At 66.1% G+C, this 47,500-nt stretch carries 42 protein-coding genes, 3 tRNA genes and 3 rRNA genes; 27 read left to right on the forward strand and 21 right to left on the reverse strand.

The annotated features are described in order from the left end of the window. Positions 1-70: 70 nt before the first annotated feature. From OCL97_RS07015 to OCL97_RS07035, 5 genes are all read right to left on the reverse strand, one after another. Positions 71-331, reverse strand: a complete 261-nt coding sequence (locus OCL97_RS07015; RefSeq protein WP_305337885.1) for a hypothetical protein — start codon at positions 329-331, stop codon at positions 71-73. A 116-nt stretch (positions 332-447) separates the two neighbouring features. Beyond that, positions 448-1,461 carry an NAD-dependent epimerase gene (locus tag OCL97_RS07020; RefSeq protein WP_377368842.1) on the reverse strand — a complete coding sequence of 338 codons (1,014 nt, stop codon included), beginning with the start codon at positions 1,459-1,461 and terminating at the stop codon, positions 448-450. Between the two features lie 58 nt (positions 1,462-1,519). Beyond that, positions 1,520-3,460, reverse strand: coding sequence for a UDP-N-acetylglucosamine 4,6-dehydratase family protein (locus tag OCL97_RS07025; RefSeq protein ID WP_377368844.1), 1,941 nt, complete (start codon positions 3,458-3,460; stop codon positions 1,520-1,522). Positions 3,461-3,767: 307 nt separating this feature from the next. After that, positions 3,768-4,460, reverse strand: a complete 693-nt coding sequence (locus tag OCL97_RS07030) for a TorF family putative porin (protein WP_377368846.1) — start codon at positions 4,458-4,460, stop codon at positions 3,768-3,770. 207 nt (positions 4,461-4,667) lie between these two features. Then, positions 4,668-5,471 carry an SDR family NAD(P)-dependent oxidoreductase gene (locus tag OCL97_RS07035; protein WP_377368848.1) on the reverse strand — a complete coding sequence of 268 codons (804 nt, stop codon included), beginning with the start codon at positions 5,469-5,471 and terminating at the stop codon, positions 4,668-4,670. 96 nt (positions 5,472-5,567) lie between these two features. On the opposite strand from OCL97_RS07035, the gene queF reads away from it, so the two are divergent. Beyond that, positions 5,568-6,023 (forward strand): preQ(1) synthase, encoded by a 456-nt coding sequence (queF, locus tag OCL97_RS07040; protein WP_304781645.1) that lies wholly within the window; start codon positions 5,568-5,570, stop codon positions 6,021-6,023. Between the two features lie 320 nt (positions 6,024-6,343). Here the strand turns inward: queF and OCL97_RS07045 are convergent, their stop codons facing one another. Both OCL97_RS07045 and OCL97_RS07050 read right to left on the reverse strand, forming a co-directional pair. Beyond that, complete coding sequence (locus tag OCL97_RS07045) at positions 6,344-7,843, reverse strand: CehA/McbA family metallohydrolase (RefSeq protein ID WP_377368850.1); 1,500 nt, start codon at positions 7,841-7,843, stop codon at positions 6,344-6,346. A gap of 106 nt (positions 7,844-7,949) precedes the next feature. After that, positions 7,950-8,561 (reverse strand): nitroreductase family protein, encoded by a 612-nt coding sequence (locus tag OCL97_RS07050; protein ID WP_377368852.1) that lies wholly within the window; start codon positions 8,559-8,561, stop codon positions 7,950-7,952. Between the two features lie 77 nt (positions 8,562-8,638). Between OCL97_RS07050 and OCL97_RS07055 the strand changes: the two genes are divergently transcribed. From OCL97_RS07055 to OCL97_RS07065, 3 genes are read left to right on the forward strand one after another with little or no spacing between them, the layout of a single operon-like run. Further along, the gene (locus tag OCL97_RS07055) at positions 8,639-9,253 is read left to right on the forward strand and encodes an NUDIX domain-containing protein (RefSeq protein ID WP_377368854.1); all 615 of its coding nucleotides are present in this window, start codon (positions 8,639-8,641) and stop codon (positions 9,251-9,253) included. 28 nt (positions 9,254-9,281) lie between these two features. Continuing rightward, the gene (gene cysE / locus OCL97_RS07060) at positions 9,282-10,112 is read left to right on the forward strand and encodes a serine O-acetyltransferase (RefSeq protein ID WP_304781639.1); all 831 of its coding nucleotides are present in this window, start codon (positions 9,282-9,284) and stop codon (positions 10,110-10,112) included. 58 nt (positions 10,113-10,170) lie between these two features. Beyond that, positions 10,171-10,383, forward strand: coding sequence for a DUF3126 family protein (locus OCL97_RS07065; RefSeq protein WP_371130928.1), 213 nt, complete (start codon positions 10,171-10,173; stop codon positions 10,381-10,383). A 176-nt stretch (positions 10,384-10,559) separates the two neighbouring features. Here OCL97_RS07065 and OCL97_RS07070 read toward each other — a convergent pair whose 3' ends face one another. Then, complete coding sequence (locus tag OCL97_RS07070) at positions 10,560-11,324, reverse strand: PhoH family protein (RefSeq protein WP_215339601.1); 765 nt, start codon at positions 11,322-11,324, stop codon at positions 10,560-10,562. 314 nt (positions 11,325-11,638) lie between these two features. Here OCL97_RS07070 and OCL97_RS07075 point away from each other — a divergent pair, with 314 nt between their 5' ends. Next, positions 11,639-12,169, forward strand: coding sequence for a gamma carbonic anhydrase family protein (locus OCL97_RS07075; protein WP_377368857.1), 531 nt, complete (start codon positions 11,639-11,641; stop codon positions 12,167-12,169). A gap of 15 nt (positions 12,170-12,184) precedes the next feature. On the opposite strand, the gene OCL97_RS07080 is transcribed toward OCL97_RS07075, so the two are convergent. Both OCL97_RS07080 and OCL97_RS07085 read right to left on the reverse strand, forming a co-directional pair. Further along, positions 12,185-12,859: an OmpA family protein gene (locus OCL97_RS07080; protein WP_377368859.1), complete on the reverse strand. Its 675-nt coding sequence runs from the start codon at positions 12,857-12,859 to the stop codon at positions 12,185-12,187. Between the two features lie 66 nt (positions 12,860-12,925). Continuing rightward, positions 12,926-14,104, reverse strand: coding sequence for an acyl-CoA dehydrogenase family protein (locus OCL97_RS07085; protein WP_377368861.1), 1,179 nt, complete (start codon positions 14,102-14,104; stop codon positions 12,926-12,928). 80 nt (positions 14,105-14,184) lie between these two features. On the opposite strand from OCL97_RS07085, the gene OCL97_RS07090 reads away from it, so the two are divergent. Together OCL97_RS07090 and OCL97_RS07095 are read left to right on the forward strand one after the other, a co-directional pair. After that, positions 14,185-15,066, forward strand: coding sequence for a hypothetical protein (locus OCL97_RS07090; protein WP_377368863.1), 882 nt, complete (start codon positions 14,185-14,187; stop codon positions 15,064-15,066). A gap of 26 nt (positions 15,067-15,092) precedes the next feature. Next, complete coding sequence (locus OCL97_RS07095) at positions 15,093-15,701, forward strand: TetR/AcrR family transcriptional regulator (RefSeq protein ID WP_377368865.1); 609 nt, start codon at positions 15,093-15,095, stop codon at positions 15,699-15,701. On the opposite strand, the gene OCL97_RS07100 is transcribed toward OCL97_RS07095, so the two are convergent. Both OCL97_RS07100 and OCL97_RS07105 read right to left on the reverse strand, forming a co-directional pair. Beyond that, complete coding sequence (locus OCL97_RS07100; protein WP_377368867.1) at positions 15,680-16,540, reverse strand: dienelactone hydrolase family protein; 861 nt, start codon at positions 16,538-16,540, stop codon at positions 15,680-15,682. The two genes, OCL97_RS07095 and OCL97_RS07100, sit on opposite strands and share 22 nt — an antisense overlap. Positions 16,541-16,620: 80 nt before the next feature. Then, the gene (locus OCL97_RS07105) at positions 16,621-17,277 is read right to left on the reverse strand and encodes an alpha/beta hydrolase (protein WP_377368869.1); all 657 of its coding nucleotides are present in this window, start codon (positions 17,275-17,277) and stop codon (positions 16,621-16,623) included. A 120-nt stretch (positions 17,278-17,397) separates the two neighbouring features. Here OCL97_RS07105 and OCL97_RS07110 point away from each other — a divergent pair, with 120 nt between their 5' ends. The 6 genes from OCL97_RS07110 to OCL97_RS07135 all read left to right on the forward strand — a co-directional run bounded on the left by OCL97_RS07110 (position 17,398) and on the right by OCL97_RS07135 (position 23,776). Next, positions 17,398-18,180, forward strand: a complete 783-nt coding sequence (locus OCL97_RS07110) for an enoyl-CoA hydratase-related protein (RefSeq protein WP_304827677.1) — start codon at positions 17,398-17,400, stop codon at positions 18,178-18,180. Positions 18,181-18,242: 62 nt separating this feature from the next. Further along, the gene (locus tag OCL97_RS07115; RefSeq protein ID WP_377368871.1) at positions 18,243-18,716 is read left to right on the forward strand and encodes a DUF1579 domain-containing protein; all 474 of its coding nucleotides are present in this window, start codon (positions 18,243-18,245) and stop codon (positions 18,714-18,716) included. Between the two features lie 100 nt (positions 18,717-18,816). Further along, a complete protein-coding gene (locus tag OCL97_RS07120; RefSeq protein WP_377368873.1) occupies positions 18,817-20,469 on the forward strand; it encodes a choline dehydrogenase in 1,653 nt (550 codons plus the stop codon). 130 nt (positions 20,470-20,599) lie between these two features. Continuing rightward, positions 20,600-21,988 (forward strand): pyridoxal-phosphate dependent enzyme, encoded by a 1,389-nt coding sequence (locus tag OCL97_RS07125; RefSeq protein ID WP_377368875.1) that lies wholly within the window; start codon positions 20,600-20,602, stop codon positions 21,986-21,988. Then, positions 21,985-23,151 carry a cystathionine gamma-synthase gene (locus OCL97_RS07130; protein WP_377368877.1) on the forward strand — a complete coding sequence of 389 codons (1,167 nt, stop codon included), beginning with the start codon at positions 21,985-21,987 and terminating at the stop codon, positions 23,149-23,151. The genes OCL97_RS07125 and OCL97_RS07130 overlap by 4 nt, the downstream gene beginning before the upstream one ends. A 31-nt stretch (positions 23,152-23,182) precedes the next feature. Further along, positions 23,183-23,776, forward strand: a complete 594-nt coding sequence (locus tag OCL97_RS07135) for a TetR/AcrR family transcriptional regulator (protein WP_377368879.1) — start codon at positions 23,183-23,185, stop codon at positions 23,774-23,776. Positions 23,777-23,907: 131 nt separating this feature from the next. Here the strand turns inward: OCL97_RS07135 and OCL97_RS07140 are convergent, their stop codons facing one another. Next, positions 23,908-25,971, reverse strand: coding sequence for a PAS domain-containing hybrid sensor histidine kinase/response regulator (locus OCL97_RS07140; RefSeq protein ID WP_377368881.1), 2,064 nt, complete (start codon positions 25,969-25,971; stop codon positions 23,908-23,910). Positions 25,972-26,211: 240 nt separating this feature from the next. Here OCL97_RS07140 and OCL97_RS07145 point away from each other — a divergent pair, with 240 nt between their 5' ends. Beyond that, entirely contained in the window at positions 26,212-26,808 is a 597-nt protein-coding gene (locus OCL97_RS07145; protein ID WP_377368883.1) for a helix-turn-helix transcriptional regulator, read from the forward strand. A gap of 3 nt (positions 26,809-26,811) precedes the next feature. Here OCL97_RS07145 and OCL97_RS07150 read toward each other — a convergent pair whose 3' ends face one another. Together OCL97_RS07150 and OCL97_RS07155 are read right to left on the reverse strand one after the other, a co-directional pair. Then, positions 26,812-27,627 (reverse strand): potassium channel family protein, encoded by an 816-nt coding sequence (locus OCL97_RS07150; RefSeq protein WP_377368885.1) that lies wholly within the window; start codon positions 27,625-27,627, stop codon positions 26,812-26,814. Positions 27,628-27,888: 261 nt separating this feature from the next. Beyond that, the gene (locus tag OCL97_RS07155; RefSeq protein WP_305337554.1) at positions 27,889-28,656 is read right to left on the reverse strand and encodes an SDR family NAD(P)-dependent oxidoreductase; all 768 of its coding nucleotides are present in this window, start codon (positions 28,654-28,656) and stop codon (positions 27,889-27,891) included. Positions 28,657-28,940: 284 nt separating this feature from the next. Between OCL97_RS07155 and OCL97_RS07160 the strand changes: the two genes are divergently transcribed. From OCL97_RS07160 to OCL97_RS07170, 3 genes are all read left to right on the forward strand, one after another. Continuing rightward, positions 28,941-29,954 (forward strand): helix-turn-helix transcriptional regulator, encoded by a 1,014-nt coding sequence (locus tag OCL97_RS07160; protein WP_377368887.1) that lies wholly within the window; start codon positions 28,941-28,943, stop codon positions 29,952-29,954. 261 nt (positions 29,955-30,215) lie between these two features. Next, the gene (locus OCL97_RS07165; RefSeq protein WP_377368889.1) at positions 30,216-30,986 is read left to right on the forward strand and encodes a CsgG/HfaB family protein; all 771 of its coding nucleotides are present in this window, start codon (positions 30,216-30,218) and stop codon (positions 30,984-30,986) included. Positions 30,987-31,034: 48 nt separating this feature from the next. After that, a complete protein-coding gene (locus tag OCL97_RS07170; RefSeq protein WP_377368891.1) occupies positions 31,035-31,460 on the forward strand; it encodes a hypothetical protein in 426 nt (141 codons plus the stop codon). A gap of 184 nt (positions 31,461-31,644) precedes the next feature. On the opposite strand, the gene OCL97_RS07175 is transcribed toward OCL97_RS07170, so the two are convergent. Further along, positions 31,645-32,196, reverse strand: coding sequence for a PAS domain-containing protein (locus tag OCL97_RS07175; protein ID WP_377368893.1), 552 nt, complete (start codon positions 32,194-32,196; stop codon positions 31,645-31,647). A gap of 263 nt (positions 32,197-32,459) precedes the next feature. Here OCL97_RS07175 and OCL97_RS07180 point away from each other — a divergent pair, with 263 nt between their 5' ends. Together OCL97_RS07180 and OCL97_RS07185 are read left to right on the forward strand one after the other, a co-directional pair. Then, positions 32,460-32,585: a hypothetical protein gene (locus tag OCL97_RS07180; RefSeq protein ID WP_304781378.1), complete on the forward strand. Its 126-nt coding sequence runs from the start codon at positions 32,460-32,462 to the stop codon at positions 32,583-32,585. 19 nt (positions 32,586-32,604) lie between these two features. Then, positions 32,605-33,285, forward strand: a complete 681-nt coding sequence (locus OCL97_RS07185; protein WP_377368895.1) for a hypothetical protein — start codon at positions 32,605-32,607, stop codon at positions 33,283-33,285. A 122-nt stretch (positions 33,286-33,407) separates the two neighbouring features. Here the strand turns inward: OCL97_RS07185 and OCL97_RS07190 are convergent, their stop codons facing one another. The 4 genes from OCL97_RS07190 to hfaA form a co-directional block, all read right to left on the reverse strand. Beyond that, complete coding sequence (locus tag OCL97_RS07190; protein ID WP_377368897.1) at positions 33,408-36,296, reverse strand: M16 family metallopeptidase; 2,889 nt, start codon at positions 36,294-36,296, stop codon at positions 33,408-33,410. 89 nt (positions 36,297-36,385) lie between these two features. After that, positions 36,386-37,579, reverse strand: coding sequence for a holdfast anchor protein HfaD (hfaD, locus tag OCL97_RS07195; protein WP_377368899.1), 1,194 nt, complete (start codon positions 37,577-37,579; stop codon positions 36,386-36,388). After that, on the reverse strand, positions 37,542-38,546 hold the full coding sequence (gene hfaB, locus OCL97_RS07200; protein WP_377368901.1) for a holdfast anchoring protein HfaB: 1,005 nt from the start codon (positions 38,544-38,546) through the stop codon (positions 37,542-37,544). Before hfaB ends, hfaD begins: the two co-directional genes overlap by 38 nt. Continuing rightward, entirely contained in the window at positions 38,536-38,967 is a 432-nt protein-coding gene (gene hfaA, locus OCL97_RS07205; RefSeq protein WP_377368903.1) for a holdfast anchoring protein HfaA, read from the reverse strand. The genes hfaB and hfaA overlap by 11 nt, the downstream gene beginning before the upstream one ends. A 165-nt stretch (positions 38,968-39,132) precedes the next feature. Between hfaA and OCL97_RS07210 the strand changes: the two genes are divergently transcribed. Both OCL97_RS07210 and OCL97_RS07215 read left to right on the forward strand, forming a co-directional pair. Continuing rightward, positions 39,133-39,771, forward strand: a complete 639-nt coding sequence (locus OCL97_RS07210) for a rhomboid family intramembrane serine protease (protein WP_377368905.1) — start codon at positions 39,133-39,135, stop codon at positions 39,769-39,771. Positions 39,772-39,827: 56 nt separating this feature from the next. Then, the gene (locus OCL97_RS07215) at positions 39,828-40,256 is read left to right on the forward strand and encodes a CBS domain-containing protein (RefSeq protein ID WP_377368907.1); all 429 of its coding nucleotides are present in this window, start codon (positions 39,828-39,830) and stop codon (positions 40,254-40,256) included. Positions 40,257-40,339: 83 nt separating this feature from the next. On the opposite strand, the gene OCL97_RS07220 is transcribed toward OCL97_RS07215, so the two are convergent. Then, a complete protein-coding gene (locus OCL97_RS07220; protein ID WP_304781353.1) occupies positions 40,340-40,777 on the reverse strand; it encodes an RrF2 family transcriptional regulator in 438 nt (145 codons plus the stop codon). 533 nt (positions 40,778-41,310) lie between these two features. On the opposite strand from OCL97_RS07220, the gene OCL97_RS07225 reads away from it, so the two are divergent. The 6 genes from OCL97_RS07225 (at position 41,311) to OCL97_RS07250 (ending at position 46,546) form a co-directional block, all read left to right on the forward strand. Continuing rightward, positions 41,311-42,794, forward strand: a 16S ribosomal RNA gene (locus tag OCL97_RS07225). 171 nt (positions 42,795-42,965) lie between these two features. Next, positions 42,966-43,042: transfer RNA gene (locus tag OCL97_RS07230), tRNA-Ile, on the forward strand. Between the two features lie 72 nt (positions 43,043-43,114). Then, positions 43,115-43,190, forward strand: a tRNA-Ala gene (locus OCL97_RS07235). A 244-nt stretch (positions 43,191-43,434) separates the two neighbouring features. Next, a 23S ribosomal RNA gene (locus OCL97_RS07240) occupies positions 43,435-46,227 on the forward strand. Positions 46,228-46,304: 77 nt separating this feature from the next. Continuing rightward, positions 46,305-46,419, forward strand: a 5S ribosomal RNA gene (gene rrf / locus OCL97_RS07245). Together the 16S, 23S and 5S rRNA genes with 3 tRNA genes alongside form the textbook arrangement of a ribosomal RNA operon. Before the next feature lie 50 nt (positions 46,420-46,469). Beyond that, a tRNA-Met gene (locus tag OCL97_RS07250) sits at positions 46,470-46,546 on the forward strand. The last annotated feature ends 954 nt before the right edge of the window (positions 46,547-47,500 follow it).

The following is a 47,500-nucleotide window of genomic DNA, read 5'->3' on the forward strand; positions in this document are numbered from 1 at the left end:
CTCCAGCAGAGAGGATGAATCAGATCAGCCCTGATTTGGGAATCCCGATTCCGTCAAAACGCGGCCCGCTCTAGCGGATCGTCGCGACCGCAGTGGTGGTCGGGGAATAGAGGCCAAGCAGGCCTTCGCGGTCGGCGACCGCACGGGCCGCGCGCGCGGCGTTCTGGCAGATGAGGCCCTTGACCTGGCCAGACAGGCACTGCTGCAGCGCAGCTTCACGCTCATAGGCGTTGTCGCGGAAATAGGTGAAGGAGCGGTCCACGGACCCCCAACCCACTGAGGCGGTGATGGCGGCCAGAGCCACGCCGCACCAGAAAACCGCACGTATCATTTTGAAGCACCCCCCAGCACCAGGGTGCAAGTCCTAGGCCCCATTCTGGGGGGGCTCAAGCGAGCGCGCGTGCGACGCGAAGATGCACGCTCCTGGAAGGTGAGGCGCCGGGTGATCTAGGTCCTGTAATAGTCGCGATACCAGTCCACGAACCGGCCGATCCCCGTCTCAATTGGGGTCTTGGGCGCGTAGTCCAGGGCGGCCTGGGTTTCGGTCGTATCGGCCTCGGTGCGGCTGACGTCGCCGGGTTGCATGGGCAGCAGGTTCAGCTTCGCCTTGGCGCCGAGCTTCTCCTCAAGCACCTCGATATATCGCATCAGCTCCACCCGCTGGCTGTTCCCAAGGTTCAGGATGCGCCAGGGCGCGACGCCGCTGGTGGCGGGATTGGGCGCAAGCGGGTCCCAGGCCGCATCGATGGCGGCGGGCCGATCCAGGGCTGCGACGACGCCCGAGACGATGTCGTCAACATAGGTGAAGTCCCGCTGCATCTTGCCCTCGCCATAGACGTCGATGGGTTCGCCCTTGAGGATCGCCTCGGTGAACTTGAACAGCGCCATGTCGGGGCGGCCCCAGGGCCCGTACACGGTGAAGAACCGGAAGCCTGTGGAGGGGATGCCGAACAGGTGCGCGTACGAGTGGGCCATGGACTCGTTGGCGAGCTTGGTGGCCGCATAGAGGGTGATCGGGTGATGCACCGCGTCCCGCACCGAGAAGGGCAGCTTGCCATTGGCGCCGTAGACCGAGCTGGTGGAGGCGAAGACCAGGTGCTTCGGCTGGACCGCCCGGCAGCCCTCCAGGATGTTCAAGAATCCGACGACATTGGCGTCCACATAGGCCTCGGGATTTTCCAGGCTGTAGCGGACGCCGGCCTGGGCGGCCAGGTTGATGACGCCGTCCGGCTTGGTGTCTGCAAATAGCCGCGCCACGGCCTCGCGATCGGCCAGGTCGATCTTGGCGTGGCGATAGCCCTTGCGGGCTTCCAGCCGGGCCAGGCGCGCCTGCTTGAGGGTCGGATCGTAATAGGCGTTCAGGTCATCCAGGCCCACGACCTCGTCGCCGCGGTCCAGCAGCCGGTGGGCGGTGTGCGAGCCGATGAAGCCTGCCGATCCGGTGACCAGGATAACCGCCATGAGTCTCTCTTACGCTGCGCGATGCGATGTCTGGAGCCGAGCGCCAGTGCCCCGGCGTCTAGCCGTTGGCGACGACCCGGAGGGCGGGCGCCGCGCCGGGCTTCTCGCCGCGGATCTGAGCGACCAGGTCGAAGAGCGCGCGGCGCACCTCATCGACGTCGCCCTTGTCGGCGAGGCCTTCGAGGTCAAGCAGATGGTTTGCATTGATGCGCAGGGCGGAGGAGGAAACCACCTCCATGACCTTGGGCGCGCAGGGCAGGGACCGTTCAGTTTCGTCCAGCAGGGCCTCGGTGAGCTTCTCGCCGGGACGCAGGCCGGTGATCTCGATCTCAATGTCCTTTCCGGGCGTGCGACCGGACAAGGCGATCATCTGCCGGGCGAGGTCCATGATCCGGACGGGCTCGCCCATTTCCAGGAGGAACAGCCGCGCATGGGCGGCGTCCGCGCCCTCGGCGCAGGTCGCCGTCGCGTGCAGGACAAGCTGGGCGGCCTCCGGAATGGTCATGAAGAAGCGGGCCATGTCCTCATGGGTCACCGTGACGGGGCCGCCTCGGTCGATCTGCGACTTGAAAATCGGCACCACAGAACCGGCCGACCCGAGAACATTTCCGAACCGGACCGCCGAGAAGCGCGTGCCCCGGCCATTCTGCTGAGCCTGGATAACCGCTTCGGCCAACCGCTTGGTGGCGCCCATGACGTTGGACGGATCCACCGCCTTGTCGGTCGAGATCAGGACCATCTGGGCCGCACCACAGGCGCGCGCGCCCTCAGCCACGTTCCAGGTGCCGACCACATTGGTCAGAACCCCCTCGCACGGATGCCGCTCGACCATGGAGACGTGTTTCAGGGCCGCGGCGTGGAAGACCAGGTCAGGTTTCTGGCGTTGGAAGCAATCGGCCACCCGGTTGGCGTTCCGCACGTCCACCAGGGCCGCGTGCCGCGACAGGGTCGGAAAGGTCTCGCCCAACTCGCGGTCGATCTCGAACAACGAGGTCTCGGAGAAGTCGAGCATGGTGATGTGGCCAGCCTGGAAGGCGGCGACCTGCCGCACCAGTTCAGCGCCGATGGAGCCGCCGGCCCCAGTGATCAGCACGCGGCGGCCACGGATCAGGGCCTTGACCGCCTCATGGTCAAGCTCGATCGGCTCACGGGCCAGCAGCTCCTCAACGCTGATCTCGCGCATGGGAAGCAGGGCCATGCCGTCATGCTGGGACAGCTCGACAATGGACGGCAGGCGCAGCAGCCGGATGCCGTCGTTCTTCAATTGGCCGAGCTGATCGGCCGTGAGGCCCTTCAGTCGACCCGGTTCATCCAGGAACAGGATGGCGCGCGGATAACGGTTCCAGCGCCTCAGGTCGGCCAGGGCCGCGCCCAGGTTGTCGATGCACTCGATGATGCAGACGCCGCGGACCTGCTGGCCCACGTCGCGGGCGTCGGGACCGACGATGCCGACCGCGGTCCAGGCGTGGTCATGACGCCGCGCGACGTCGCGCAGATAGGTGTCGGCCAGCGCCATGGGACCGATCAGCAGGAGGGACGGGGCCTGGGGCGCGCGATCGCGCACGGATTTCAGCGGCGCGAAGCTGTCGAGGGCGTGCTCGTGCAGAGCGCGGCGCATGATCCGAGCCCCCATGGAGCCCGCCATCTGGAAGATCGGGGCCATGGCGAGGACCGAGCGCGGCAGTCCGCTGGCTCGGTCAATAACAAACACCGCCAGCAGGAAGACCCCCGCAGTCAGGACAGCCGTCCTGGCGAGCACCAGGGCGTCGGGAATGGAGACGTAGCGCCACGGCGACAGCTCGCGTCGGAACATCGTGGAAAACACAGCAGCCAGGGCAGCGTACAGGCCGATGAGTTGAACGACATTCAGGGTGGAGAGGTCGCCATCGTCGAGCCCCACTGTGCGGCTCGCCGACAGGAGGAATGCGAGGAGGAAGGCCCCAGCCGCGATCAGCGTATCGACGACGATGGTCTGGGCTCGGTTGGCCATCTGCTCCATGAATCGCGCTCCGCTCTGGTCGTCCGACGAGCACCATAGAGGGGTGGGCGCGACCGTCCAATGAAACTCCCCTCGCGGGAGCTATCCGCCCTGAAACGAGCAACGTCGCAGCCCTTCACCAGCAGGACGTGTGATGCATCTTAGGGCTCGGCAAAGGCGAGTGAAAGGCCAGAGCCCATCCAGCCGTCCGCCTGCTGGGTCGGGCTCGTTCGGCAGGGATGAATCTCCGGGCCGATGTTCGCCGCCCGGAAAAAGAAAAGCCGCCCCTGCGAGGGGGCGGCTTCCCAGATCGTCGCGTGTGCGAAGCTTAGAAGCTGGCCTTCACGCCCAGAACGACCTTCGACTCATAGATGTCGCCGAAGCCGTGTTCGTCGGTGTCGTGGTAGCGCAGGTCGAAGCCCACGGTGTCGTTGAGGGCGTAGCCCACACCCAGGTTCCAGGTGTTGTAGTCAGCCGGGCCTTCGATTTCTTGGTGGCCGATGGCGCCGGAGACCGAAACCTTCTCGGCGACCGGGACGGCGCCGTTGACTTCATAGTAGGTGGCCTTGCCGGTCTTGCCGAAGAACTCGGGTGAATAGAAGACCAGGGCGCCAACGGTGGCCGGACCGACGGCGGTCGAGGCCGCAGCCTTGTACTCGACGTAGTCTTCGTGGCTGCCGGTCGGTTGATTGGTGTAGCCGTAGTAGTAGACCCCGAAGTCGAGGTTCACGACGCCGATGGTCGGCTTGATGCCGGCATAGATGTCGTATTCCAGGTCCGTTCCGTTGCCGAATTCGACATTGGACACCCAGACGCCGGCATAGCCGATGCCGTACAGGGTGGCGTCAGCGCCGCCGAAGATCTGGCCTTCGTTATTGGTCTGGCTGACACCGCGGAACACGTAGTCCGTCGTGGCGCCGAGGTTGAAGGACAGTGCGATGTCTTCATCGGCGGCGAGAGCGCTTCCACCCATGGCGGCGGTGGCCGCGGCGGCGAGAAGCATGGTCTTCAGAATGTTCATTTTCGTTATCCCCTTATATCCAGCCGAGCTTCGCCCAACCGTCGCCGGAGATCGCCAGTTGGAGACCTCCAGATCAACGCAGGGCGAAGCCACAGCGCGCCCTAGCTACTCGCTGCGCGAAATTTGTGCGTTAACAGAGGCGGGCGCCGTGCAATTAGGCGCCAAGCTGTGCCTTGGGCGCCACGGTCACGCTTTGCGGGTCAAGTCTCAACGCATCGCCAGCGGCGAATAGTTCAGGTGAGTCCCCGCATCCACCAGCAGGGTCTCGCCGGTGATGTGTTTCGATGCAGGGGCGGCGAGGAACACCGCGGCGCCGGCGACGTCCTCAGCCGTCGAGGCGGCCTTGAGGGGGGTGGAGGCGGCTGCGCCGTCGCGCATCTTCTGGGCGCGCTCTGCGCCGACGCCCTTGCCGAACCAGGGGGTGTCGATGAACCCGGGGCAGATGGCGTTGATCCGGATCTTGGGCGCCAGGGCCCGGGCGAGGGACAGGGTCATGGTGGTGAGCGCCCCCTTTGAGGCGGCGTAGGGCACCGACGAGCCGATCCCGGCGACGCCGGCGATCGACGAGGTGTTGACCACGGCGCCTGGTTGCGGCGCCGCCTCCAGCAGGGACCGCGCGGCGCGGACCATCTGGTAGGCGCCCACGACGTTCACACTATAGAGCCGCAGGAAGTCATCGGCGGTCACAGCGTCCAGATCGGCGTGGTTGGGCGCGAATTTCGTCACGCCGGCATTGTTGAACAGGGCGTCGATGCGGCCGAAGGGCTCGGCCGCCGCGGCGATTTTGCGGCAATCGTCGTCGGAGGCGACATCGCCCTGCACGACAACGGCTTTTGCGCCGTGCGCCTCGACCTGGCGGGCGGTCTCGGCGGCCTCATCGGCGCTGGACGCGTAGTTGATGATCACCGCCGCGGCGCCGCGGCTGGCGGTCTCCACGGCTATGGCGCGACCCAGGCCGGTGGAGGCGCCGGTCACCACGACCACGAAATCTTGGAAATCCTTGCCGCTCATCGCGCGTCCTCTCCCTGAAGCTTTGAGCTGTGATAGCCCCTCGCCGCGTTGGAGTCTCTGTTGCGGGGCCGGCTTGCGGGGCGTAAAGCGCCGGCCATGGACGAAACCCACCTGACCCAACTCGGCCGCGAAGTCCGCGGCTTCGACTCGCCGGAGGAGGCCGTTCTGGAGCGGGTCCCCAACCCGCAGGCCGACACGCTGTATCTGGCGCGCTTCACGGTTCCGGAGTTCACTTCGCTCTGCCCGGTGACCGGCCAGCCCGACTTCGCGCACCTGGTGATCGACTATGCGCCCGGACCCTGGCTGATCGAGTCGAAGTCTCTAAAGCTGTATCTCGGGTCTTTTCGCAACCATGGCGCCTTCCACGAGGACTGCACCGTCGCCATCGGCCGCAAGATCGTCGAGGTGGCCGAGCCCGTCTGGCTGCGGATCGGCGGCTACTGGTTCCCCCGTGGCGGCATCCCCATCGACGTTTTCTGGCAGAGCGGCCGGGCTCCGGCCGACCTCTGGCTGCCGGATCAAGGTGTTGCGACCTATCGCGGTCGCGGCTGACGAGTTTGAAGGCGGCGATAGTCGCTGCTGCTGATGTCTGACCGTGTAGTGGAAGATCAAACGCCAAGCGTCACAGTAGACAGAGGGCGATGTTCACCGCGAACGTTCGGTCTCCGGCGGCGGAGGGAGCCGCGAGCGGGCGCCTGTAGCGCGCGAATCAACCGTCGACTAGCCGACGCCGCGAAAATGGGATAAGTCTTAATCGCCCAACTCTCCTCGGGCGTGTCACACTTCAGGCCGGGCGGCGACCCTTCGCCGTCCGGCCGTCGTGTTTCAGGCGACCTGGCGGGCCGATCAGAGCTGCGGACCGGCCGCGGGCTTCACCGAGGCGGTGCCAGGTAGACGGGGTTGCCAAGCAACCGGAGGCGGCCATCGGCGCCTCGAACGTCCACCCGCAACCAGTGGGCGGCGCCGTCCGCCTTAATCTGGAAGGACAGTGTCTGGTCCTGGCTGGTGATGTCCAGCGCACGCACGGCTGCGAGACTTGCGCCATCGCCCCTCAATTCGACGACGCCGCCGGCGACCCCGCTCACGTGAACCTGCAACAGAACGGCGTCACCGGCCTGCGCGAGCAACTGGTCGCCCATCTGAGCGGTCTGATCGCCCAGGGTCGCGGTGACCTCCAGCAGGCGTTTGCCCTCGCCTTCGACGTCGATGAAGACATGGCCCCGGCGCAGGCCCTCAAGAATGGAGGTCTGGGACAGGTCCGCCGCATGGACCACTGTGGTCGGATAGCCGATGGCGCCCGGCTTGGTGGGACTCAGGCCGGCGTCGTGGTTGTCGGAGCCGCCGACGGCCGTAATCCGGTGACCGGCGTTTAGCCGCGCCTCCCAGAACGGAATGCCCGACACCGCGCTTTCGGCGCCGCCCGGGAAGGCGAGGGATCCGCCGTTCACCACCTCGATGGCCTGGATGCGGGCGAAGTCCGTGGGCTTGGCCACCCAGCCGCAGCCCATGCAGAGCTCGCCCGACGGAAGGCCGGGGTGATTGATGGATATGAGCCCCCCGGCCTTCTCCACCTGACCCTGTAGTGTGGCCAGGTCCTGCGCGCGGGGCGAACCGAGCTGGAAGTCGAGGAAGCCGGTCGGGCCAAACACGTTGGCGTGGCCCTGGAAGGTGGTGACCTCGCGTCCGGGGAGCAGCAGGAGGTCGTCGAAATAGGGCGCCAGTTCGCGCAACGCCTGATTCTGGGATGTCGCGTTGTGGTCGGTCACCGAAATGAAATCGAGGCCCCGGGCCGCGGCGGCTTCCAGCGTCCTGAACACCGGGCAGGGGACTCTGAGACCTTTGCGCGACGCGCAGGCGCCATCGGAATGGGCGGTATGGACGTGCAGGTCGCCGCGGAACCAGGCGGGACCGGGCTTCACCGCTGTCGACTGGAATCCGCCGAACGCCGCGCCCCGCTCGAAATAGACGCGCGCGGTGTATTCGGCCTGCGCGCCCTCACGCAGGTTGGGTACGCCCAGGACCAGCTTCCACTCTCCGGAGGGCAGCGGTCCGGGGAGATATGAGGCGGTCGCCTCGGCTTCCGAGACGGTGAAATGGGTCTTGTTCCCACCGCTCCAGCCGCGAAACCGCTGGGGATCACGCAGGCCCAGGTCGATGACCGACTTCTGATCCTTGCCGGTGTGCTCGAATTCCACGGTCAGCCGCGTCGTTCCGGCCGGGACGCGGAACGGTACCTCGCGGTAGGTCTGGTGATCGGCCGCCGTCATGACGCCGCGAAGCGTGGCGTCGGGAGCACGCGCGGCTGACGCCCCGCCGGCCACAAGCGCGACGTAGACCGCGACGATCGCCGCCAGGGATCGGAGAGGGGTCATGACAACCACCACTCTATAGCCACCCGCGAGGCTCGGCCAAGCTCCCGATCCCCGGCGGCGCAGCCCGGTCTCGCAGGATTGGAGCGGCCGGGATGCCGAAGACGTGTCAGGGCCGCCAAGCCGTTATCAAGGCGGCGACGTCAGGCCGCTCGCGTTCCTGCGGGGGCTCCTTGGGGGTGCCCAGGAATATGTAGCCCGCCACCTTTTCCGCAGGCTCCAGGCCCAGGATCGCCTTGGCCTCGTCATCATAGGCGTACCAGTCGGTGATCCAGTTGGCGCCGTAGCCAAGAGCCTGAGCGGCGTAGAGCATGGTCGTGCACACCGCGCCGGCCGAGAGCAGTTGCTCCCATTCGGGGATTTCACCCGCCCGGGGCCGCGAGACCACCGCCACGCAGAGGGGTGGGATTTTCAGCTTGCCGAGCTTGGCGGCGGCCCGGGCGTCGCCGCGGGAATTGGCCAAGGCCTCCAGGCGATCGGCGAAGACCGCCTTGGCGGCCGGCTCCAGGATGATGAAGCGCCAGGGCGCCAGTTTGCCGTGGTCGGGCACGCGCGCTGCGAGCTGCAGCAAGGCGTCCAGTTCGCTGGCCGTGGGAGCGGGCTCGGCCAGGGTCACCGCCGAGGCCGAGCGTCGGGTGGCCAGGAAGGCCAGCACTTCGGGCGCGGGGTGTTGCGGGACCGGCTGGCCGAAGAGCGGGGCGGCGGGAAGCGACAGGGTCATCTCAAAGCGCGCCTCATTAGGAAAGCCGATAGGGGAGTTCTCTTATATGGGGGTGGTTTCGCAAGCTAGTTGAGAACATGTCGCAAAAACCAGACTGGCTTGTCGCCCACGGGAAGCCCTGGCGCAGGGGACCGCCCCGCCCGATCTATGACAATCCCTGGATCAGCCTGACCGAGTACGACGCCGTCGCCCCGACCGGGGCGGACGCGCTGTATGGCGTGGTGGGCTTCAAGAATTTCGCCCTGGCCATCCTGCCGGTCCATGATGACGGCACGATCACCCTGGTGGGCCAGAACCGACTGCCCTGCGACGACTACAGCTGGGAGATTCCCGAGGGCGGCGGGCCGCTGGCCGACGATCCCCTGGAGAGCGCCAAGCGCGAACTGCTGGAAGAGACCGGTCTGGCCGCGGCCCGTTGGCGGGAGATCCTGCGGATGCAGCTCTCCAACTCGGTCACCGACGAACAGGCCTTCGGATACCTCGCGACGGGCCTGAGGCAGGTCCACGCCGAGCCGCAGGGTGACGGCACCGAAGATATCCTGAGGGCGCGCGTACCTTTTCGGGAAGCGCTGGACGCCGCGATCGGGGGTTATATGCGCGACGCCCTGACGGTTGCGATGCTGCTGCGGGGCTACCACATGGCCAGGGAGGGCGCATTGCCGCGCGAACTCTCGGCGGCCATGCTAGGATAAGGGGAACGTCATGGGACGGGAGGAACCGATGAGCCAGCGTCTGGAAGTCATCGACCCGGCATCACCGCCGCCGGTCTGGGCCGCACTGCGCAACGAAGCCGAGCGGGCCGCCCAGTCGGAACCCGCGCTGGCCTCGCTGCTGAACGCCGTGGTGCTGAGCCACCACGACCTGGGCGCCGCGTTGAGCTACCAGCTGGCTCGCAAGCTGGGCGACCAGGAACTGCGCGCCATGAGCCTGCGGGAACTGGCCGACGCCGCCTACAAGTCCGACCCCAAGCTCGTGGACATCGCCGAGGCCGACCTGAAGGCGGTGTTCGAGCGGGACCCCGCCTGCAAGGGCTATGTCCAGCCGTTCCTGTTCTTCAAAGGCTTCCAGGCCCTCCAGGCCCAGCGCGTGGCGCACTGGCTGTGGGGTCAGGGCCGCGAGACCATCGCGCTCTATCTGCAGAGCCGGATGAGCGAGATTTTCCAGGTGGATATCCACCCGGCGACCCAGATCGGCTCGGGCGTGTTCATCGACCACGGCACCGGCATCGTCATCGGCGAGACCGCGGTGATCGGCGACGACGTCTCCATGATGCAGGACGTAACCCTGGGCGGCACGGGCGCCGAGCGGGGTGATCGCCACCCGAAGATCGGCAAGGGCGTTCTGCTGAGCGCTGGGGCCAAGGTGCTCGGCAATATCCTCATCGGCGACTACGCCAAGATCGCCGCCGGTTCGGTGGTGCTGAAGCCGGTTCCGGCCCATTGCACGGCGGCCGGCGTGCCGGCTCGCCTGGTCAACTGCCCGACCTGCGAGGAGCCTGCCCGCAGCATGGACCACACCCTGGCCGACGCCGTGTACGACTACGTCATCTGACGGTTTTACGTGCAGGCCGCGACCAGCTAGGTTCCGCGGCTGTTGAATCGCCGAGGAGATGGCCGTGGACGAGAGAATGATGCGCAAGCTCGAGGGCCACATGCGGGGCACCTTCGCCAATGCGCGGATCAACCTGGTCCCGCGTCCGAAACAGAAGGACTCGGCTGAGGTCTATATCAACGACGAGTTCATCGGCGTGGTCTTCGAGGACGAAGACGGCGACGGCTCCTTCATGTTCGAGATGGCGATCCTCGCCGAAGACCTGCCCTAGCAGAATGTGGAATGGGCCGCCGGCCCTGCCGGCGGCGTAGTCCCGACGCCAAGACGACGGGCCGCCTCGTCTTTGGTCTCTCAATGCAACTGTATGCGCTGCTCGCGCACGTTGACGCCCAGGGACGACCGTTCCGTCGGCCGGCGCCGGAGGATCCGAAGCCGGCCTGGGGAGAATCAGAGGACGCCCAGCATCTCGGCGACCAGCGGGTGACGAACGATGTCGCGGTCCTTCAGGCGGACGACGGCGATGTTGGAGACGGCTTCCAGCTTGTCGGCGACCGGGCCCAGGCCCGAGAGTTCGGGCAGCAGGTCGGACTGGTTGGGGTCGCCGGTGACCACCATCGTGGAGTGCCAGCCCAGGCGGGTCAGCAGCATCTTCAGCTGGCCGTAGGTGCAGTTCTGGGCCTCGTCGATCACGACGAAGGCGTTGTTGAGGGTCCGACCGCGCATGAACCCGACCGGAGCGATCTCGATGGCGCCCTCGGTCATCAGGGCCCGAACCCGCTTCATGGAGAGCCGGTCGGACAGGGCGTCATAGAGGGGGCGCAGATAGGGGGCGAGCTTGTCCTCCATCTCGCCGGGCAGGAAGCCCAGGGACTCGCCGGCCTCGACGGCGGGGCGGGAGAGCACGATGCGGCCCACCTTGCCGGCCTCCAGGGCCTCCACGGCCTTGGCGATGGCGAGGTAGGTCTTGCCCGTGCCTGCCGGACCCAGCGCCATCACCAGGTTCTTGGCGTCGATGGCGGCGATCAGTTCGTCCTGGCCCGGCGACTTGGACTTGATGGTCTTCAGATACCCCTGCTCACGGTCATCATTGTGATGGGCCAAGGGCGACCAGGCCCGTTCTACGGGCAGGCGGCGAATCTTGCCGTCATCCTGGAATTGGCCGGCGTCGAAGGCGCCTTCGCGCACTTGTCGCTTCAGGGCTCGCTTGGTCATCAAAGCCTCCGTAAGAGCATGAAAAAAGGGCGTATCCGCAATGGATCGCCCTTCGAGGTCGACTGGTGATGTGAGACAGACCGGCGTCGTGCGCAGCCCGGTGGACCGCTTTCGCTTCGCAATGTTGGCGGATGAGCCCGCCGAAGCCACAAACGCGACACCTTCGTCTCCGTCATGCGGGACGCCAGAACCGAAAACCGGCCCTAGCCGGTTCGGGAAGGCTATCGCCCTCTCGAATCGCCCGACTAAGATGATCCTAACGGGGTTAATCGCGGATTAAGCAAAGGATCCGTGACAATAGTGAGGGTGCGACAATGAGTGTCTATAACTTGGGCGATGTGGCTCCGGAGCTTCCGGGTCCGGACGAATACTGGATAGCGCCGAACGCGGCGGTGATGGGAAACGTGATTCTCAAGAAAAACGCCTCGGTGTGGTTCGGTGCGACCATTCGGGGCGACAACGACCCGATCATCATCGGCGAGAACTCCAACGTTCAGGACGGTTCGGTCCTGCACACCGACTCAGGCTCTCCCTTGACCATTGGGGCCAATGTCACGGTGGGGCACATGGTGATGCTTCACGGCTGCTCGATCGGCGACAACTCCCTGGTGGGAATCGGCTCGATCATCCTCAACGGGGCGAAGATCGGGAAGAACTGCCTGATCGGCGCCAATGTGCTGATCACCGAGGGCAAGGAAATCCCCGACAATTCCCTGGTCATGGGCGCCCCGGGCAAGGTGGTCCGCGAGGTCTCCGAGGGCCAGGCGCGCATGCTGGCGGGCGGGGCGATGCACTACGTGGCCAACTGGCAGCGCTATAGGAGAGAATTGAGGGCGGCGGGTTAGGCCGCCCTCGCACCCCTAGCCCTGGATCGGGCGCAGGATGATCTCGACGCGACGGTTCTGGGCGCGGCCTTCGGGGGTGCCGTTGGTGGCCACCGGACGGCGCTCACCTTCGCCGGCCACAAAGATGCGGGCCGGCAGGACGCGGCCGGCGCCCACCAGATAGTTGGCCACCGAACTGGCGCGACGCTCCGACAGGGCCTGGTTGTGGTCATCGGCGCCGCTGGAATCGGCATGGCCCACGATGTCGATGGTCGTCTGGGGGTAGGCGTTCAGGGTGCGGGCGACGTCGCCCAGCACCGGCTCGAAGCGCGGCTGCACGTCGGACTGGTCGACGGCGAAGGTGACGTCGCTGGGCATGATCAGCACGATGTCGTCGCCCTGACGGCGGATCTGCACGCCTGAGCCCTCCAGCGAGCGGCGGAAGTCGGCTTGCTGGCGGTCCATGTAGTTGCCGACTGCGCCGCCGGCGAGCGCGCCGATCCCGGCGCCGATCAGGGCGTTCTTGCGGCCCTGCTCACCGCTGTTGGTGTTGGTCAGGTAGCCGAGCGCCGCGCCGCCCAGCGCGCCGGCCAGGGCGCCGGTCCCGGTGTTGTTGCGCACCGGCATGCCCGTATAGGGGTCGGTGGTGGTGCAGGCGGTGAGCGCGGCCGCGCCGGCGATCATGGCGAGGGTGGCGGTGAACTTGGACATGGCGGTCTCCGGGGACTTGGGGATATGACCCGGAAACGCGCCCTCACGGTCAAGGTTCCGGTGGGCTCAGATCTTCAGCACGTGCTTGGCCATGATGTTGCGTTGGACCTCGTCTGAGCCGCCCGCGATGCTGGCGGCGCGGCCTTCCAGATATCGTACCGTTTCGCGGCCCGCCCAGCTGGGCCCCAGCGGCTCGGCCGGCCCATCGGTCTCCGGAAACCAAGGCGCGGCATAGGGTCCGGCGCATTCCACATACAGCTCTGTGAGCCGCTGCACGATCTCCGTCCCCTTGAGTTTCAGCATGGAGGACTGCGCGCCTGGCGCTGAGCCCGCGGCGACTTCCCACAGGGTGCGCAACTCGGTCATCTCTAGCGCGCGCAGCTCGATCTCCACGGCGCTCAGCCGGCTCGCGAAGCCGGGGTCCTCGATCAACTGACCTCCCGCCGATCCGGCAAGTTCAGTTGACGCCGCCACGCGGATTCCGCGCAGCAGGTTGAGCGAGAGCGACACGAAGGCCTGGCCAGTGCGCTCGTGGGTGAGCAGGCCCTTGGCATAGGTCCAGCCCTGGCCCTCCAGGCCGATGCGATTCTCTACCGGGACCCGGACGCCGTCGAAGGTCACGCGGTTGAAGGCGTGTCGACCGTCGATGGAGATGATGGGCGTCACCTCCACCCCAGGGGTGCGCATGTCGATGAGCAGAAAGGTGATCCCCGCCTGGGGCTTGGTCTCGGTCGCTGTCCGGGTCAGGCAGAACATCCAGTCGGCGGTGTGAGCGCCGCTCGTCCACACCTTTTCGCCGTCCACCACATAGATCTCGCCCTCCCTTACCGCCCGCGTACGCAGGGCGGCCAGGTCCGATCCGGCGCCCGGTTCGGAGTAGCCCTGGCACCAGCGGACGCGGTCGGCGACGATATCGGGCAGGAAGCGCGCCTGCTGCTCCGGACTGCCGTAGGCGAACAGAACCGGCGCCAACATGCCCGGTCCCATGCCGCCGACCTGGCCCGGAAGCCCCGCGGCGGCGGTCTCCCGTTCCCAGATGAAGCTCATGGCCGGTGTCCACCCGGGCCCGCCAAAGGCGACGGGAAACCTGTTCACGGCCCAGCCCTTGGCGAGCAGGGCGGTGTGCCATCGCGCCTCGTCGGCGCGCGAGCCATCGAAGGCATGACCTTGCGGAAGCGCCTCGGCGATCAAGTCCCGCACCGCCTGTCGGAAGGCGAGCTCGTCTTCGGAGAAGTCGAGGTTCATGAGGTGTCCGACTTGTTATTATAAGGTTCGTGTAATAATAGTTGGGTTCACGAGACTTGGTCAACCGACAGAGAGGCCCGATGTCCGACGTCCCCTTCACGACGACCCGTCAGGCTGGCGTGACGGCCGGACCGGTGCGCCGCCCTGACAATTTCTCCAAGCATGCCAAGGGCTCGATCCACGACAACGCCACAGCGCAGGGGCTGGGGTTCAAGGGCGGTACGGTGGCGGGGAACATCCACTTCGAGCAGTTTCCGCCGCTGATGGCGGAGCTCTTCGGCCGGGCGTGGTTTCAGACCGGCAACCTCTCCCTCTATTTCCTGACCCCCACCACAGACGGTGAACCGGTCCAGGTCTTCGCGCGCGACCCGGTGGTCAGGCCCGAGGGCGGATTGCGGGCGGAGGTGTGGATGGAGGACAGCGAAGGCCGGCGGGTCTGCGAGGGCACCGCCGCGTCCGGGCCACCAGACCTGGACTCGGCCCTTCGCCGGCGGCTGAGGGACGTGCGCCCACCCGAAGACCTCCGTATCCTGCGGAAATCCAAGGTCGGTGACAGGTGTCTGGATGTCCCAGCCCGGCTTGAGCTTGCCCGCAACGACAACCGGTTGGAATTCATCACCGAGCCGCTGCCCGAATATCTGGACGCGTCAGTGTGGGGCGAGCGGGTGGCGCCGCCCGCCATCGCCATCGACGCCATGCGTGAGGTGGAGAAGCCGCTGTTCAGGCCAGAGGACGGCTTCGTTGGCCTGTTCGGTGCGATTGAAGTGCAGTGGCTCGACGGGCCGGTCTTCATGGAGCACGACTACCTGGCCGACGGAACCATCCTGGCGCTTTCCGAATCGCCAAAGACTGAAGTCGCCTGGTTTGAGAGCACCCTCAAGGACGCCGCCGACCTGCGCGAGGTGTCGCGGATGATCCTGATGACCCGCCTGCTCAAGGGCTCTTCGCCGCTCTGGACCTGATAGGCGCTGGCGGGCATGGGTCAGTGATGAGCTCGCGCACCCGCATCCGGCTGACGCCCGCGGCCCGCCGTGACCAGATTCTGGACGTGGCCGCGCGACTGATCGTGGAAGAAGGCCTGCAGGCCGCCACAATGGAACAGCTGGCCAGGTCGGCGGGGATCAGCAAGGCCTTGGTCTATAACTACTTCGCCACGCGTGACGTCCTGCTGGGCGCTCTGCTGCAGCGAGAGCAGGCTGAGCTTGGCGCGCGCGGCATGGGCGCGGCCTTGCAGGCCCAGTCCTTTCCCGAGCTGATCGCTCAGACGACACGCCTCTACCTCGAGCATGTCCGAGACCGAGGTCCCCTGATCGCCGCGCTGCTCGGCGACCCGGCGACCGCGGCCCTGATGGAGGCGGAGAGCCGGGTCAGTCGCGACCAGACGGTTCGCTATTTCGTACGGGCCACCCGGCGCGCCTATGGGCTGCCCTTGCCCCGGGCGATTGCGGCGGTGGACCTGTTGATGGCGGTCACTGACCGCGCCGGCCGGCTGGTCGCACAGGGGGACCTCGACCTCCCGACCGCGGTGGACATGTGCCTGAAGATCGCCCTGGGCGGGCTTGAGCAGCTTGCGCGTCAGCCGAGCGACTGCGCGTAGAGCGACAGCAGGGCGGCCCAGGCGCGCTCGGCCTCGGCAGGGTGGTAGACGGCGCCGTCCTTCACGCACCAGCCGTGCTGGGCGGGATAGACCTCGACGACGGCTTTGCTCCTGGCGGCCGCGAAAGCCGCCTTCAGCTTGTCCTTGGCCTCCGGTTGCTTGGCGTCGTCGTTCTCGGCGATGGCCACCAGGAAGCCGGCCTTCGCCTTGCCGACCTGCAGATGCACGCTGTCGGGCTTGTCGGTCACCAGACCGCCGCCGTGGAAGGAGCCTGCCGCCCCGACACGGTCCGGGTGGTTGATGGCGCCGAGGAAGGTGTAAAGGCCGCCCATGCAATAGCCCTGGGTTCCGATCTTCTTCCGGGTGTTCACCTGCGGCTGCTTGTCCAGCCAGCCGACGTAGGCGGCGGTGTCGCGGGCCTTGGCCTCGGGTGTCAGCGGTGCGGTCAGCTCACTCAGCTTGGCCCGGTCGGTGGGGTTTGAGAACTCGAAGGGCCCGGTGATCACCGGCGCCTTGCGGGTGCGGTAGAAGGGATTGGGCACGACCACGGCGTAGCCCTCGGCGGCCATTCGCTTGCCCATGTCGCGGAAGGCTGGCCGCAGGCCCAGGATGTCGGTGAAGATCACCACGCCGGGCCACTTGCCCTTGCCGGCCGGGTGGAAGAAGGCGGCGTCGCAGGTTCCGTCGGCGGTGGTGATGGTGACGTCGGTCTCGACGACCTCGGCGGCCAGCGCCTGTCCGGCGAGGGCCACGCCGGTGGCCATGGTGACGGTGGCGAAACCGCGGCGGGTCAGGCGCGAGTCGCGGTTGGCGCTGGCGGGATTGGTTTCGTCGTCCATGGGGAGCCTCACCTGATGCGGGCGCTCGCTAACGGCGCCTATGATCGCCAGGTTAGCTCAGACGCCAAGCCGCGCCTGTGTCAGGCGAGAAACTTGTGCAGGAAGTTTCCGCCCATCTGCAGGCCCTCCATGTCGATGCTGTGGCCGAGGCCTGGAGAGACGTGTCCGCCGACCTCAAAGCCGAGTTTCTGGAGGGTGGCGCCGGCGTGATGGAGGGCGGCCACCGGCACCATCGGATCGGCGTCGCCATGGATCAGCAGGATCGGAGGCTTGACCTTGGTGGAATCCAGGCCGGTCTCATCCACCAGCATGCCGGAATAACCGAGGATGCCCGCCACCTGTGGCGACCGTCGCAGACCGACCTGCAGGGCCATCATTGTCCCCTGGCTGAACCCCACCAGGGCCAGCCGGTCCTCGCCGAGCCTATACTTGGCCAGTTGCTGGTCGATAAAGGCGTTGAGCACTGGCGCAGCCTCCCGCGCGCCGTTGATACGAGCCTGCGCATCCATGTTGGTGATCGGCCACCACTGATAGGCGTCGAGCATGCCCGGCATGGGCTGGGGCGCGTTCGGGGAAATGAACAAAGTATCCGGGAAGGCGTGCTGCCAGTGCGGGACCAGACCGATCAGGTCGGCGCCGTTCGACCCGTAGCCGTGCAGCAGGATCACGAGACTTTTGGGCGCTCGGTTGTAGGCGGGCGCGACTGAGGGACCGGTCAGGGTGGGAAGCGTGGTCATGCCTTTTGGTGCGGGAGGTCGCCCGTCCGGTCAAGCGTGCCGACTCCGGCCAAGCCCGCTTGACGGACGCAGCGGCGCCCCGCCAGCCTTCCGGCCAACAAGACAATGGGAGGACACTCGATGGCCTATGAATTCATCTCCGTGGAGCGCGAGGGCCCGGTCACGGTCTTCACCCTCAACCGCCCTGAGGTCATGAACGCGGTGCATTCGCCGATGCACTTCGAGATGGACGAGGCCTTCAACGCCTTCAACGCCGATCCCGAACAGTGGGTCGGCATCATCACCGGGGCCGGCGAGCGCGCCTTCTCGGCCGGCAACGACCTCAAGAACCAGGCCACCGGCGGCTCCATGGCCATGCCGGCCAGCGGCTTCGCGGGCCTCGCCCAGCGTTTCGACCTCAATAAGCCGCTGATCGCGGCGGTCAACGGCGTGGCCATGGGCGGCGGGTTTGAGATCGCCCTGGCCTGCGACATCATCGTGGCGTCCGACAATGCGGTCTTCGCCCTGCCCGAGCCGCGTGTGGGCCTGGCCGCCCTGGCCGGGGGCCTGCACCGCCTGCCGCGCGCCATCGGGACCAAGCGGGCCATGGGCATGATCCTCACCGGCCGCCGGGTTTCCGCCGCCGAGGGCCACGAACTGGGTTTCGTCAACGAGGTCAGCACCCCCGCTGACCTGATGGCGACGGCGCGCCGCTGGGCTGGCCAGATCGCCGAGCTGTCGCCCATGTCCATCCGGGCCTCGAAGGAAGCGGTCTATCGCGGCCTGGACGAGCCGACCCTCGAAGGCGCCATCGCCGGCCAGAACCGCTACCCCGCCATCTCGGCCCTGTTCCGCTCGGAGGACTTCGTGGAGGGGCCGATGGCGTTCGCTCAGAAGCGTACGCCCAACTGGAAGGGGAAGTAGGTAGCTGACAGATCCTGTCAGCAGGGTGGCGGTAGGTCGAAGCTCCAGCTTGAGGAGCTATCATGCCTGCCGCCGCCCAGACCTCCCGCCACGCCTTCGATTTCAATCATGGGGACTGGATCGTCACCAATCGCCGCCTGAAGCGGCGGGGAGCCGGCTCCACCGACTGGGATGTGTTTACGGCGCACCAGCGCTCGGACCTGCGGCTCGGCGGCATGTGCAGCCTCGATGAGATCGACTTCGCCGCACAGGGCTTCAAGGGCATGACCTTCCGCCTCTACAGTCCAGAGCGCGACGAGTGGACCATCTGGTGGATCACTGACCGTGACGGGGTGATGCAGCCGCCGGTGATGGGCCGCTTCGAGGGGACGCGCGGGACCTTCCGCGGCGAGGACATGGACGGCGACCGCCCGGTCCAAGTGGTGTTCGACTGGCAGACCGCAGATCCCGATGCGCCACGCTGGAGCCAGGCCTTCTCCTATGACGGCGGGAAGAGCTGGGAAACCAATTGGATCATGGAGTTCCGCCGTCCGTGACGCCGGCGTCAACTTTATCCAGGGTGACGCGGCGTCCGGTCTTGTGTCGGGCGCCGAGGCCAGTAAGGGTGGCCCAAACACCTAGGGGAGGGCCGCTGTCATGGACCGCTACGACTACATCATCATCGGCGCCGGTTCGGCAGGGTGTGTGCTGGCCAACCGCCTGACCGAAGACCCCACGGTGAAGGTCCTGCTGCTGGAAGCCGGGACCAAGGACAATCACCTGATGGTGCGGATGCCGGCCGGGGTCGGCGGCTTGATCGGGAACAAGGGCACCTACAACTGGGGCTTCTGGACCGAGGAAGAACCGCACCTCAACAACCGCAAGCTCTGGTGGCCGCGGGGCAAGGGGTGGGGCGGGTCCAGCTCCATCAACGGCATGATCTATATCCGCGGCCATGCGCGCGACTACGACCAGTGGCGCCAGATGGGCCTGCAGGGCTGGTCCTACAAGGACGTGCTGCCCTACTTCAAGCGCTCGGAAAGCCTGGAGGGCGGCGGCGACCAGTGGCATGGCGGCGACGGTCCGCTGGCGGTCACCAAGGCCTCGGACCCCAACCCGATCTACAAGGCGACCATCGAGGCAGGTCGTCAGGCTGGCCATAAGGTCACTAGTGATTTCAACGGCTTCCAGCAGGAAGGTTGGGGCCCCTATCAACTGACGATCAAGGGCGGGGAGCGCTGGAGCGCGGCCAAGGGCTACCTGCATCCGGTCCTCACCCGCGCCAACCTCACCTGCCTCACCGGTGCGCGGACCACCCGGATCATCATCGAGAACGGCCGGGCCACCGGGGTGGAGTTCCTCGACGACAAGCAGGTCAAGCAGGTGGTCCACGCCGACCGCGAGGTGCTGCTCAGCGCCGGCGCGGTGCAGTCGCCTCACATCCTGCAACTGTCTGGGATCGGCGACCCTGAGGAATTGACCCGGCACGGCATCCCCGTCGTCCATGCACTGAAGGGCGTGGGCGCCAATCTGCAGGACCACCTGGACGTCACCCTGTCCTGGGAATGCCCGCTGCCCATCACCGTCTTCTCCGCGCGCAAGGGCATCAAGACCGCCCTGATCGGGCTGAACTACCTGCTGTTCAAGAAGGGCCTTGGCTCCAAGCAGATGCTGGAATCCGGCGCCTTCCTGAAGTCGCGCCCCGACCTCGACCGCCCCGACCTGCAGGTGCACTGCGTGCTGGCCGTCATGCAGAACCATGGCAAGCTGCAGGTGGCCAAGGACGGCTTCACCTTCCACGTCTGCCAGCTGAGGCCCGAGAGCCGGGGCCGGGTGGGGCTGAACTCCGCCAACCCGCTGGACGATCCGGCGATCTTCGCCAACTACCTGTCGACCGAGGAAGACCGCCGCGCGCTGCGCGAGGGTGTGAAGATGATGCGCGAAGTGGCGCGGCAGCCGGCGCTCGACAAGTACCGTTCCACCGAGCTCTTCCCCGGCGAACAGGTCCAGACCGACGCGCAGATCGACGCCTGGATCAAGCAGGTGGCCGAGACCATCTACCACCCGGTCGGCACCTGCCGCATGGGGGCGGCCGACGACGAGATGGCGGTGGTGGACGGCGAACTGAAGGTGCGAGGCGTCGCGGGCCTCCGGGTCATCGACGCCTCGGTCATGCCGACCCTGGTGGGGGGCAACACCAACGCGCCCACCATCATGATCGCCGAGAAGGCCGCCGACATGATCCGCGGCAAAGCCGCCCTCCCAGCCGACGAGGCCCCGGTCTACGAGGACGGTCAGCAGGCGGCCTGACCCTCGCAAGCTTCTTCCACGGTCCGGCGGTCCGTGGAGAAACTTCTGCTCACGATTGCGCGGACTCGGCTGTGGTGCGTTCCTATGGGCGCACCACACGCCTATCTCATGCCGTGAGTGAGGACGCCCCATGGACACCCCGCCGCCGCCGATGCCCGTGGGCTCGGCCCTGGACCTGATCGGCCGCACGCCGATGATCGAACTGGCCGGCTTCGACACTGGTCCCTGCCGCCTGTTCATCAAGCTGGAGAGCGCCAATCCGGGCGGCTCCATCAAGGACCGCATCGCCCGCTCGATGATCGAGGCCGCCGAGGCCGACGGGTCGCTGAAGCCAGGTGGGACCATCGTCGAGGCGACCGCGGGCAATACGGGCCTCGGGTTAGCCCAGGTCGGAATTCTGAAGGGTTACAAGCTGTTGCTGATCGTTCCGGACAAGATGTCCCGCGAGAAGATCCAGCACCTGCGGGCCATGGGCGTGGACGTCCGCATCACCCGCTCCGATGTCGGCAAGGGCCATCCGGAATACTATCAGGACATGGCGCAGCGGCTGGCGGCCGGCATCCCCGGCGCGGTGTTCATCAACCAGTTCGCCAACCCGGCCAATCCGCTGGCCCATGAGACCTCCACGGGCCCGGAGATCTTCGCGCAGATGGGCGGCGACCTGGACGCCGTGGTTGTGGGGGTCGGCTCCGGCGGCACCCTGACCGGCCTGGGTCGCTACTTCGCCAAGGTCTCGCCCAAGACGCAGATGGTGTTGGCCGACCCGGTGGGGTCGATCCTGGCGCCCCTGGTCAACACAGGCGAGACCATCGAGCCCGGCTCCTGGGTGGTGGAAGGGATCGGTGAGGATTTCGTCCCCGACAACTGCGACCTGACCCTGGTGTCCAAGGCCTATTCCATACCCGACAGCGAGAGCATCGGCGCGGCCCGCGCCCTGCTGTTGAAGGCCGGCGTGCTGGGGGGCTCGTCGTCCGGGACCCTGCTGGCCGGCGCGCTGCGCTATTGCCGCGAGCAGACGCAGGCCAAGCGGGTGGTGACCCTGGTCTGCGACACGGGCTCGAAGTACCTCTCCAAGGTCTACAACGACAGCTGGCTGGCCGAGCAGGGGCTGACCGCCCGGGAACTGCACGGTGACCTGCGCGATCTGATCGCCCGCGCGCCAGGGGAGGGCGGGGCCGTGACCGTGGGACCCGACGACACCCTGCTGACCGCCTACAACCGCATGCGGCAGGCCGATGTCTCGCAACTGCCGGTGCTGGATGATGGCCGGCTGATCGGGCTGATCGACGAGAGCGACCTGCTCGACGCGGTGGAGGAGCGGCGGCCCGACAAGCGCTTCGCCCAGCCGGTCAGTTCCGCCATGACGGCGCGGCTCAACACCGTCCAGGCCCACGAGCCGCTGGAGGCCTTGCTGCCGATCTTCGACAAGGATCAGGTGGTTCTGGTGCTGGACGGGCGCGAGTTCCTGGGGCTGATCACCCGCATCGATCTCATCAACTATCTGAGGCGCGCAGCGTGACCGACGGCAAGAACCGCTTGGATTTCAACACCCGCGCCATCCATGGCGGGCAGTATCCGGACCCCAGCACCGGGGCGGTGATCACCCCGATCTACGCCACCTCGACCTACGCCCAGTCGAGCCCCGGGGTGCACCAGGGGTTCGAGTACAGCCGCAGCCAGAACCCCACCCGCTTCGCCTTCGAGCGGGCGGTGGCGGACCTGGAGAGCGGGGTGAAGGGGTTCGCCTTCGCCTCGGGCCTGGCGGCCATCGCCACCCTGCTGGACGTCCTGGATGCGGGGGACCACGTCATCGCCTCCGACGACCTCTATGGCGGGTCGTTCCGGCTGTTCGACAAGGTCAGGAAGCGCTCGGCGGGGTTGGAGTTCAGCTTCGTGGACCTCAGCGACCTGGCCGCGGTGGAGGCGGCGATCCGGCCCAACACCCGGCTGCTGTGGGTGGAGACACCCACCAACCCGCTGCTGCGGCTGGCCGACCTGGAGGCCCTGGCGGCGCTGGCGAAGCGGCACGGGATCATCGCGGCGGCGGACAACACCTTCGCCAGCCCGGCGGTGCAGCGGCCGCTGGAGTTCGGGTTCGATGTGGTCATGCACTCCACCACCAAGTACCTCAGCGGGCACTCCGACATCGTCGGCGGCTGCCTGGTGGTGGGGGAAAACGCCGAGCTCTCAGAACAGGTTACCTTCCTGCAGAACGCGGTGGGGGCGGTGGCTTCACCCTTCGACAGCTTCCTGGCGCACCGGGGGGTGAAGACCCTGGGGCTGCGGATGGAGCGCCACTGCGCCAACGCCATGAAGATCGCGACCTGGCTGGAGGGCCGGAAGGGCGTCGAGCAGGTGATCTATCCGGGGCTGGCCAGCCACCCGCAGCATGAGCTGGCCGGGCGCCAGATGACCGGCGGGTTCGGCGGGATGATGTCGGTGGTCGTGGATGGAGGACTCGAGGCTTCCCGATCAGTGCTCGAAAAGACCCGGCTGTTCACCCTGGCCGAGAGCCTGGGCGGGGTTGAGAGCCTGATCGAGCACCCGGCGATCATGACGCACGCCTCCATACCGGCCGACACACGCCGACGTCTGGGCATCCATGACGGACTGATCCGGCTGTCGGTGGGGATCGAGGACGCCGACGATCTGATCGCCGACCTGGACGAAGCTCTCGGCTAGACAAAACGACCGGTCGTGCTAAAAATCGGGCATGGGAAAAGGCGCGACCACACGTGAGGCGATCGTCAGCCAGGCCCTGGACCGGGCGGTTCAGGTGGGCCTGTCGGGGCTTTCGCTCGGGCCGCTGGCCGAGGATCTGAACCTGTCGAAGAGCGGTCTGTTCGCGCACTTTAAATCCAAGGAAACCCTGCAGTTAGCCGTGCTGCAGGAGGCCATCGACCGCTTCACCGACCGGGTGGTCGAGCCGGGCTTGAAGACCCCGCGGGGGCGGGCGCGGATGGAGGTGCTGATGCACCGCTGGTTCGACTGGGTCGAGGGGGAGCCCGGCATGCGCGGCTGCCTGTTCGCGGTCGCCGCCCAGGAATATGACGACCGCCCCGGCGCCATCCGCGATCTGCTGGTGGGGTCCCAACTGCGGTGGCAGGAGACCCTTGCGCGGGTTGCAACCGACCTGCCGAGGGGCGGACCGATGCCGGCCGACATGTGCCAACAAGTGGCCTTCGAGGTGACGGGGAGTGTCCTGTCCTTCCAGCAGCAGACCAAGCTGTTCAAGGCGCCCAATGCGCGGGCCCGCGCCGAGGAGGCGGTGGCCCGCATCCTCGATGACGCGGAGACCGCGGTCTGAGCCGTCTTGCCGCTTGCAAGGCGGTGTCGCGGGCCTTCTTGAGGGCCTGGAGGAAACCCTCGGAAACCGAGACTTCCTGGTGGCGTCCTCTCCAACGCCGACATCGCCGACTTGAGCGGGGAGGCGCTCGCCTAGTCCGCCGGCGGCAGGTTTTCGGCGATGCGTTGAAGTAGAGCCGCGGCGCTGATGGGCTTGGAGACGAAGTCGTCCATGCCGGCCTCCCGGCACTCGCTGACTTCGTCGGGCGACGCCGCGGTGACGGCGATGATGGGGATGGCCGAGAGCGGGCCGGGGAGGGCGCGGATGGCGCGGGTCGCCTCAAGACCATCCATCCGGGGCATGTGCACGTCCATGAGAACCATATCGAAGCGGCCGGTTTTCACTGCGGCGACGGCGGCGACGCCGTCCTCGGCGAATTCGTAGCGCAGGCCCGCGCCCTCCAGGACGATGCCCGCCACGCGACGGTTCAGGGGGTGGTCCTCGGCGATCAGAATCAGCGGGTCGCCGGACGCTGGCGCCTCCCCGGGCTCGCGGAGAGCGACGGTCGGCGATGGCGGGGCGACCGAGTCGGTCACCTCGAAGGGGATCTCGCACACGATGAGGGCGCCGCCCTCAGGCGCGTTCTCCGCCCAGATGCGTCCGCCCATGAGGGTGACCAGCTCGCGGCAGATGGTCAGGCCAAGGCCCGTGCCCCCGTGCTTGCGCGTCGTGCCGGTGTCGGCCTGAGTGAAGGGGTCGAACAGTCGCTCGCGCTGATCCTCCTCGATGCCGGGGCCACTGTCGGTCACCTCGAAGCGCAGGTTCGAGCCGCGTCCGATGCGGCGGGCGGCGAGGGTGACCTGGCCGCGATCGGTGAACTTGATGGCGTTGTTGACCAGGTTCGAGAGCACCTGGCGGAGGCGTCCGGCGTCGCCCAGGAGGGTGGCGGGCAGACGGCTGAAGCTGACCTTCAGGACGATGCCCTTGGCTTCGGCGGCGAAACGCCAGACATCGCCCACGGCGGCGACCGCCTCGGCGGGTGAGAAGGGCCCCGGATCCAGCAGCAGGGCGCCGGCCTCCACCTTGGCCAGGTCCAGCACCTCGTTGAGAATCGACAGCAGACCCTGGCCGGAGGAGCGGATGATGGTGACCAGCTCCAGGTCATCGTCCGTGAGGTCCCGTCGTGACAGGGCCTCGGCCACGGCCAGGATGCCGTTGAGGGGGGTGCGCAGCTCGTGGCTCATGGTGGCGACGAATCGCGACTTGGCCTGGTTGGCGACCTCGGCGGTCCGGCGCGCGGCTTCGGTCTCCAGGGCGAGGGCCTCCAGGGCCGCTTTCTGGGTCGCGAGACCGGCGCTGAGGGTTTCCAGCTCGAAGACCGTGCCCCGCAACTCGGCGTTGGCGGCCCGCAGCGCCTCGTCCACCTGCAGGCGCTTGGTGATGTCGCGGCAGGCGCCGATGAACATGCGCTCGCCGCCGATCACGGCCTCGCCGATCGAGAGCTCGATGGGAACGGTGTGGCCCAGGCGATGGCGCAGGGGCAAGGCGCGGGGCGCGACATAGAGAATCCCGCTGACCCCGCTCTCCAGGTAGCGCTCGATCTGGCCCTGGTGGCTACTGTGATAGGGCTCGTCCATTAGGACTTGGATCGGCCGGCCGACCAGTTCGTCCTCGGTCCAGCCGGTCAGGCGGGCCGCGGCCTCGTTGGCCCCCTCGATCATGCCGTCGGTGCGGATCACGATCATGGCGTCGGCCGCGTGGGTGAGAATCGCCCTTAACCGATCTTCCAGGGCCCGCAGCTTGGCGATCCCCGCCTCCCGCGCGGTGACATCGTTGACGCTCAGAACCAGCCCACGCTGCTGGCCATCGACGCGGCGGGGCAGGAAGGAGATGCGCAGAACCCGGTCCGCGCCGGACGGGGCTGAAAGCTTTCGCATGCCCGCCTGACCCGCCAGGGCCGCCTCCACCAAAGGGGCGATCAATGCGGCGTCGGTGACGTTGAAGAGATCGATCAGCCGGGCGCCGGTCTTGCCGGGCCACCCCGCATCGGCCCCCTCGCGGGTGACGCCAGCGGCGGAGACCAGATGCAGGTGCTCGTCGAAGTCCAGGGCGAGCAGGGAAAAGGAATGCTGGAAGAAGGTTGTCGCAGGGGCGTGGGCGAGGGCGTCGCGAACCCGAGCCTGCGCACCCTCAGCCGCAGCTTTCTGATCTGGCATCAGGATCCTCGAATCACTCGGCAATCCCTCAGCTTCAGGCCAAGCTTAGGGCTCGGGTATCCTACCCATGGCCTGGCCAGGCGGGCGAAACGCCAAGCCGAATGTGCGCCAGATCAAGGCGGGGCGGGCCCGCGCGGCTCAGTGGCTAGCCGTTCGGCTAGGTGACGAAGCCGCGCTAGACCCCTACTGCCGAAGGGCCTGCGCGACCCCGCCGGGGATTCTTGGAGATATCGCCATCCGATGCGCGCCGTAATCGTCAGCAGCCAGCCGCTCTGCCGCGACGCCCTGGCCGCGGTCGCGCGCGACGATCTGGGCGCCGCCGAGGTGGTGGCCGTCATCGACCTGACGCAGGTCGGGCGCGAGCTGGAGCCGGACCTATTGGTGCTGGACCTTCCGGCGGAGGCCGATGCCGGGCGGTGGATCGCTCGCGGCGCGCAGATCCCGGCGGGGTGTCATGTGCTGGTGGTTCCGCATCGCGACCTGGCGCTCGCGCGCCTGGCCCACGCCCAGGGCTACAAGGGGCTGTTGCCGAAGAGTTCGGAACGGCCGCTGATGGCCGCGGCTCTACGGCTGGTCCTGGCCGGTGGCGAGTACTTCCCCTGCTTTGAGGAACTGGTGGCCGGGGCGACGCCGGACCTGGAGACGGGTTCCGCCCGACTGTCGAATCGTCAGCGGGAGGTGCTGGCTGTGATGGGGCAGGGGCTCACCAACAAGGAGATCGCCAAGCAGCTCGGCATCTCGATCGCCACGGTGAAGCTGCACGTGCAGGCGATCCTCGCTGCGACCGGCGCCCGCAACCGCACCGAGGCGGTGAGCCGGCTCAAGCAGGCGGATTAGGCCTCAGACCTCATCATTGGGGATGTTGAGCAGGACGCCGCAGGCCTTGCAGTGGACGGCGTCCAGGTCGTGGCGCATCAGGCCGCAGTCCTGACAGGTGAACCGCACCTTGTGTGGCCGCAGCAGGGCCTGGGCCAGGCGCACGAAGAGGGTGAAGCCCGACAGCATGATCAGGATGGAGAGCAGCCTGCCCGACGGACCGGGCAGGGTGATGTCGCCAAACCCGGTGGTGGTGACGGTGCTGACCGTGAAATAGAGGGCGTCCACATAGCCGTGAATGTTCGGGTGATTGCGCGCATAGAAGGCGTAGACAAAGCCGGTGACGATGAAGAGATAGGTCACCAGGGTGGCCAGCGCCTTGCTGGTCTCCTCCCAGCGCGTGTTGTCGTAGCGCCGGGCGACGGTCTCCCAGAAGAAGTCGCTGTGGAACAGGGTCCATAGGCGCAGCACCCGAAGGAAGGCGAAGTTGGCCAGCCAGAGCGGGAAGAGCAGGGTGATCAGCACCGCCAGGTCGATCCAGAAGGTCGGCCGCCGGAACCACTGGGACAGGTGGGGGGCGGCCAGGGTGCGGGCGGCGACATCAATGGCCACGATCACCGCGATCACATAGTCGAGGATCAGGAAGACCGGCCGATCGCGGACCATCGGCGTGATGATGAAGAAGCCGATCAGCACGAAGTCGAGGGCGATGACGCCGAGGCGGAAGCGGATCGCACCGGGGCTTTCCCCATAGAACAGGTGGCGCAGCCACACGCGGAGGCGCTGCAGCCGCGAATCGCGGTCGTGGGGGATCGCCGGGGCGGGATTCTTCGGAGCCATGCGCCATCAAACGCGCGAAACCGTCTGTGTCATGTGATTCTGTCGGGGAGTTTCCTCCCCTGTCGCGCAGAGAACGGGGGGAGCGTGACCGCGCGGTGCGCGTGGTGGAGGGGGCGAGCGGCAGATTCGGAGCCCGGTCGCGCGCCCTCCGCCGGCTACCCCGGTCCCCCTCTCCCCGTGAACGGGGGAGGAAAGTGGGTGGGCTAGGGGCTACGTCGCTGCGCCTTTTCCCCCCTTGTGCAGCGTTTCACGGCGCGGGCTTCACCGCGCCGTATAGCCGCCGTCGATGACCAGTTCCGACCCCGTGACGAACTTGGCCTCATCGGAGGCGAGGTAGACCGCGCCCCAGGCGATATCGTCAGCCTCCCCCAGGCGCCCCAGCGGATGCAGGGCCGCCGTCGCCTGGCGTCCAGCCTCCAGGTCTCCCTGGCCGCTGAGGTGCTTCTCCACCATCGGCGTCCAGATGAAGCCCGGATGGATGGAGTTCACGCGAATCCTGTCGGCCGCGTAGATCAGAGCGTCGGTCTTGGTCATCAGCCGCACCGCGCCCTTGGAGGCGTGATAGGGCGGCACGTCGGGCCCGCCCACGAGGCCATAGATGGACGACAGGTTGATGATGCTGCCGCCGCCGGCCTGCCGCAGGTGCGGTATGGCGTGCTTGGTGCAGAAGAACACGCCCTTGACGTTGATGGCCTGCACCCAGTCCCACTCGGCCTCGGTGATCTCGTGGGTCGGCTTGTTGACGCCGGCGACGCCGGCGTTGTTCACCAGAATATCGATGTGGCCATAGGCCGCCGCGACGTCGGCGATAACCTGCGCGACCTCGGATTCGCGGGAAACGTCGCAACGCCAGTAGCGCGCCGTCAGGCCGCGGCCGGAAATCGCCTCGGCCAGTTGCGCGCCCGCGTCGTCGAGTATGTCGAGAACGGCGACGGCGGCGCCTTCCTCGGCCATGCGCTGGCAGGTGGCGGCGCCAAGCCCCAGTGCGGCGCCCGTGACAACGGCCACCTTGCCCTTAAGTCGGTTCATCGTGGACGCCCTTTGATTGATCTGTCTGAACCAACCCTGCGGCTCCGGCGGGTCGACGCATTGCGCAGGGTCAATTTCCGGCGGAAATGGGAGATCTCGCAGGGGCGAGGTCGGTGATGTCCCCGGCCATTGAGGCCAGGCTCTTCCGAGGATTTAGACGCGCGAGGAAAGCGAGCCGACCGTCTGCCCCCTTCTCGCCAGCGGCTTTGAACCTCCATCGTCGCTGCAACGACCTCTCTCCAGTTCGCACAAATCCTTGGCGACCACTCTGGAGGTGTAGACCTATGAAGCGCACGATTTTCATGACCGCCTTGATCGGCTGCCTGCTGTCGGCCGGCATGGCCCTGGGCCAGGAGCCGGGCCGTCCCATGCTCTGCCCCAAGCCGTCCTATGAGACGATCGACATGACCACGCCGACGCCGGTCAACGCCGAGTTCCGGCCAGACATGCTGGCCATCGCCCGGGCCGGCGTCAACGACACCGCGCCCAACAAGTTCTTCCTGCATACCTTCCAGTGGAAGCCGCCCCAGTGCTGCCAGATCCTGAGCGCCACCATGACCATCACCCTGCGGGCCAACCAGCCCAGTGCGTCGGCCGCGGGTTCGGATTCCGGCAATGACTCCATGGGCGTGATGAGCAATCAGGTCGCCTTCCCGGGCCTGAACGGCCCGGTCTACACCACCTTCCCGGTGGCCATGAACCAGACCGCCACCCGCATCGCCCTGCTCAATGGCCTGGCGAGCAAGGCCGATGGCGTCATCCTGCTCAGCGCCAAGGGCGAGCCCACCTTCGTGAACGACGCCGCCACCGCCATCCTGAACAGCGGCGACGGGCTGAGCCTGTCGCAGGGCGCCTTCCTGACCCGCCGGCCACCCGAAACGCGGCGGCTCCAGCAGCTGGTGCAGGCCGCCCTTTCGGGGGTGAAGCAGCATGAGACGCCGCCCGGCGGACGAATGCTGGTGACCCGGCCCTCGGGGCGTCGGCCCTACGTCGTCTCGGTGCTCGCCTCCCCGCCGACCGAACGGTTCCTGGCCGGACGGCCCATGGGCTGCGTCATCCATCTGCAAGACCTGTCCACCGTCCGAACGCCTGCCCGGGACGCGTTGCAGGAGGTGTTCGGCCTCACCGAACGAGAAGCCGACTTCGCGATCGAACTGGTAGGCTGCGCCGACCTTCAGCGCGCCGCGGACCAGGCCCAGATGTCGGTCAACACCGCGCGCAACCATCTGCAGAGCATCTTCCGGAAGGCCGGGGTGAAGGGACAGACCGAACTGGTGCAGTTGCTGGGGCGGCTCTGAGCCCCGCGCTCGCGGTCAAGATTTTGAGGCCCGCCTTGAACCGAGCGGGCGCTCGCAACGACCCTTGGCTGGGACAGGTCGGCGCGGGGCCGGCTGACCAGGCCGTCGTTCCCGGACGGCGCGGAGGCGAATCTTGCCATGGGCCATCGAATGACGTCACGCCTCGCGCTCGCCCTTTGCCTCGGTTTGGCGAGCCTTACCGGACAGCCGGCTCAGGCTCAGCCCCCGCCGCCCCCCGCCTATGACGGGCTGAAGAAGACCGTGTCGGTCGATAAGGTCCTGGCGACCGAGGCGGTGGGCGGAACCGTGACCTCCGAGGGCATGACCGCCATGCTCACCGACGCCCTGGTCCGGGACGGACGCTTCGTGGTGGTGGAGCCTGCCGCCGTGCCAGGCGCCGAGGCCATCGGCGCGAGCGCCATCGTGCGCGCGGCGGTGACCAAGTACGAGGCCGCGGCCGGCGGCTCCAGCCTGGGGGTCGGGGGGCTGCCCATGGGATCGCTCTTCGCCGCCCGCGCCGGGGTCAAGAGCCAGAAGGCGGTCATGGAGATCTCGCTTCGGCTCGTCGATGCGGCCACCGGCCAGGTCATCTCGACCTCCAAGGCCCTGGGCTCGGCCTCATCGTCGGCGGTGGACGCGACCCTGTTGGACTCCCGGACCGGTGCGTCGGCCAACGCCGCCGCTTTCCGCAACTCGCCCATCGGCAAGGCCGGCGAGGACGCCATCGCCAAGGCTGTCCTGCAGATCGCCGCCAGCATGCGCAACGTGCCCTGGTCGGCCCTGGTGATCGATGCGACCGGCGGCAAGATTTATGTTAACGCTGGCGCGGATCGCAATGTCGCCCATGGCGCCACCCTGCACGCCTATCGCAAGGGCAGGGTGCTCACCGATCCGTCGACCGGGGTGGTGCTGGACGTGGAAATGGCGCCCGTCGGAGTGATCCAGATCGACAGCGTCCGGGACAGGCTTTCCACGGCGGTCCTGGTGAGCGGCGAAACCCCGCTGAGAGGCGACGTGCTAAAGCTGGACTGACCGCGACCCGTCGACCGCGCCATCCCGGCGAACACTTGGAGAGACCCCATGAAATCCATCACATTTTCGGCGGCGGTGGCCGCGGCCGGGCTCTGCTGGGGAGCCCCGGCCGCCGCCCAGGTGGTGATGTCGGCCACTAATATCTGCGAGATCGTCCCAGGCGGCGGCAGCATCAACACGGTGCGGCTCAACCTGTTCAGCCTCTCCGACGTCTCGCTGGAATACACCTTCCGCAAACAGCCGACGGGGCCGAGCTACCAGTTTCCAGGCGTCACCCCCACCAGCACCTCGACGATCCGCAAGTTCGCCGTGCCGGAGGGGACCTACAAGCTGAGCTACAAGTCGCCCAACAGTTCCGCCGTCGGCGTCTACGGCCAGAACGTGGTGGTGAAGCCCTTCCAGTTGCAGGGCCAGACCTGCGTCTTCGTCAATGTCCGCAACCGAGCCGCCATCGCCAGCTCGCCCCGCAATTGACGCTGGTCTGCACGGCCGTGGGTCTCCGCCAGGGCGGCAGGAATCTTCGCTAGAGCATGACCGCATGAGACGGAACCGCGCAGCGGTCCCGGCTCAAGCGTGAATCATGCTCTCGCTTATGTCTGGAGCCTGATTCACCGCATCGGCGGAATCGCGAAGCGATTCCACCTCAACGGATCAGGCTCTAGGCGATGCGCCGCCCGTCCAGGGTCGCGAGCCGCAGGCGGGGGGTTTCCTCGTTGGCCGGGCCCATGCCGCGGATGTCGCGGACGGCGAAGGGCTGGGCCGGGAGGCCGCGCAGGCGCGAGACCATGCCTAACGGCTGGTAGAGCCCCAGGAAGCGATCTGGCGTGCCGGTGGCGCCGGCCAGGGGGGCGAAGAGCACCTCCATGGCCAGGCTTGGCCCCTCGGTCAGCACCTCGACGGTGGCGACGATGGGCTCGGGGCGGCGCCAGGCGGTTTCGAGCGCGGTGTGCAGGTTGAAGCGGTCACGCTCGCGCACGAGGGAGAGGCTGTTCTGCTGGCGCAGGTCGCGCTGGTGCAGTTCGGCGACGAAGCCGCCGGCCAGGCGCACCGGATAGACGCCTGACCGCGTGCGGCCAAGGATGAAGACCTGGGCGATGATCTCGGAAAAATCAGCCGGGCTGACGGAGCTGCGCAGCGGCAAACGGCCGTCACCACCGCGCGTTCGCCAATAGTCTATCAACCGTTCTGTATTTGAATGGAACACCGACATCGAGATGCAGCCCTGTCCACGGCCGAATTCGACCGCATGGGGCTTGCAGAAAGATGCGGACCAGTCGCCGGGCGTCTCCAATCGGGACGTTTCGGCCGAGCCGGCAGGGCGCGTGGCGATGTGCGGCGCGGTTCTTGCATGCTTAACGGTGGCCTTGCGAGGAGGGGCCGTCCCATGACGATGCGTTCGACCCTGTTGGGCCTTGTGCTTGGATTTGGACTTCTTTTCCTGGGCAGCGCCGCCCCGGATGAGGCGCTGGCTCAGTGCTGCGCCCCGCCGCCGGTGTGCTGCACCCCGCCCCCTCCGCCGCCCTGCTGCATTCCGCCGCCCGCTCCCCCCTGCTGCACGCCGCCGCCGGCCCCGCCGCCGCCGACTCCGCCCTGTTGTGACAACGGCCCCCGCACCAGCGTGCACGTCAACGTCTCCAGCGTGAACGTGGCGATCGCCAACGCGGCCTCGAGCGCCGGCGCAAGTTCCGGCTCCGGAGCCGGCGCGGGGGCAGGCTCCGGTTCGGTGACCTATTACGGCGGTGGCGGCGGTGGCGGCGGTTATTCGCCGCCCATGTCCACTGGCATGATCCAGGGCCTCTATGTCGACGCCGGCAAGCGGTTCAAGAAGACCGCCTATGAGGCGACCCGCACCCGCATGCGCCGCGTGGTGATCCAGGCCTTCTGCATCGACGACCGTGAAGTTCCCCATCCCGCGTCCCAGGTGACCCCGGACCGCGACATCGACGACGCCTATGACGGCGAGCTCTATCGCTGCCTGGCCGGGACCTACCTGTCGGCCACCATCGCCGAATTCGACGGCAAGGTGGACTTCTCCGGCGGCAAGGCCCTGGTCTGCCGCAAGGGCGACGCCCTGGCGCACATGCCCGGCGGCAAGGTCGAGTGCCGCCCGCAGCGCCCCGGTCGCGACTGCAACGAGCGCTCGCTGCTGCGCCGCTTCGGCGCCGGCATCAAGGTGCTGACCATGGTGATGACCGAGACCTACACCGCCTATCGTGAGGAAGAGGAGCGCGTCAGCGGCTCCACCACCGTGACCACGGCCATGAGCCTGGACGGCGGCGTCGGCGGGATCGTGTACTAAGACCGATCGGACACGCTCAAGATCGCCAAGGGGCTCGCGGCGACGCGGGCCCCTTTCGCGTTTGGGAGCGCTTTCCTCCCCTGTGCAGCGGAGCGGAACGGGGGAGGAAAGGGAGCCCTCAGCTACTTCGCCGGCTTGATCTCCAGCATCCACATGCGGTCGTCCACCAGGACCTCCTGGGCGGCGCGGCGGACGTCGGCGATGGTCACGCGTTCGGTGCCGGGCAGGATGGCGCGGGTGGCCTCCAGGCGGCGCGGGTCGGCTTGCGCGCCCGACAGTTCGTTGAGCCAGTAGCCGTTGGTTTCGCGGGCCTTTTCGAACTGGTCGATGCGGGGTTTCTTGGCGCGGTCCAACTCGTCCTGGCTGATGTCCTTGGCGCGCAGGTCGGCGGCGATCTTGCGGACGTCGGCGAAGAAGGCCGGCAGTTTCTCGGGCGGGATCTCGACATTGGCCGAGACGTAGCCCCAGCTGGGCCAGACCATGGAGTGGTTGTAGCTGACCTGGGGCGAATAGGTGGCCCCTTGGCTCTCGCGCAGCTCCTCGATCAGCCGCAGTTCCAGCACCTCGCCCATGACCGCGGTGTCGCGGGCCTTCTGGGGATTGGCGAAGAAGCCGGTGGTGGGCCAGGCGAGATAGCCGATGGCCTGGTCGGCGCGGCCCTTGTGGGTGCGCTGGACGGGGGTGGGGACGCCGGCCGGGAAGGCGACCTGGCGCTTGGCGGGATCGGGGGCGGGGGCGGGGGCTCGCGGCGGCAGGGCCCCGAAGGTGGCCGCCACCAGCTCGGTCGCCTTCTCCACGGTGATGTCGCCGACGATGACCACCTCGATGGGGCCGCTGGCGATGGCCGGGGAGATCTGATCCTTGAGGTCGGTGAGCTTGGCGTCGGCCATTTCCGAGCGGCTGGGGAAGACCCAGCGTTCGTCGCCCGAGCGCAGGAGGCCGCCCAGATCGCGGCTGAGCACGCCGGAGTCGGTGGACTCATACTGGTCGTGGAAGGTCTTGCTGGCGCTCTTCAGGCGCGCGAAGGCCTCGGGCCGCCAGCCGGGTTCGGCCACATAGGCGGCCAGGACCTGCAGCTGGATGTCCAGGTCGGCCGAACGGGTGCCGCCGGTGAGAACGAAGGCGTCATCGCCGATGCTGAACTGCGCGCCATAGACCCGGCGGGCCAGGACGCGCTCCATGTCCTCGGCGCTGATCTTGGCCAGGCCGCCCTCGACATAGGTGCTGGCCGCCCAGGCGCCGCTCTGACGGTCGCGGGGCATGTCGACCCGGCCGCCGCCGACATTCACGCGCACAAGGACCTCGTCGTCCTTGAAGCGGGTCGGCTTGATGGTGAGGCGGACCCCGTTCTCGAAGGTGACGAAGGTGGTGTCGAGATCGGCGGCGTCCTTGGTGCTGGCGACCTTGCCGGGGGCGCCGAAGGTCTCATAGGGCCAGGCGACGGCGGTGGCGCCGGTGGGCGGGGTGACCTCCAGCTTGCGGGAGGCCTCGAGCGCCGCCAGCAGGGCCGGCTCGCCGCCCTGGATGGGTCTTGGCGAGGTCATGAAGATCAGCGGGCCGGCGCCCTCGAAGGCGGCCCTGAGCGCGGCGGAGACCTGCTCGGCCTTCAGGCCCTTCACGGCGGCCTCGAAGAGGGCCGCGTCCTGGCTGGGATTGGTGACCACCTCGTTGTCGGACAGGGAGCCTATGATCTCGTTGGCCAGCTGGCCCGGGGTGCGGGTGGCGGCGCCGGCGACGTCGGCCTTGACGTTGGCGCGCAGCTCCTCGATCTCGCGGTCCAGCTCGTCCTGGCGCACGCCATAGCGGATGGCGCGGCGCTGTTCCTGCTCGGCGGCGGTGAGCGCGTCCTTCCAGCGGCTGGCCTCGGCGTTCACCGTGACCATGGTCAGCTCGGCGGCGTCGTACTCGTCGCGCTTGAATGCGCCGGCCCCCAGGAAGGGCGGATCGGCGGCGCGGGCCAGGGTGGAGAAGCGGCGGTTCAGCACCTGGAAGCCCAGATACTCGATCAGGTCGCGGCGCCGCCTGGCCAGGCCGTCGGGGCTGTTGTCAGGCGCCTGGATCCAGGCGAGCTGCAGGGACAGCGGCGCGCCCGCCTCGATGACCAGCTTGGCCTCGGGGGTGCGGGGGGCGACAGGGCCAAGGATGGGGTCGGCGCCGGCCGGGCCGATGGCGGTCCAGTCACCGAAGCGGGCCTTGATCTTGGCCTCCATGGCGTCGAGGTCGAAATCCCCGGCCGCCAACAGGACCGCGCGCTCGGGGCGGTAGTAGCGCTGGTAATAGTCGACCATCAGGCCGGCCGGGGCGTTCTGCAGCACCTCGACCTTGCCGATGGGGTCGCGGCGGGGCGGCAGCTGGTCCTTCAGCAGGAAGGCCTGGCGGGCGCGGTAGACGCGGCTGGCGGGATTGTCCCGGGCGCGTTCCTCCGACAGCACCACGCCGCGCTCGCGGTCCACGGCGGCCTGGTCAATGGTGAGATTGCCGGCCGCCTCGCGCAGCAGCATCAGCGAGGTGTCCACCGTCTCGGCGTCGGTGCGGGGCAGGTCCAGCTTGTAGATGGTCTCGTCGAGGTCGGTGGAGGCGTTGGTGTCGGCTCCGAAGGCCAGGCCCAGGCGCTCGAGGATCTTGATCATGTCGCCTTCGGGCACGTTCTTGGACCCGTTGAAGGCCATGTGCTCGAGGAAGTGGGCCAGGCCGGCCTGGGCGTCGGTCTCCTGCAGTGAACCGGCGTCGAAGCGCAGGCGCAGGGCCGCCTGGCCGGCGGGGACCTGTTGCCGACGGAGCGCGTAGCGCATGCCGTTGGGCAGGGCGCCGAAGCGGATCTCCGGGTCGGCCGGCACGTCGGAGCGGGCCTGGGCCCACTGGCCGGGGGCGAGCTTCAGCGGCGTTGCGGGGGCCTTGTCCTGTCCGAAACCGAACCCCCCAAGCCTGGGCATCGACATGTTGGGGACGGCGCAGCCGCTGAGGGCGGTGGCCGCGAGAAGCGCGGCGGCGCCGCGCAGAGGACGGATCATCAAGGCTTTCCGGGTCGATAGCTCAAACGGTCGGGCACCATGCGCCGCGGGTCGTGGCGGGCGCAAGGCGGGACGAGGGCAGGGCGGCCTTACTCGCCGGGCCGGCTGACATAGTAGGTGGCGGTGTTGCCCACGGCGTTGGCCACGCCCGAGATGGAGCGGCCGGTGGTCAGGGTCCCGGTGGCGGTCGCCCCGACGTCGACGGTGTTGGTCTGGTCGTTGGCCACGGTGAGGCGCCCCGAGCAGTCGGAGCAGGAATAGCCGACCGCCGCGTTGCCGGTGGCGGTGGCCGAGGCCAGGCCGTCATAGCCCTCGCCGCCGGTGTAGGAGGCCAGGGCCTCGATGCCGCCGCCCTCGTTGAACTGGGTGTTGTCGACGATGACCTCGCCGCCAATGTCGCCCATGACGGCGTTGTTGCCGACCCCGTTGGCCACCGCCGCCCCCGCGCCGAAGTTGGCCGCGGAGCTGACGGCCTGGGCGCGGACATAGGCCTGGTTGGTCTGTCTTAGGGTGGCGTCCAGCAGGAAGCCTTCGTTGACCGCGTTCATGTTGTTGCCGGCCGCGATGGCGGTGGTCTTGCCGTCCTGCACCTGGCCGTAGGCGGTGAAATGGGCAGCCTGGGTGACGCCGGCGGTGTTCTGCTGGTCGACGATGATCCGCACGCCTGACCCGCCGTCGCCGGAGAGGGCGACATTGTTGCCCATGGAGCCGGCGGTCATCTCGGCCGCGCCGGTGACCAGGCCGTAGACTCCGCCGCCGTCCGAATAGGTGTCAGCCGCATTGGCCTGGTTCACCCGGACGCCGGCGGCGCCGACGCTGACGCCGAGGTTCTGGTTGTTGCCCACCGCCTGGGTGCTGGTGAACACCTCGCCGGTCTGGGCGTTGGGCGCCTCGATGTGGCTGTGGGCGGTGATCGTGGAGGCGGTGGTGGCCTGGTTAAACACCGCGCTCATCGTGCCGGCATGGACGTTGGCGTCGCCGAGGTTGCCGCTGGCGGTGGTGGCGAGGTTGGTCTGGGCGCCGGAGTTGGTGGCGACATTGACGTTGGTGTCGGCCAGGATATCGCCGCTGGAGGTCTGGTTGGAGCGGAGGTCCAGGTCGCCGCCGTCGGTGGAGGCCGAATAGACGTTGCCGGTCGCCGTGGTGTTGGCCGCGGTGTAGTCGCTGACGGTCTCGACGTTCAGGGTCTGCTGGCTGAAGACGTCGCCGAGCTGGATCTGATTGTTGAGGACCGTGTTGGACTGACTAGTAGCGACCCCGCACGGCAGAATCCCTGCGAGCATTCCAGCGAGAAGGATCGGACCGCGTTTCAGCATTGTTGGTGCCCAGGTTGTTGTAGGCCGGCACGTAGCCGCCGGTGATGCCCACCGTGCCGTCGCCCAGCGGGTCAGACGCCAGGCAGGCGCGCGGGCCAGGCATGCCGTAGAGGTTGGCGGTCATCTCGACGACCGCGCGCTCGACGAGGGCGCGGACGGCGAGCTGCATGGGTTCCAGGGCCCCGGCCCCGGCCGAGACGTCGAAGACGTTGCCGCCCAGGAAGTCGAACAGGCCGATGCCCACTTCGCGGCCGACCACCTGCTTCTGATAGGAAATCACGTCGACGACCTCGAGCGTGCGGGTGTTGATCAGCCGCATGTCGAGACCGATGTTCATGACGAACATGCGGGCCCGGAAGGAGCCCTTGAGCTCCTTGGCGTCCGGGCTGCCGCCGGTGAGGTCGGCGCCCGAGGAGCGGATATTGAAGTTCAGCTCGGTCAGGCCGCCGGCGACATAGAAGTCAGAGCCGGGAACCTGGCCCGCCAGGATGCGGCGGTACTCGGCCGCCTGGTCGGGCGCGGGGTTGGGGGCGTCGGAGATCAGCTTGTTGTTGGCGTACTTCAGTTCCAGTTCGGAGACCGAGGTGTCGAAGCGCTCCACCAGGGGCATGCCGGCCTTGGCGAAGGCCGACATGGCCATCAGGGACGCGCCCTGGGTGATCTTGCGGCCCGAGCCGTCGGACTCCGACTTGCCGGTGTAGTCGGCGATGCGCCCCACCGCGATGCGCGGGGCCACCAGCCTGGCGTTGCGGGCGTAGCCGGCCATGCAGACCAGGGCGCCGGAATAGGGGGTCGGGTTGGCGGTGACCGGAGCCGTGCCGATGGCGCTGGCGTAGTTGCCGCTGGGCCCGGCGATCGGGGTGGCGCAGCCGGCCAGGCCGAGGGCCGCGGCGCTCAGCAGGCCGAGGGCGCGGTAGAGGTGATTACTGAGCATTGCCAACGCCTCCGCTGGCGTTGGCGGTGACCGCCCCGGTGTTGGTCTGGCTCGAATTGATGATGACGGTGTTGTAGTTGCCCTGGGTGACCACGGTGAGATTGTTGCCGATGGCCGAGGCGCCGCCCGCCGAGGCCCCGACGCCGGCATAGGCGTCGGCCGCCCCCGAAGCGCTGGAGAAGCTGGACTGGTCCTCGCCCGTGAGCATGAGGCCGTCAACTATGATGCGGTTGCCGTTGGCGTCCCGGGTGGAGAACTGCACCGGATGGTTCTCGGAACCGGCCGCGCGGCCGTAGCCCGAGTTGAAGTCGGCGGAGTTGGTGGACATCGCCTGGGCGTTGGCCTGGCCGGCGGCCAGGCTCAGGGCGAAGGCCGCGGCGAGCCAGACGAGACGCGGCGCGGCGGGGGGAGCGGCGGCCATGAAGATGCAAAAACTCCGCGCGGACGAAAACGTCTGGTCTTTCGGGAGCACAGAGCGTGCCAAAACCGGACAGCGCGCATTAAAGAGCGCAGAGGCTGGCGATTTGGTTAATGAGCCTGTCGGCAAACCCCCGGTTTCGCTGCTGTTTCGAGTTTGGAGAGCGCTTTGGACGAACCCCGCGAACCGATGTTCAACGCGCCATGGCCCGCCGTGGCCATGACGGCGACGATCATCGGAGGGTTTGGGCTGCAGTCATTCCTGCCGCCTGAGCAAATCTTGCCCACCTACGGATTTTCCCCCGCAAGCCTGAATGACGGGCGGGGATTCACCCTGATCACCGCGCTCTTTGTTCATGGCGGCTGGGCGCACGCGTTCATGAACGGGGCCGGGGCCCTGGCCTTCGGCACGCCGGTCGCGCGCTACTACGGCGTGCGGGCGACAGGCGTCGTGGCATTCCTGCTCTTCTATCTTGCGTGCGGGGCGCTCGCGAACCTGGGCTACGGCCTGGTCCATGCCGGGGAACCGCATCTGCTGGTGGGCGCGTCGGGAGCGGTGGCCGGGCTGATGGCGGCGGCGGCGCGGATGATCGCGGGGAAGGGGGTTCCCGGCCCCTATCTCAGCCCGGCGGTGGTGGGCATGACAGCCGCGTGGGTTGTGGTGAACCTGCTGATCGCCGTGGTGGGATTCGCGCCGGGCGCCGGCGGCATGCCCGTGGCCTGGGAGGCCCATCTGTTCGGCTACGCCGCTGGCCTGGTGCTGGTGACGCCGTTCGGCTGGCTATCACGTCGGGGTGTAGTCGATTGATCTGACAGCGATCCTGAGCGACCTTCGTTCTTCGACGACGATAGAGGGACGCCGCCATGCTTGTTTCGCAGATCCTGAAGGCCAAGGGCGACCTGGTCTTCACAGCCGCGCCTAGTGAAACGGTGAGCGCAATCTGCGCCCTGCTGCACTCCAGACGTGTGGGGGCGATGATCATCATGGACGGCGACCGGGTGGCGGGCATCGTCTCCGAGCGCGACGTGGTTCGGGTGATGGCCGAGCAGGGGGGCGCGGCCCTGAACCAGCCGGTCTCCAGCTGCATGACCCGCGATGTGGTGTTCGCCCAGCCCGACGAGAGCGTGAACGCCCTGCTCAGCCGCATGACCGACCGGCGGCTGCGGCACCTGCCGGTCTGCGAAGGCGACCGGCTGATCGGCATCGTCTCCATCGGCGACTTGGTGAAGCACAAGATCTCTGAGGTCGAGGCCGAGGCCGACGGGCTGAAGGCCTATATCGCGGCGGGGTAGCCGCTCGCTGATCTCCGCATGGGTTTGACGCTCCGACGGCGGGGCGGGTACCCCTCGGTAAGGCTGCCTCCAGAAACCTGGGGTCAGGGCTGATTGAATACCTCGGCGCCGTCGCAGGCGGCGGCCTCGGCGAGGCTGTAGCCCTCCAGTACGTCGGAGGTCGCATCGCGAGCTCTTAAGAGCGCTTCACGCAACGAGCAGGTGGCGAGGTCAGGGCAGTCGTCGCATTTGCGGAAGGACAGCCGGCTGACGCAGGGCGCCAGGGCGAGGGGCCCATCTATGATACGGATGATCTCCGCGAAGCTGATCTCGGCGGCCGGACGGGCCAGATGATAGCCACCGAACTTGCCACGCTTGCTGACCACCACACGGTTGCGGGCCAGTTCCAGCAGAATCGCCTCCAGGAACTTGCGCGGCGCGTCGGCACGGAGGGCCAATTCGCCGGAAGTGACCTGGCCGCCGCCGGCGCGGGCCAGTTCCACCAGCGCTCGCAGTCCGTATCGCGCCTTCTGCGAAAGCATCGGGAAAAAGGGCCTCCGTCCCCGTGCGCCTTGCGTTTGCGCCCTGTCCACATAGGCAAGGCGGGCGGCGCTCCGCAAGCCGCGTCACCGTTTTGTCGTCGAGCGGCCAGAAGGGGGTTGCGCGAGTCCAAACCCGCTCATATAAGCCCCCCTCGCTCAGCAGACGGGGCGGCGGACGACGAAATCCGGGGCGGCTAAGCCCTTGAAATTGTTTCCTCCAATCGTCGGTTGACACGAGAGAGGCCGGCCCCTAGAACGCCGCCTCCGCCGACCACTGGCGTTAAACAGTGGGGCAGGGGAAACCCGGTCCTGGTCTTTGACATTGTTGATTTGGAAAGAGAAACGCAGGCGGCGGCGCTCTGGCGATAGTCCTAACCAGACTATCTCGACGCTGACTAATCTGCGGTCTCTTGAAGACAATACCATATGCCACACGGTCTTCGGATCGTTGGTGTTATGTACCTCGTCAAGAAACTATGTAGACCAATGCCAGACAGACCTTCGGGTCTGTCACATTGAAGTCAGAGTCAACTCAACCTGAGAGTTTGATCCTGGCTCAGAGCGAACGCTGGCGGCAGGCCTAATACATGCAAGTCGAGCGGGTCCTTCGGGATTAGCGGCGGACGGGTGAGTAACGCGTGGGAACGTGCCCTTTGGTACGGAACAACTGAGGGAAACTTCAGCTAATACCGTATGTGCCCTTCGGGGGAAAGATTTATCGCCATTGGAGCGGCCCGCGTTGGATTAGGTAGTTGGTGAGGTAAAGGCTCACCAAGCCTACGATCCATAGCTGGTCTGAGAGGATGACCAGCCACACTGGGACTGAGACACGGCCCAGACTCCTACGGGAGGCAGCAGTAGGGAATCTTGCGCAATGGGCGAAAGCCTGACGCAGCCATGCCGCGTGAATGATGAAGGTCTTAGGATTGTAAAATTCTTTCACCGGGGACGATAATGACGGTACCCGGAGAAGAAGCCCCGGCTAACTTCGTGCCAGCAGCCGCGGTAATACGAAGGGGGCTAGCGTTGCTCGGAATTACTGGGCGTAAAGGGAGCGTAGGCGGATAGTTTAGTCAGAGGTGAAAGCCCAGGGCTCAACCTTGGAACTGCCTTTGATACTGGCTATCTTGAGTATGGGAGAGGTGAGTGGAACTCCGAGTGTAGAGGTGAAATTCGTAGATATTCGGAAGAACACCAGTGGCGAAGGCGACTCACTGGCCCATTACTGACGCTGAGGCTCGAAAGCGTGGGGAGCAAACAGGATTAGATACCCTGGTAGTCCACGCCGTAAACGATGAGTGCTAGTTGTCGGCATGCATGCATGTCGGTGACGCAGCTAACGCATTAAGCACTCCGCCTGGGGAGTACGGTCGCAAGATTAAAACTCAAAGGAATTGACGGGGGCCCGCACAAGCGGTGGAGCATGTGGTTTAATTCGAAGCAACGCGCAGAACCTTACCACCTTTTGACATGCCCGGACCACCAGAGAGATCTGGCTTTCCCTTCGGGGACTGGGACACAGGTGCTGCATGGCTGTCGTCAGCTCGTGTCGTGAGATGTTGGGTTAAGTCCCGCAACGAGCGCAACCCACGCCATTAGTTGCCATCATTTAGTTGGGCACTCTAATGGGACCGCCGGTGGTAAGCCGGAGGAAGGTGTGGATGACGTCAAGTCCTCATGGCCCTTACAAGGTGGGCTACACACGTGCTACAATGGCGACTACAGAGGGTTGCAACCCAGCGATGGTGAGCTAATCCCCAAAAGTCGTCTCAGTTCGGATTGCACTCTGCAACTCGAGTGCATGAAGTCGGAATCGCTAGTAATCGCGGATCAGCATGCCGCGGTGAATACGTTCCCGGGCCTTGTACACACCGCCCGTCACACCATGGGAGTTGGTTTTACCCGAAGGCGATGCGCTAACCCGCAAGGGAGGCAGTCGACCACGGTAGGGTCAGCGACTGGGGTGAAGTCGTAACAAGGTAGCCGTAGGGGAACCTGCGGCTGGATCACCTCCTTTCTAAGGATGAGCCTCCAGAACCTCTCGCGGTTCTATTGGTTCGTCATAGACACTAAACAGGTGCGGAGTGTCGCCGTCTTCGTTTCTCTTTCCACAAAACACCGCAGCCGTTCTCTAGGCTGTGGTGCGATCGCGTGTTCCGGGACTCGGTCCTGGGACAAGCCGCTTCAAGGGCCTGTAGCTCAGTTGGTTAGAGCACACGCCTGATAAGCGTGAGGTCGGCAGTTCGAGTCTGCCTGGGCCCACCACACTTCTCGTGTGATACCTCGGGCGGACAGGTCGATGACAAGCTCTCAGCTTGAGCGGCTCCTCTTCAAAAGGGGGCCATAGCTCAGTTGGTAGAGCGCGTGCTTTGCAAGCATGAGGTCGTCGGTTCGATCCCGTCTGGCTCCACCATGAAGACGTGAATAACGCGATCGGAAAGATACAAAGTTTCCAACGCCTGGCTATGCCGGCGCTGGTTCAATGACATCGTGAATTGAAGGGTTTATCCGGCCCCCCCTGGGGTTTGGAGGATGGACCTGAGAAGACATCATTGTTCGAAAGAACAAGATTTCTATAGCGCATGTGAGGGCGCCACCCACCGCTTCGTACCGACGGGTGGCAAATACCGTCCCCTTACATGAGTTTCACTGAGAACGATCAAGCGCATAAGGGCTTCTGATGGATGCCTTGGCGTCGAGAGGCGATGAAGGACGTGGCACGCTGCGATAAGCTTCGGGGAGGCGCGAGCACCCTTTGATCCGAAGATTTCCGAATGGGGAAACCCACCTTTACGATTTGCGAATTTGATTTTCAGCTTCGGCTGGGCATCAGGTTCGTACGTCGTTCAAAGGTATAATGACCTGAATAAAATAGGGTTCATTAAGCAAACCCGGGGAACTGAAACATCTCAGTACCCGGAGGAAAGGACATCAACCGAGACTCCCGTAGTAGTGGCGAGCGAACCGGGACCAGGCCAGTGCCGTCGTGACATAAAGCCGAATGACTTGGAAAGGTCAGCCATAGCGGGTGATAGCCCCGTAGGCGTCAATTAGCGACGGACTCGAGTAGGGCGGGACACGTGAAATCCTGTCTGAACATGGGGGGACCACCCTCCAAGCCTAAGTACTCCTCGACGACCGATAGTGAACAAGTACCGTGAGGGAAAGGTGAAAAGCACCCCGACAAGGGGAGTGAAATAGAACCTGAAATCGGAAGCCTACAAGCAGTCGGAGCCACCTCGCGTGGTGACGGCGTACCTTTTGTATAATGGGTCAGCGACTTCATGTGCCGTGCAAGCTTAAGCCGTTAGGTGTAGGCGCAGCGAAAGCGAGTCTGAATAGGGCGAATAAGTACGTCGCATGACGACCCGAAACCAGGTGATCTATCCATGAGCAGGTTGAAGGCTGGGTAACACCAGCTGGAGGACCGAACCCGTGAATGTTGAAAAATTCTGGGATGACTTGTGGATAGGGGTGAAAGGCCAATCAAACCTGGACATAGCTGGTTCTCCGCGAAAACTATTTAGGTAGTGCGTCGGACGAATTCCTTGGGGGGTAGAGCACTGGATGGATGCGGGGGTCGCGAGATCTACCAATTCTAACCAAACTCCGAATACCCAAGAGAACTATCCGGCAGACACACGGCGGGTGCTAACGTCCGTCGTGAAGAGGGAAACAACCCTAACCATCATCTAAGGTCCCCAAGTAATGGCTAAGTGGGAAACGATGTGGGATTGCTTTGACAACCAGGATGTTGGCTTAGAAGCAGCCATCATTTAAAGAAAGCGTAACAGCTCACTGGTCAAGCGATCCTGCGCGGAAAATGTAACGGGGCTAAAGCCATTCACCGAAGGTATGGGTTTGCAGTTTACTGCAAGCGGTAGCGGAGCGTTCCGTAAGCCTGTGAAGGTAAGGCGTGAGCCTTGCTGGAGGTATCGGAAGTGAGAATGCTGACATGAGTAACGATAAAGAGTGTGAGAAACACTCTCGCCGAAAGTCCAAGGGTTCCTGCGTAAAGCTAATCTGCGCAGGGTTAGCCGGCCCCTAAGGCGAGGCCGAAAGGCGTAGTCGATGGGAATCAGGTGAATATTCCTGAGCCAGTTGGAAGTGACGGATCCCGTAAATTGTGAGGGCTTATTGGATTGTTCCTTGCAGTGAAGGGGTCCCTGGAAATAACTCCAACGGAGACCGTACCCTAAACCGACACAGGTGGACAGGTAGAGTATACCAAGGCGCTTGAGAGAACTATGCTGAAGGAACTCGGCAAATTGCACGCGTAACTTCGGGATAAGCGTGACTCTGCTTAGGGCAACCTTTGTAGAGTGGCACAGGCCAGGGGGTAGCGACTGTTTATCAAAAACACAGGGCTCTGCGAAGCCGCAAGGCGACGTATAGGGTCTGACGCCTGCCCGGTGCCGGAAGGTTAAAAGGAGTGGTGCAAGCTGCGAATTGAAGCCCCGGTAAACGGCGGCCGTAACTATAACGGTCCTAAGGTAGCGAAATTCCTTGTCGGGTAAGTTCCGACCTGCACGAATGGCGTAACGACTTCCCCACTGTCTCCAGCATAGGCTCAGTGAAATTGAATTCCCCGTGAAGATGCGGGGTTCCCGCGGTCAGACGGAAAGACCCTATGAACCTTTACTGCAGCTTCGCCTTGGCGTTAGCGGCAACATGTGTAGGATAGGTGGGAGGCTATGAAACCGGGGCGCCAGTTCCGGTGGAGCCAACCTTGAAATACCACCCTTGTTGTCGCTGACGTCTAACCGCAGCCCGTTATCCGGGTTCGGGACATGGCGTGGCGGGCAGTTTGACTGGGGCGGTCGCCTCCCAAAGTGTAACGGAGGCGCGCGATGGTGGGCTCAGAGCGGTCGGAAATCGCTCGATGAGTGCAATGGCATAAGCCCGCCTGACTGCGAGACTGACAAGTCGAGCAGAGACGAAAGTCGGCCATAGTGATCCGGTGGTTCTGCGTGGAAGGGCCATCGCTCAACGAATAAAAGGTACTCTAGGGATAACAGGCTGATTTTGCCCAAGCGTCCACAGCGACGGCAAAGTTTGGCACCTCGATGTCGGCTCATCACATCCTGGGGCTGGAGCAGGTCCCAAGGGTTCGGCTGTTCGCCGATTAAAGTGGTACGTGAGCTGGGTTCAGAACGTCGTGAGACAGTTTGGTCCCTATCTGCCGTGGGTGTACGAAACTTGAGAGGATCTGTCCCTAGTACGAGAGGACCGGGATGGACATACCTCTGGTGGACCTGTCGTGGCGCCAGCCGCGCAGCAGGGTAGCTAAGTATGGACTAGATAACCGCTGAAAGCATCTAAGCGGGAAACTAACCTCAAAACAAGGTTTCGCCGAGAGCCGTGGTAGACCACCACGTTGATAGGCCAGGTGTGGAAGTGCCGCGAGGCATGCAGCTTACTGGTACTAATCGCTCGATCGGCTTGATCGTTCTTAGTGAAATTCATGAATGCGCTTCAGAAATCGCGCTTTCAGCAGTGATGTCTTCTCAAATATCCGTTTCGTTGACCTGGTGGTTTTGCCGAGAGGTCCCCACCCGATCCCATTCCGAACTCGGTCGTTAAGCCTCTCTGGGCCGATGGTACTTTGTCTTAAGGCACGGGAGAGTAGGTCGCCGCCAGGTCTACCAAACGGATATGTCCAATAACCCTTCAATCACGATTATAGCTTTGCCGCGGGGTGGAGCAGCCCGGTAGCTCGTCAGGCTCATAACCTGAAGGTCACAGGTTCAAATCCTGTCCCCGCACCCAAAGATCTCTTAAAGCCCCGCTCGCGCGGGGTTTTTTGCGTTTGGACGGCTGGAGCAGGTTTCGGATAACCTAGATTGTGCGCAGGCGCGGCGCCGGCCGCGGCCGGCCGCAAGGCTCCTTCGCCAGGGCCCGAGTTCCACTTCGTGATCCGCGCTTGTGGGGCCGACCAGGACGTCGCGAGCGAACGCCGCCGATACTCAACCCCTTGCTTATCGTCGAGGCCTGTTCGTCCATTTTACGCAAGTATTCGTCTCCGGGATACCGAACCGTGTCAAGACACGGGGGGCCGCGGAGCCGTCCCGCGGCGCAGCGATGGCAGCCGTCGGCCGCCTCGCCTGCGCCGACGCGCGCCTCCTTGCAGAGGAAACTTCGGTGGCGCGGCCTGGCCGCCGGCTAGAGCCTAAGGACGGCATTGATCTGCTCAAACTCAGGCCGCAGCAGGTGATCGACAAAGCGCCGGGGAGTCCCGGAGCATCGCCTCTGAGGCGCGACTGCAGTCTGGTCGATAGGGGTTCCATCTAATAGGCACAGCATAGGGTCAAAGAAGAGCCGATGCGCACATCGGCAGGGAAGCGAGATCATCATCGCGATAGATTTGCCGTGACCTTCGACCGGCGGCGCACGCGTTCAAGGGAGGCTCCTGCGGGGAGGGCCCCGGTCTCAGCGGCATCGGCCTGGCCAACGCTACAGGGGTGGTCGGACGCCTGGCGGAAGCTTCGATCTTCCCGCCCCGGGGAGGGGGCGCGGGCACTACGATGGGCCCTGGTCGGAGCGCCGCTCCGGCGATGGGCGCCGGCTTGGCGCCGCGGGTGAGTCGGGTGAGCCCGGCCCGGGGGAGCTCCGGCCTTGCCCGCCGCGACGGGAGATCCATCTTCCTATGCGGGACCTCCGGGTGATGGCGCCGCCGAAGAATCGGCGACCCGCCGTCCCGGGGGGCGGGGAGGGCGTCGCCCG

The organism is Phenylobacterium ferrooxidans (assembly GCF_042714595.1).
GTDB classification, from domain to species: Bacteria; Pseudomonadota; Alphaproteobacteria; order Caulobacterales; family Caulobacteraceae; genus Phenylobacterium; species Phenylobacterium ferrooxidans.

Excerpts from the sequence above, each read along its gene's own strand:
- OCL97_RS07015 (WP_305337885.1), bottom strand. The coding sequence starts at position 331 with ATGATACGTGCGGTTTTCTGGTGCGGCGTGGCTCTGGCCGCCATCACC.
- OCL97_RS07020 (WP_377368842.1), bottom strand. The coding sequence starts at position 1,461 with ATGGCGGTTATCCTGGTCACCGGATCGGCAGGCTTCATCGGCTCGCAC.
- OCL97_RS07025 (WP_377368844.1), bottom strand. The coding sequence starts at position 3,460 with ATGGAGCAGATGGCCAACCGAGCCCAGACCATCGTCGTCGATACGCTG.
- OCL97_RS07030 (WP_377368846.1), bottom strand. The coding sequence starts at position 4,460 with ATGAACATTCTGAAGACCATGCTTCTCGCCGCCGCGGCCACCGCCGCC.
- OCL97_RS07035 (WP_377368848.1), bottom strand. The coding sequence starts at position 5,471 with ATGAGCGGCAAGGATTTCCAAGATTTCGTGGTCGTGGTGACCGGCGCC.
- queF (WP_304781645.1), top strand. The coding sequence starts at position 5,568 with ATGGACGAAACCCACCTGACCCAACTCGGCCGCGAAGTCCGCGGCTTC.
- OCL97_RS07045 (WP_377368850.1), bottom strand. The coding sequence starts at position 7,843 with ATGACCCCTCTCCGATCCCTGGCGGCGATCGTCGCGGTCTACGTCGCG.
- OCL97_RS07050 (WP_377368852.1), bottom strand. The coding sequence starts at position 8,561 with ATGACCCTGTCGCTTCCCGCCGCCCCGCTCTTCGGCCAGCCGGTCCCG.
- OCL97_RS07055 (WP_377368854.1), top strand. The coding sequence starts at position 8,639 with ATGTCGCAAAAACCAGACTGGCTTGTCGCCCACGGGAAGCCCTGGCGC.
- cysE (WP_304781639.1), top strand. The coding sequence starts at position 9,282 with ATGAGCCAGCGTCTGGAAGTCATCGACCCGGCATCACCGCCGCCGGTC.
- OCL97_RS07065 (WP_371130928.1), top strand. The coding sequence starts at position 10,171 with ATGGCCGTGGACGAGAGAATGATGCGCAAGCTCGAGGGCCACATGCGG.
- OCL97_RS07070 (WP_215339601.1), bottom strand. The coding sequence starts at position 11,324 with ATGACCAAGCGAGCCCTGAAGCGACAAGTGCGCGAAGGCGCCTTCGAC.
- OCL97_RS07075 (WP_377368857.1), top strand. The coding sequence starts at position 11,639 with ATGAGTGTCTATAACTTGGGCGATGTGGCTCCGGAGCTTCCGGGTCCG.
- OCL97_RS07080 (WP_377368859.1), bottom strand. The coding sequence starts at position 12,859 with ATGTCCAAGTTCACCGCCACCCTCGCCATGATCGCCGGCGCGGCCGCG.
- OCL97_RS07085 (WP_377368861.1), bottom strand. The coding sequence starts at position 14,104 with ATGAACCTCGACTTCTCCGAAGACGAGCTCGCCTTCCGACAGGCGGTG.
- OCL97_RS07090 (WP_377368863.1), top strand. The coding sequence starts at position 14,185 with ATGTCCGACGTCCCCTTCACGACGACCCGTCAGGCTGGCGTGACGGCC.
- OCL97_RS07095 (WP_377368865.1), top strand. The coding sequence starts at position 15,093 with ATGAGCTCGCGCACCCGCATCCGGCTGACGCCCGCGGCCCGCCGTGAC.
- OCL97_RS07100 (WP_377368867.1), bottom strand. The coding sequence starts at position 16,540 with ATGGACGACGAAACCAATCCCGCCAGCGCCAACCGCGACTCGCGCCTG.
- OCL97_RS07105 (WP_377368869.1), bottom strand. The coding sequence starts at position 17,277 with ATGACCACGCTTCCCACCCTGACCGGTCCCTCAGTCGCGCCCGCCTAC.
- OCL97_RS07110 (WP_304827677.1), top strand. The coding sequence starts at position 17,398 with ATGGCCTATGAATTCATCTCCGTGGAGCGCGAGGGCCCGGTCACGGTC.
- OCL97_RS07115 (WP_377368871.1), top strand. The coding sequence starts at position 18,243 with ATGCCTGCCGCCGCCCAGACCTCCCGCCACGCCTTCGATTTCAATCAT.
- OCL97_RS07120 (WP_377368873.1), top strand. The coding sequence starts at position 18,817 with ATGGACCGCTACGACTACATCATCATCGGCGCCGGTTCGGCAGGGTGT.
- OCL97_RS07125 (WP_377368875.1), top strand. The coding sequence starts at position 20,600 with ATGGACACCCCGCCGCCGCCGATGCCCGTGGGCTCGGCCCTGGACCTG.
- OCL97_RS07135 (WP_377368879.1), top strand. The coding sequence starts at position 23,183 with ATGGGAAAAGGCGCGACCACACGTGAGGCGATCGTCAGCCAGGCCCTG.
- OCL97_RS07140 (WP_377368881.1), bottom strand. The coding sequence starts at position 25,971 with ATGCCAGATCAGAAAGCTGCGGCTGAGGGTGCGCAGGCTCGGGTTCGC.
- OCL97_RS07145 (WP_377368883.1), top strand. The coding sequence starts at position 26,212 with ATGCGCGCCGTAATCGTCAGCAGCCAGCCGCTCTGCCGCGACGCCCTG.
- OCL97_RS07150 (WP_377368885.1), bottom strand. The coding sequence starts at position 27,627 with ATGGCTCCGAAGAATCCCGCCCCGGCGATCCCCCACGACCGCGATTCG.
- OCL97_RS07155 (WP_305337554.1), bottom strand. The coding sequence starts at position 28,656 with ATGAACCGACTTAAGGGCAAGGTGGCCGTTGTCACGGGCGCCGCACTG.
- OCL97_RS07160 (WP_377368887.1), top strand. The coding sequence starts at position 28,941 with ATGAAGCGCACGATTTTCATGACCGCCTTGATCGGCTGCCTGCTGTCG.
- OCL97_RS07170 (WP_377368891.1), top strand. The coding sequence starts at position 31,035 with ATGAAATCCATCACATTTTCGGCGGCGGTGGCCGCGGCCGGGCTCTGC.
- OCL97_RS07175 (WP_377368893.1), bottom strand. The coding sequence starts at position 32,196 with ATGTCGGTGTTCCATTCAAATACAGAACGGTTGATAGACTATTGGCGA.
- OCL97_RS07190 (WP_377368897.1), bottom strand. The coding sequence starts at position 36,296 with ATGATCCGTCCTCTGCGCGGCGCCGCCGCGCTTCTCGCGGCCACCGCC.
- hfaD (WP_377368899.1), bottom strand. The coding sequence starts at position 37,579 with ATGCTCGCAGGGATTCTGCCGTGCGGGGTCGCTACTAGTCAGTCCAAC.
- hfaB (WP_377368901.1), bottom strand. The coding sequence starts at position 38,546 with ATGCTCAGTAATCACCTCTACCGCGCCCTCGGCCTGCTGAGCGCCGCG.
- hfaA (WP_377368903.1), bottom strand. The coding sequence starts at position 38,967 with ATGGCCGCCGCTCCCCCCGCCGCGCCGCGTCTCGTCTGGCTCGCCGCG.
- OCL97_RS07215 (WP_377368907.1), top strand. The coding sequence starts at position 39,828 with ATGCTTGTTTCGCAGATCCTGAAGGCCAAGGGCGACCTGGTCTTCACA.
- OCL97_RS07220 (WP_304781353.1), bottom strand. The coding sequence starts at position 40,777 with ATGCTTTCGCAGAAGGCGCGATACGGACTGCGAGCGCTGGTGGAACTG.